The sequence below is a fragment of the Modestobacter sp. SYSU DS0875 genome, assembly GCF_054050915.1.
The window spans coordinates 115,344-171,833 of the sequence record NZ_JBJHAH010000003.1 but is presented as its reverse complement, the minus strand read 5'-3'; the positions used below and the strand labels follow the sequence as shown (position 1 = coordinate 171,833).

Annotated in this window: 53 protein-coding genes and 1 riboswitch (2 of these 54 running past the window's edge); of the genes, 25 read left to right on the top strand and 28 right to left on the bottom strand. The window is 75.2% G+C overall.

Translation table 11 applies throughout. The features are described from left to right. Together ACI79Y_RS02780 and ACI79Y_RS02775 are read left to right on the top strand one after the other, a co-directional pair. Positions 1–1,659 carry the 3' portion of an alpha/beta fold hydrolase gene (locus tag ACI79Y_RS02780; RefSeq protein WP_457157027.1) on the top strand. 1,200 nt of this gene lie to the left of the window's left edge, so 1,659 of the gene's 2,859 nt are visible here — the last part of the coding sequence; the start codon falls outside the window, past its left edge; it ends in the stop codon at positions 1,657–1,659. Further along, positions 1,656–2,525: an ABC transporter permease gene (locus ACI79Y_RS02775; RefSeq protein ID WP_457157026.1), complete on the top strand. Its 870-nt coding sequence runs from the start codon at positions 1,656–1,658 to the stop codon at positions 2,523–2,525. Before ACI79Y_RS02780 ends, ACI79Y_RS02775 begins: the two co-directional genes overlap by 4 nt. Here ACI79Y_RS02775 and ACI79Y_RS02770 read toward each other — a convergent pair. Then, complete coding sequence (locus ACI79Y_RS02770) at positions 2,522–3,355, bottom strand: HAD family hydrolase (RefSeq protein ID WP_457157025.1); 834 nt, start codon at positions 3,353–3,355, stop codon at positions 2,522–2,524. The two genes, ACI79Y_RS02775 and ACI79Y_RS02770, sit on opposite strands and share 4 nt — an antisense overlap. A gap of 58 nt (positions 3,356–3,413) precedes the next feature. Beyond that, a riboswitch (SAM riboswitch) is annotated at positions 3,414–3,541 on the top strand. 12 nt (positions 3,542–3,553) lie between these two features. Here ACI79Y_RS02770 and thrC point away from each other — a divergent pair. The 3 genes from thrC (at position 3,554) to groL (ending at position 7,163) form a co-directional block, all read left to right on the top strand. Then, the gene (gene thrC, locus ACI79Y_RS02765) at positions 3,554–4,855 is read left to right on the top strand and encodes a threonine synthase (protein ID WP_457157024.1); all 1,302 of its coding nucleotides are present in this window, start codon (positions 3,554–3,556) and stop codon (positions 4,853–4,855) included. Between the two features lie 202 nt (positions 4,856–5,057). Beyond that, positions 5,058–5,258 carry a cold-shock protein gene (locus ACI79Y_RS02760; RefSeq protein WP_457157023.1) on the top strand — a complete coding sequence of 67 codons (201 nt, stop codon included), beginning with the start codon at positions 5,058–5,060 and terminating at the stop codon, positions 5,256–5,258. A 273-nt stretch (positions 5,259–5,531) separates the two neighbouring features. Then, the gene (gene groL, locus ACI79Y_RS02755) at positions 5,532–7,163 is read left to right on the top strand and encodes a chaperonin GroEL (RefSeq protein WP_457157022.1); all 1,632 of its coding nucleotides are present in this window, start codon (positions 5,532–5,534) and stop codon (positions 7,161–7,163) included. A gap of 182 nt (positions 7,164–7,345) precedes the next feature. Here groL and ACI79Y_RS02750 read toward each other — a convergent pair whose 3' ends face one another. After that, complete coding sequence (locus ACI79Y_RS02750) at positions 7,346–7,573, bottom strand: VOC family protein (RefSeq protein ID WP_457157021.1); 228 nt, start codon at positions 7,571–7,573, stop codon at positions 7,346–7,348. Between the two features lie 24 nt (positions 7,574–7,597). Here ACI79Y_RS02750 and ACI79Y_RS02745 point away from each other — a divergent pair, with 24 nt between their 5' ends. Continuing rightward, on the top strand, positions 7,598–8,431 hold the full coding sequence (locus ACI79Y_RS02745; protein WP_457157020.1) for a DUF72 domain-containing protein: 834 nt from the start codon (positions 7,598–7,600) through the stop codon (positions 8,429–8,431). On the opposite strand, the gene ACI79Y_RS02740 is transcribed toward ACI79Y_RS02745, so the two are convergent. Then, complete coding sequence (locus ACI79Y_RS02740; RefSeq protein WP_457157019.1) at positions 8,389–9,384, bottom strand: Gfo/Idh/MocA family protein; 996 nt, start codon at positions 9,382–9,384, stop codon at positions 8,389–8,391. The genes ACI79Y_RS02745 and ACI79Y_RS02740 overlap by 43 nt on opposite strands. A gap of 31 nt (positions 9,385–9,415) precedes the next feature. On the opposite strand from ACI79Y_RS02740, the gene ACI79Y_RS02735 reads away from it, so the two are divergent. Then, complete coding sequence (locus ACI79Y_RS02735) at positions 9,416–9,691, top strand: DUF4031 domain-containing protein (RefSeq protein ID WP_457157018.1); 276 nt, start codon at positions 9,416–9,418, stop codon at positions 9,689–9,691. Here ACI79Y_RS02735 and ACI79Y_RS02730 read toward each other — a convergent pair. Then, positions 9,663–10,289, bottom strand: a complete 627-nt coding sequence (locus ACI79Y_RS02730; protein WP_457157017.1) for an HD domain-containing protein — start codon at positions 10,287–10,289, stop codon at positions 9,663–9,665. The two genes, ACI79Y_RS02735 and ACI79Y_RS02730, sit on opposite strands and share 29 nt — an antisense overlap. A gap of 39 nt (positions 10,290–10,328) precedes the next feature. Here ACI79Y_RS02730 and ACI79Y_RS02725 point away from each other — a divergent pair, with 39 nt between their 5' ends. Next, positions 10,329–11,072 carry a phospholipid scramblase-related protein gene (locus ACI79Y_RS02725; protein ID WP_457157016.1) on the top strand — a complete coding sequence of 248 codons (744 nt, stop codon included), beginning with the start codon at positions 10,329–10,331 and terminating at the stop codon, positions 11,070–11,072. 268 nt (positions 11,073–11,340) lie between these two features. Here the strand turns inward: ACI79Y_RS02725 and ACI79Y_RS02720 are convergent, their stop codons facing one another. Further along, the gene (locus ACI79Y_RS02720; protein ID WP_457157015.1) at positions 11,341–12,759 is read right to left on the bottom strand and encodes a glucose-6-phosphate dehydrogenase; all 1,419 of its coding nucleotides are present in this window, start codon (positions 12,757–12,759) and stop codon (positions 11,341–11,343) included. A 195-nt stretch (positions 12,760–12,954) separates the two neighbouring features. Between ACI79Y_RS02720 and ACI79Y_RS02715 the strand changes: the two genes are divergently transcribed. From ACI79Y_RS02715 to ACI79Y_RS02705, 3 genes are all read left to right on the top strand, one after another. After that, positions 12,955–13,476, top strand: coding sequence for a DUF7282 domain-containing protein (locus tag ACI79Y_RS02715; RefSeq protein ID WP_457157014.1), 522 nt, complete (start codon positions 12,955–12,957; stop codon positions 13,474–13,476). A 144-nt stretch (positions 13,477–13,620) separates the two neighbouring features. After that, a complete protein-coding gene (locus ACI79Y_RS02710) occupies positions 13,621–13,746 on the top strand; it encodes a hypothetical protein (RefSeq protein WP_457141318.1) in 126 nt (41 codons plus the stop codon). Positions 13,747–13,793: 47 nt separating this feature from the next. Then, positions 13,794–16,742: a helix-turn-helix transcriptional regulator gene (locus tag ACI79Y_RS02705; RefSeq protein WP_457157013.1), complete on the top strand. Its 2,949-nt coding sequence runs from the start codon at positions 13,794–13,796 to the stop codon at positions 16,740–16,742. 74 nt (positions 16,743–16,816) lie between these two features. Here the strand turns inward: ACI79Y_RS02705 and ACI79Y_RS02700 are convergent, their stop codons facing one another. From ACI79Y_RS02700 to ACI79Y_RS02680, 5 genes are all read right to left on the bottom strand, one after another. After that, complete coding sequence (locus ACI79Y_RS02700; RefSeq protein WP_457157012.1) at positions 16,817–17,179, bottom strand: PspC domain-containing protein; 363 nt, start codon at positions 17,177–17,179, stop codon at positions 16,817–16,819. Between the two features lie 194 nt (positions 17,180–17,373). After that, the gene (locus tag ACI79Y_RS02695; protein WP_457157011.1) at positions 17,374–19,152 is read right to left on the bottom strand and encodes a DEAD/DEAH box helicase; all 1,779 of its coding nucleotides are present in this window, start codon (positions 19,150–19,152) and stop codon (positions 17,374–17,376) included. 267 nt (positions 19,153–19,419) lie between these two features. Next, positions 19,420–21,510 (bottom strand): xanthine dehydrogenase family protein molybdopterin-binding subunit, encoded by a 2,091-nt coding sequence (locus ACI79Y_RS02690; RefSeq protein WP_457157010.1) that lies wholly within the window; start codon positions 21,508–21,510, stop codon positions 19,420–19,422. Further along, positions 21,507–22,520 (bottom strand): FAD binding domain-containing protein, encoded by a 1,014-nt coding sequence (locus ACI79Y_RS02685; protein ID WP_457157009.1) that lies wholly within the window; start codon positions 22,518–22,520, stop codon positions 21,507–21,509. Before ACI79Y_RS02685 ends, ACI79Y_RS02690 begins: the two co-directional genes overlap by 4 nt. Beyond that, on the bottom strand, positions 22,517–23,026 hold the full coding sequence (locus ACI79Y_RS02680; protein ID WP_457157008.1) for a 2Fe-2S iron-sulfur cluster-binding protein: 510 nt from the start codon (positions 23,024–23,026) through the stop codon (positions 22,517–22,519). The genes ACI79Y_RS02685 and ACI79Y_RS02680 overlap by 4 nt, the downstream gene beginning before the upstream one ends. Before the next feature lie 215 nt (positions 23,027–23,241). On the opposite strand from ACI79Y_RS02680, the gene ACI79Y_RS02675 reads away from it, so the two are divergent. Beyond that, a complete protein-coding gene (locus ACI79Y_RS02675; RefSeq protein WP_457157007.1) occupies positions 23,242–24,444 on the top strand; it encodes an aminotransferase-like domain-containing protein in 1,203 nt (400 codons plus the stop codon). A gap of 81 nt (positions 24,445–24,525) precedes the next feature. Beyond that, positions 24,526–25,377 carry an alpha/beta fold hydrolase gene (locus ACI79Y_RS02670; protein ID WP_457157006.1) on the top strand — a complete coding sequence of 284 codons (852 nt, stop codon included), beginning with the start codon at positions 24,526–24,528 and terminating at the stop codon, positions 25,375–25,377. A gap of 15 nt (positions 25,378–25,392) precedes the next feature. On the opposite strand, the gene ACI79Y_RS02665 is transcribed toward ACI79Y_RS02670, so the two are convergent. Both ACI79Y_RS02665 and ACI79Y_RS02660 read right to left on the bottom strand, forming a co-directional pair. Further along, positions 25,393–27,078 (bottom strand): DNA repair helicase XPB, encoded by a 1,686-nt coding sequence (locus ACI79Y_RS02665; protein WP_457157005.1) that lies wholly within the window; start codon positions 27,076–27,078, stop codon positions 25,393–25,395. Between the two features lie 191 nt (positions 27,079–27,269). After that, on the bottom strand, positions 27,270–28,763 hold the full coding sequence (locus ACI79Y_RS02660; protein WP_457157004.1) for a DUF222 domain-containing protein: 1,494 nt from the start codon (positions 28,761–28,763) through the stop codon (positions 27,270–27,272). Between the two features lie 242 nt (positions 28,764–29,005). On the opposite strand from ACI79Y_RS02660, the gene ACI79Y_RS02655 reads away from it, so the two are divergent. Next, entirely contained in the window at positions 29,006–29,251 is a 246-nt protein-coding gene (locus ACI79Y_RS02655; RefSeq protein WP_457157003.1) for a hypothetical protein, read from the top strand. A gap of 69 nt (positions 29,252–29,320) precedes the next feature. On the opposite strand, the gene ACI79Y_RS02650 is transcribed toward ACI79Y_RS02655, so the two are convergent. The 3 genes from ACI79Y_RS02650 to ACI79Y_RS02640 form a co-directional block, all read right to left on the bottom strand. Further along, positions 29,321–29,746 carry a PaaI family thioesterase gene (locus tag ACI79Y_RS02650; protein ID WP_457157002.1) on the bottom strand — a complete coding sequence of 142 codons (426 nt, stop codon included), beginning with the start codon at positions 29,744–29,746 and terminating at the stop codon, positions 29,321–29,323. Positions 29,747–29,786: 40 nt separating this feature from the next. Beyond that, entirely contained in the window at positions 29,787–31,070 is a 1,284-nt protein-coding gene (locus tag ACI79Y_RS02645; RefSeq protein ID WP_457157001.1) for a class I SAM-dependent methyltransferase, read from the bottom strand. 142 nt (positions 31,071–31,212) lie between these two features. Next, entirely contained in the window at positions 31,213–33,471 is a 2,259-nt protein-coding gene (locus ACI79Y_RS02640) for a helicase-associated domain-containing protein (protein ID WP_457157000.1), read from the bottom strand. 65 nt (positions 33,472–33,536) lie between these two features. Here ACI79Y_RS02640 and ACI79Y_RS02635 point away from each other — a divergent pair, with 65 nt between their 5' ends. The 3 genes from ACI79Y_RS02635 (at position 33,537) to ACI79Y_RS02625 (ending at position 34,957) form a co-directional block, all read left to right on the top strand. Further along, on the top strand, positions 33,537–34,052 hold the full coding sequence (locus ACI79Y_RS02635) for a hypothetical protein (protein WP_457156999.1): 516 nt from the start codon (positions 33,537–33,539) through the stop codon (positions 34,050–34,052). Between the two features lie 115 nt (positions 34,053–34,167). Further along, positions 34,168–34,389, top strand: a complete 222-nt coding sequence (locus ACI79Y_RS02630; protein WP_457156998.1) for a hypothetical protein — start codon at positions 34,168–34,170, stop codon at positions 34,387–34,389. A 184-nt stretch (positions 34,390–34,573) separates the two neighbouring features. Further along, positions 34,574–34,957 (top strand): cold-shock protein, encoded by a 384-nt coding sequence (locus ACI79Y_RS02625; RefSeq protein WP_457080529.1) that lies wholly within the window; start codon positions 34,574–34,576, stop codon positions 34,955–34,957. Positions 34,958–35,020: 63 nt separating this feature from the next. On the opposite strand, the gene ACI79Y_RS02620 is transcribed toward ACI79Y_RS02625, so the two are convergent. The 4 genes from ACI79Y_RS02620 to ACI79Y_RS02605 all read right to left on the bottom strand — a co-directional run bounded on the left by ACI79Y_RS02620 (position 35,021) and on the right by ACI79Y_RS02605 (position 39,775). Continuing rightward, positions 35,021–37,216, bottom strand: coding sequence for an MMPL family transporter (locus ACI79Y_RS02620; protein ID WP_457156997.1), 2,196 nt, complete (start codon positions 37,214–37,216; stop codon positions 35,021–35,023). Between the two features lie 5 nt (positions 37,217–37,221). After that, positions 37,222–37,851 carry a TetR/AcrR family transcriptional regulator gene (locus tag ACI79Y_RS02615; protein ID WP_457156996.1) on the bottom strand — a complete coding sequence of 210 codons (630 nt, stop codon included), beginning with the start codon at positions 37,849–37,851 and terminating at the stop codon, positions 37,222–37,224. A gap of 107 nt (positions 37,852–37,958) precedes the next feature. Next, complete coding sequence (locus ACI79Y_RS02610) at positions 37,959–38,465, bottom strand: DUF2771 family protein (RefSeq protein ID WP_457156995.1); 507 nt, start codon at positions 38,463–38,465, stop codon at positions 37,959–37,961. After that, positions 38,462–39,775 (bottom strand): MFS transporter, encoded by a 1,314-nt coding sequence (locus ACI79Y_RS02605; protein WP_457156994.1) that lies wholly within the window; start codon positions 39,773–39,775, stop codon positions 38,462–38,464. Before ACI79Y_RS02605 ends, ACI79Y_RS02610 begins: the two co-directional genes overlap by 4 nt. Positions 39,776–40,190: 415 nt before the next feature. On the opposite strand from ACI79Y_RS02605, the gene ACI79Y_RS02600 reads away from it, so the two are divergent. Beyond that, complete coding sequence (locus ACI79Y_RS02600) at positions 40,191–41,018, top strand: DUF3027 domain-containing protein (protein ID WP_457156993.1); 828 nt, start codon at positions 40,191–40,193, stop codon at positions 41,016–41,018. A gap of 167 nt (positions 41,019–41,185) precedes the next feature. On the opposite strand, the gene ACI79Y_RS02595 is transcribed toward ACI79Y_RS02600, so the two are convergent. Continuing rightward, complete coding sequence (locus tag ACI79Y_RS02595) at positions 41,186–41,401, bottom strand: DUF2530 domain-containing protein (protein ID WP_457156992.1); 216 nt, start codon at positions 41,399–41,401, stop codon at positions 41,186–41,188. 165 nt (positions 41,402–41,566) lie between these two features. Between ACI79Y_RS02595 and ACI79Y_RS02590 the strand changes: the two genes are divergently transcribed. The 6 genes from ACI79Y_RS02590 to ACI79Y_RS02565 all read left to right on the top strand — a co-directional run bounded on the left by ACI79Y_RS02590 (position 41,567) and on the right by ACI79Y_RS02565 (position 47,085). Beyond that, positions 41,567–43,111 (top strand): NCS2 family permease, encoded by a 1,545-nt coding sequence (locus ACI79Y_RS02590; RefSeq protein WP_457156991.1) that lies wholly within the window; start codon positions 41,567–41,569, stop codon positions 43,109–43,111. A 95-nt stretch (positions 43,112–43,206) separates the two neighbouring features. Further along, positions 43,207–43,641 (top strand): MarR family winged helix-turn-helix transcriptional regulator, encoded by a 435-nt coding sequence (locus tag ACI79Y_RS02585; RefSeq protein ID WP_457156990.1) that lies wholly within the window; start codon positions 43,207–43,209, stop codon positions 43,639–43,641. A 38-nt stretch (positions 43,642–43,679) separates the two neighbouring features. Continuing rightward, complete coding sequence (locus ACI79Y_RS02580) at positions 43,680–45,023, top strand: MFS transporter (protein ID WP_457156989.1); 1,344 nt, start codon at positions 43,680–43,682, stop codon at positions 45,021–45,023. A gap of 81 nt (positions 45,024–45,104) precedes the next feature. Next, on the top strand, positions 45,105–45,638 hold the full coding sequence (locus ACI79Y_RS02575; protein WP_457156988.1) for a hypothetical protein: 534 nt from the start codon (positions 45,105–45,107) through the stop codon (positions 45,636–45,638). Continuing rightward, positions 45,635–46,219, top strand: coding sequence for an RNA 2',3'-cyclic phosphodiesterase (thpR, locus tag ACI79Y_RS02570; RefSeq protein ID WP_457157048.1), 585 nt, complete (start codon positions 45,635–45,637; stop codon positions 46,217–46,219). The genes ACI79Y_RS02575 and thpR overlap by 4 nt, the downstream gene beginning before the upstream one ends. Positions 46,220–46,248: 29 nt before the next feature. Next, entirely contained in the window at positions 46,249–47,085 is an 837-nt protein-coding gene (locus tag ACI79Y_RS02565; protein ID WP_457156987.1) for an acyl-CoA thioesterase, read from the top strand. A 70-nt stretch (positions 47,086–47,155) separates the two neighbouring features. On the opposite strand, the gene ACI79Y_RS02560 is transcribed toward ACI79Y_RS02565, so the two are convergent. The 8 genes from ACI79Y_RS02560 to ACI79Y_RS02525 all read right to left on the bottom strand — a co-directional run bounded on the left by ACI79Y_RS02560 (position 47,156) and on the right by ACI79Y_RS02525 (position 55,727). Further along, a complete protein-coding gene (locus ACI79Y_RS02560; RefSeq protein ID WP_457156986.1) occupies positions 47,156–49,828 on the bottom strand; it encodes a hypothetical protein in 2,673 nt (890 codons plus the stop codon). After that, positions 49,825–50,526, bottom strand: coding sequence for an ABC transporter ATP-binding protein (locus tag ACI79Y_RS02555; RefSeq protein WP_457156985.1), 702 nt, complete (start codon positions 50,524–50,526; stop codon positions 49,825–49,827). The genes ACI79Y_RS02560 and ACI79Y_RS02555 overlap by 4 nt, the downstream gene beginning before the upstream one ends. Next, complete coding sequence (locus tag ACI79Y_RS02550) at positions 50,523–51,206, bottom strand: ABC transporter ATP-binding protein (RefSeq protein ID WP_457156984.1); 684 nt, start codon at positions 51,204–51,206, stop codon at positions 50,523–50,525. Before ACI79Y_RS02550 ends, ACI79Y_RS02555 begins: the two co-directional genes overlap by 4 nt. A 12-nt stretch (positions 51,207–51,218) precedes the next feature. Further along, a complete protein-coding gene (locus ACI79Y_RS02545; RefSeq protein WP_457156983.1) occupies positions 51,219–51,788 on the bottom strand; it encodes a TetR/AcrR family transcriptional regulator in 570 nt (189 codons plus the stop codon). A gap of 74 nt (positions 51,789–51,862) precedes the next feature. Next, entirely contained in the window at positions 51,863–52,630 is a 768-nt protein-coding gene (locus tag ACI79Y_RS02540; RefSeq protein ID WP_457156982.1) for an ABC transporter permease, read from the bottom strand. Beyond that, on the bottom strand, positions 52,627–53,349 hold the full coding sequence (locus tag ACI79Y_RS02535; RefSeq protein ID WP_457156981.1) for an ABC transporter ATP-binding protein: 723 nt from the start codon (positions 53,347–53,349) through the stop codon (positions 52,627–52,629). Before ACI79Y_RS02535 ends, ACI79Y_RS02540 begins: the two co-directional genes overlap by 4 nt. 61 nt (positions 53,350–53,410) lie before the next feature. Beyond that, a complete protein-coding gene (locus ACI79Y_RS02530) occupies positions 53,411–54,685 on the bottom strand; it encodes a diguanylate cyclase domain-containing protein (RefSeq protein ID WP_457156980.1) in 1,275 nt (424 codons plus the stop codon). Positions 54,686–54,767: 82 nt separating this feature from the next. Further along, positions 54,768–55,727, bottom strand: a complete 960-nt coding sequence (locus ACI79Y_RS02525) for an NAD(P)/FAD-dependent oxidoreductase (RefSeq protein ID WP_457156979.1) — start codon at positions 55,725–55,727, stop codon at positions 54,768–54,770. Between the two features lie 162 nt (positions 55,728–55,889). On the opposite strand from ACI79Y_RS02525, the gene ACI79Y_RS02520 reads away from it, so the two are divergent. Beyond that, a protein-coding gene (locus ACI79Y_RS02520; RefSeq protein WP_457156978.1) for a TrmH family RNA methyltransferase crosses the window boundary here: on the top strand, positions 55,890–56,490 show its 5' portion. It continues 209 nt past the right edge of the window; only the first 601 of its 810 coding nucleotides appear in the window; it begins with the start codon at positions 55,890–55,892; its stop codon lies off the right edge, out of view.

The window sequence follows — 56,490 nt, the reverse complement described above, 5'->3', positions numbered from 1 at the left end:
GGGCTGGGGAGCGGTGTCGGCCGGGTGCAGGGCGGCTCACGCACCGTCGAGGCCGACGACTACCCCGGCCTCACCGGCGACCCGGCCACCCGGCTCGACGTCGCGATCGAGGGCGGCACCCAGCCGGTGGTCACCCCGGCCGGTGGCAGCCCGGCGGCGCTCACCACCGTGCCCGGGCTGGGTGGCATCGGCGCCGCGCTCAGCGGCGGCACCCTGGAGGTCCCCGGGCAGTTCGCCGCCTTCGCGAGCGCGGAGCTGGACGAGGCGGTCGAGGTGGTCGGCGCCCCGCGGGTGCGGCTCGCCGTCTCCTCGCCCACCGGCGCGGCCACGCTGTTCGCGAAGCTCTACGACGTCGGCCCCGACGGCGCGACGGTCCTGCCCGCCGGGCTGGTCTCACCGCTCGCGCTGACCGACGTCTCCACCGACCCGGCCGCGCCCACCGAGGTGGCGGTCACCCTGCCGGCGATCGTGCACCGGTTCGAGGCCGGCCACACCATGCGCGTCGTCGTCTCCTCCACCGACCAGGGGTACGCCCTGCCGGCCGATGCGTCGGTGTACACCGTCGGCCTGGCCGGCGGCGCGGCGCTGGCGGTGCCCGAGGCCGCCGGGGAGGTGCAGGCCACGGCGGGCACGACCCGCTGGTGGGTGCTGCTCGCGGTGCTCGCCGCCCTCGGGCTGCTCGGCTGGCTCGCCGCGGTGCTGTGGGGCCGCCGTCGCCGCCGCGCGGACACCCCCGCCGCCGACGGCGAGGACGTGCCGCTGCGGTTCACCGGGGTCACCAAGGCCTACAAGGACGGCTTCGTCGCCGTCCGGGACCTCTCCTTCGAGGTACGCCGTGGCCAGGTGCTCGGGCTGCTGGGCCCGAACGGCGCGGGCAAGACGACGTCGCTGCGGATGCTGATGGGCCTCATCCGGCCCACCGAGGGGCGGATCGAGGTGTTCGGCCACGCCGCCGGGCCCGGCGCGCCGGTGCTGTCCCGGCTGGGCTCCTTCGTCGAGGGCACCGGACTGCAGCCGCACCTGTCCGGCCGGGACAACCTGACCCTCTACTGGGCCGCGACCGGCCGGCCGCCGGCCGACGCGCACATGGACGAGGCGATCGAGGTCGCCGGCCTGGGCGCGGCGCTGGACAAGCCGGTGCGCAGCTACAGCCAGGGCATGCGGCAGCGGGTGGCGATCGCCCAGGCGATGCTCGGCCTGCCCGACCTGCTGGTGCTCGACGAGCCGACCAACGGGCTGGACCCGCCGCAGATCCACGCCATGCGCGACGTCCTGCGCTCCTACGCCGAGACCGGCCGGACCGTGATCGTCTCCAGCCACCTGCTGAGCGAGATCGAGCAGACCTGCAGCCACGTCGTCGTCATGGCCAAGGGCCAGAAGATCGCCCAGGGCACGGTCGAGGAGATCGTCGGCACCGGTGGGTCGGTGCTGATCGGGCTCGCCGACGACGCCGATCCGGCGCACGCCGCCGAGGTGCTCGCCGGGCTCCCGGGGGTGGGGCCGGTCGAGCGCACCGACGAGGGCCTGGTGGTCGACCTCGGGCCGACCAGCCGGGCGGCCGCGCTGAGCGCCCTGGTGCAGGCCGGGGTCGCCGTCGACCAGCTCACCCCGCGCCGGCGGCTGGAGGACGCGTTCCTGTCACTGGTGGGGGAGTCATGAGCAGCGCCACGGTTCCGTCGACGGGGGCCGCGCCCGGGTACCGGCCCGGCCGCACCCTGCAGCTCGGCGTGGAGCTGCGCCGTCAGTTCAAGCGCCGGCGCACCCTCGGCGTCGTCGCGCTGATGGCGGCGCTGCCGCTGATCCTGATCGGCGCGCTGCAACTGGGCGGCACGGAGGAGGCGGAGGAGAACACCCGGGTCAACCTGGTCGACGTCGCCTCGGCCAGCGGGCTGAACCTCACTCTGTTCGTGCTCTTCGCGACCACCGGGTTCTTCCTGGTCGTCGTGTTCGCGCTCTTCTTCGGGGACACGATCGCCAGCGAGGCCTCGTGGGGGTCGCTGCGGTACGCACTGGCGACGCCGATCCCGCGGATGCGGCTGCTCCGGCAGAAGTGGCTGGCCGCGCTGGTGATGTCGGTCGGCTCGATGCTGCTGCTGGTCGCGGTTGCGGTGGTCGCCGGCGGGATCGCGTTCGGCTTCGGCGACGTGCAGACCCCGGTCGGCGTGGCGCTGGACCAGGGGACGGCGTACCTGCGGCTGGCCGGGATGCTCGGCTACCTGACCGTGCACCTGCTGGTCGTCGGCTCGCTGGCCTTCTGGCTGTCCACGGTGACCGACGCCCCGCTGGCCGCGGTCGGCGGGTCGGTGTTCACCACGATCGTCTTCGCCGTCCTGGAGCAGGTCGAGCAGCTCGGGGCGATCCGCGACTGGTTCCCCACCGCGTTCAACTACGCGTGGACCGATCTGCTGCAGACCCCGGTCGACTCCGGCGACCTGTTCCGCGGCGTCGTACAGGGGCTGGTCTGGTCGGCGCTGTTCACCGCGCTGGCGTTCCACCACTTCGCCCGCAAGGACGTCACGAGCTAGCCGGCCGGCGGGAGCGAGGCGCGGACCGCCTGGGCCCAGCCCTCGCCCATCGGGGCATCGGTGACCGAGACGTTGGGCAGGGCGGCCAGCAGCTCGGCCATGCCCGCGACCGCCGCGCCGTTGGCGGTCACCCACAGCCGGCCGACGGCGGGGGCCATCTCCAGGTCGCTGACGCTGTCGCCGATCGCGACCGCGTCGTCGGCGGTGAGCCCGCGGCGGGCCAGGTCCCAGGTGATGGCCGCGCCCTTGGAGATGCCGCGCGGCATCAGGTGGTAGACGTGCGGCGGCAGCGCCGCCTCGTCCAGCCGCATCCGCGCGGCGGCCGGGACGGCGCCGTTGTCGTTCATGGTCAGCCAGCCCCAGCCGCGCTCGGCCAGCCAGGCGTCGACCGCGGCCGTGTCCACCCGGCCGCGCAGCAGGGCGTCGGCGGAGTGGGTGGTGTGCCAGGGCTCGTGCCACTCCAGCCGGCCGGGGTGCTCGGCGAGCAGCGCCTCGACGACGCCGAGCTCGGCGAGCACGTCCATGGGTGTCCGGCCGGCGTACGCCCCGGGCAGCTCCCCGGCGAGCAGATGGCTCTCCGCGCCGCCCGCCCAGCTGACCAGCGAGCCCAGCTCGGCGATCGCGCCGTCGGCGGCGAAGATGCGCGCGGCCTCCAGCAGCTGGGCGGAGGTGCGGCCGGAGACGAGCACCAGGGCGACCCCGGCGCGGTGCAGCTCCAGCAGCGCGGCGGCGGGGGAGTCGGTCAGCTCCCGGCCGGCGGTGTGCCAGAACGACCCCCGCGGGCCGACCATCGTGCCGTCCAGGTCGGTGTAGACGATGCGTGCGGCCACCCGGTCATCCTGGCGGTCCCGCCGTCCCGGCCGCCGCCCGGGTAGGCTCACGGCGTTCCACTCATCCAGAGGGGCAGAGGGACACGGCCCGACGAAGCCCCGGCAACCGCTCGCCGCACCCGTGCGGCGAGGAGGTGCCAATTCCGTCCCGCGCGGCTCGACGGCCCGACGCGGGGAAGATGAGGAGGTAGTCGTCGCATGACACTGACCGCTCCCGGTTCTCTCCAGGCCGACTCGTCGGCGGGTGGGCAGATCGCCCCGAACCCGGCCAAGGGCCTGGTCTGCCGCAACTGCGGCGCGACCTTCGGGCTGATCGCCGAGCACGCCTGCGCCGAGTGCTTCGGCCCGCTCGAGGTCGACTACGACAAGGGCCTGCTCGCCGCGGTCACCCGCGAGCAGATCGAGGCCGGCCCGCAGAACATCTGGCGCTACGCGGCGCTGCTGCCGGTGGGGCAGGACCCGGCGTCCCGCGTCACCCTCGACCCGGGGATGACCCCGCTGGTCCGGGCCGACCGGCTGGCCGACGAGCTCGGCATCACCGGCGGGCTGTGGGTCAAGGACGACTCGGCCAACCCCACGCACTCGTTCAAGGACCGCGTGGTCAGCCTGGCCGCCACCGCGGCCAAGGGCTTCGGCTACCGGAAGATCGCCTGCGCCTCGACCGGCAACCTGGCCAACTCGGTCGCCGCGCACGCCGCCCGCAACGGGTGGCCCTCCTACGTGTTCGTCCCCAGCGACCTGGAGCCGGGCAAGATCGTCCAGTCGGCGGTCTACGGGCAGGCGCTGGTCGCCGTCGACGGCTCCTACGACGACGTCAACCGGCTGACCAGCGAGCTGGCCGAGACCGACGAGTTCGAGGACGCTGCCTTCGTCAACCAGAACGTCCGGCCCTACTACGCCGAGGGCTCGAAGACGATGGGCTACGAGATCGCCGAGCAGCTCGGCTGGCGGATCCCGGCCCAGGTGGTCATCCCGATGGCATCGGGCTCGCTGCTGACCAAGGTCGACAAGGCCTGGCGCGAGCTGGTGACCGCCGGCATCGTCGCGGACACGGAGTGGACCGTCTTCGGCGCCCAGTCCGCCGGCTGCGACCCGATCGCCACCGCCTTCGACAACGGTTGGGACGTCGTCAAGCCGGTCAAGCCCACCGGCATCGCGAAGTCGCTGAACATCGGCAACCCGGCCGACGGCCCGTACGCGCTGGACGCGATCCGGCGCACCGGCGGCTCGGTCGGCCGGGTCGGGGACGCGGAGATCGTGCAGGGCATCCGCGACCTGGCCCGCACCACCGGCGTCTTCGCCGAGACCGCCGGCGGGGTGACGACGGCGGTGCTGCGCCAGCTGGTGGAGAAGGGGCTGCTGGACCCGGCGAAGGAGACCGTCGTCCTCAACACCGGGGAGGGGCTGAAGACCCTCGACCCGCTGCTGCCGGTCGTCGGCCCCTCGCACCGCGTCCAGCCGTCGCTGAAGTCGCTGCGCGAGGCGGGCCTCATCGCCTGACGGCCGGCGCGTGCGGCAGGCCGTCATCGAAGCGTTACCACACGCTGCCGGAGCGCGCGCAACGGACCGGTGACCTGCACGCTTCTGTCCTGTACCGTTCCGCGCGGTTCGAGTTCCACGTTCGTGTTCGACGGGCGGAAGAGCGAGACCCGACCCCCCGGACGCAGGGGGGTTGACCGCACGCACGAACGTGGGAGCACACGTGGCAGAAGGCACCGTGAAGTGGTTCAACGCCGAGAAGGGCTTCGGCTTCATCGCCGTCGACGGCGGTCAGGACGTCTTCGTCCACTACTCGGCCATCCAGATGGACGGCTACAAGAGCCTCGACGAGGGCCAGCGGGTCTCCTTCGAGGTCGTCCAGGGGGAGAAGGGTCCGCAGGCCGACGCGGTCCGCGGCGCCTGATCCACCCGGCACACGAGGCCCGGTCTCCTTCGGGAGGCCGGGCCTCGCTGCGTTCCGGCCGGCCCGGAAAGAGTGTGCGGGGGACCCCCGTTCTTGCACTCGCACGGGTCGAGTGCCAGACTCTCAATTGGCACTCGGCCCCGTCGAGTGCCAATCAGGTCGGAACGGTGAGGCACCGGCAGTGGGCCGCAGGAGCGTCCACGTGGCTGGTGTCGTCCGTCGCGGGCGCCGGACCAGACCGTGCAGCGATCCACGCATGGAGGACATCACCACATGGCCAAGATGATCGCGTTCAACGAAGAGGCGCGCCGCGGCCTCGAGCGAGGGATGAACACCCTCGCCGACGCCGTCAAGGTGACCCTCGGCCCCCGTGGCCGGAACGTCGTGCTGGAGAAGAAGTGGGGTGCCCCCACCATCACCAACGACGGTGTGAGCATCGCCAAGGAGATCGAGCTCGAGGACCCCTGGGAGAAGATCGGGGCCGAGCTGGTCAAGGAGGTCGCGAAGAAGACCGACGACGTCGCGGGTGACGGCACCACCACCGCCACCGTGCTCGCCCAGGCCCTCGTCCGCGAGGGGCTGCGCAACGTCGCCGCCGGCGCCAACCCGATGGCCCTGAAGAAGGGCATCGAGAAGGCCGTCGCCTCGGTCTCCGAGTACCTCCTCTCGACGGCCAAGGACGTCGAGACCAAGGAGCAGATCGCGGCCACCGCCTCGATCTCCGCCGCCGACACCGCCATCGGTGAGCTCATCGCCGAGGCGATGGACAAGGTCGGCAAGGAAGGTGTCATCACCGTCGAGGAGAGCAACACCTTCGGCCTGGAGCTCGAGCTCACCGAGGGCATGCGCTTCGACAAGGGTCACCTGTCGGCGTACTTCGTGACCGACACCGACCGCATGGAGACCGTGCTCGACGACCCGTACATCCTGGTCGTCAACGGCAAGATCTCCTCGGTCAAGGACCTGCTCCCGCTGCTGGAGAAGGTCATGCAGTCCGGCAAGCCGCTGGCGATCATCGCCGAGGACGTCGAGGGCGAGGCCCTGGCGACCCTGGTGGTCAACAAGATCCGCGGCACCTTCAAGTCGGTCGCCGTCAAGGCTCCCGGCTTCGGTGACCGGCGCAAGGCCATGCTCGCCGACATCGCCATCCTCACCGGTGGTCAGGTCATCAGCGAGGAGGTCGGCCTCAAGCTCGACAACGCCGACATCTCCCTGCTGGGCCGCGCCCGTCGCGTCGTCACCACCAAGGACGAGACGACGATCATCGAGGGCTCCGGCGACGCCGAGCAGATCCAGGGTCGGGTCAACCAGATCCGCGCCGAGATCGAGAAGTCGGACTCCGACTACGACCGCGAGAAGCTGCAGGAGCGCCTGGCCAAGCTGGCCGGTGGCGTCGCCGTCATCAAGGCCGGCGCCGCGACCGAGGTCGAGCTCAAGGAGCGCAAGCACCGCATCGAGGACGCGGTGCGCAACGCCAAGGCCGCCGTCGAGGAGGGCATCGTGGCCGGTGGTGGCGTCGCCCTGGCGCAGGCCACCGCCGTCGCGTTCGACAAGCTCGACCTCGAGGGTGACGAGGCCACCGGTGCCAACATCGTGCGCGTCGCGCTCGAGGCCCCGCTGAAGCAGATCGCCGTCAACGCCGGCCTCGAGGGCGGCGTCGTGGCGGAGAAGGTGCGCAACTCGGAGACCGGGCACGGCCTCAACGCCGCCACCGGCGAGTACGTGGACCTGATCGCGGCCGGCATCATCGACCCGGCCAAGGTCACCCGCTCGGCGCTGCAGAACGCCGCCTCCATCGCGGCGCTCTTCCTCACCACCGAGGCCGTCATCGCCGACAAGCCGGAGAAGAACGCCCCGGCCATGGCCGGTGCCGGCGACGGCGGCATGGGCGGCATGGACTTCTGAGAAAGGACCCCCTCGCCCCCCGGGACACGCTCCGCGCGCCCCGGGACCCTGCGAGGGGGGCCGTTCCAGAACGGCGCCAGCACCACCAGCACTGCCCGGCAGGGGCGGTCCCGCACTCGCGGGGCCGCCCCTGTCGGCGTTCCCGGGCCACTGCGTCGGTGATCACCTCGCGCTGACGGGGGTCATCGCCGGGCATGAGACCCCGCTGAGGCCGTGATGATCACGGGCAAGATCCGCGGCCCGGCCCCCGACGGGTCGACGATCAGCACCGGCCCGGCGACGTCGGGGTCCCCTGGGTCGCGCCAGACGTAGCCCATCGCCGCACACCACCAGTCGGCCAGCGCCTGGTGGTCGTGGGCGTCGAGGCAGAGGTCCAGGAACCGGGCGGGGGCTCCGGGGGAGTCGCTCATGGGTGGGCAGGGTAGGGCCCGTCGGTGACGGTGATCATCGGGACGTCGGGGTGGCAGTACCGCGACTGGCGAGGGCGCTTCTACCCGCCGAAGCTCGCGCAGCGGCTCTGGCTGGAGCACCACGCCGAGCACTTCGCCACCGTCGAGAGCAACAACGCCTTCTACCGGCTGCCCGAGCGCCAGACCTTCGAGCGCTGGCGGGAGCGGACGCCGCCGGACTACCGCTGGGCGGTCAAGGCCAGCCGGTTCCTCACCCACCTCAAGCGGCTGCGCGAACCCGCCGAGCCGGTGGCGCGGCTGATGGACCGGGTCGCCGGCCTGGGGGACCGGCTGGACGCCGTCCTGCTGCAGCTGCCGCCCACCCTGCAGGCCGACGTCGATCTGCTCAACGAGTGCCTGGGCCAGTTCCCCGCCGGCACCCGGGTCGCCGTCGAGCCGCGGCACGAGAGCTGGTGGACCGATGAGGTCCGCGGGTTGCTGGAGCGGTACGGGGCGGCGTTGTGCTGGGCCGACCGGGCCGAGCAGCCGATCACCCCGCTGTGGCGCACCGCCGAGTGGGGCTACCTGCGCCTGCACACCGGAGCCCAGGGCTGGGACTACCGCCCGGAGACCCTGCAGCTGTGGGCGCAGCGGCTGAGCGAGACCTACGGGGCCGACGACGTCCTCGTCTACTTCAACAACGACCCCGGCGGCGCCGCCACCCGCGACGCGGTGATCTTCGCCGACGCCGTCCGGGCCGGTGGGGGCACGCACACCCGGGTGCCGACGACGGCCCAGGCGAGCGGCGCGGCCTGGCCGCCCGCGCCGCCGCCGCGTCAGAGGACGGCGCGGTCCTCGGCGAAGGCCACGCCGAGCTGACCGGCGGCCTGCTCCAGCACGCCCATCACGGCCAGGGTGTCGGCCAGCGGCATGACGGCGCTCTCACCGCGCCCGGCGCGCACGCACGCGGTCACCTCGGCCAGCTCGTGGCTGTAGCCGGCCCCGGTCTGCGGGCGGGTGATCTCCTCGGGCTCGGCGCCGGCGCGGTGCAGGACGATGGTCTGCGGGTGGTGGAAGCGGGGGAGCACGTCGATCCAGCCCGCCGTCCCGAACACCCGTGCCTGCCCGGGCAGCGCGTTGCGCAGCGAGGTGGTGAGCGTCGCCGAGCGGCCGTCGGCCCAGCCGAGCAGCAGCGACGCCTCGGCGTCCACCCCGGTGGCGAAGGTGGAGCCGGTGGCGGCCACGGTGTCCGGCGTACCGAGCACCTGCTGGGCGAAGGAGACGACGTAGACGCCGAGGTCCAGCAGCGCGCCGCCGCCGAGCTCGTGGGCGAACAGCCGGTCGGCCGGGTCGAACTCGCGGGCCACCCCGAGGTCGGCCTGCACCGAGCGGACCTCACCGATCGCGCCGTCGGCGATCAGCTCCCGCATCCGGACGACGGCCGGCTGGAACCGGGTCCACATCGCCTCCATCACGAAGACGTCCGCGGCCCGGGCGGCGTCGACGATCTCGCGGGCGCCGGCGAGGGTCGCGGTGAACGCCTTCTCCACCAGCAGCGCCTTGCCCGCGGAGATGGCGCCCAGGGCCACCGCGTGGTGCTGCGGGTGCGGGGTGGCGACGTACAGCACGTCGACCTCGGGGTCGGCGAGGATCTCGGCGTAGGAGCCGTGCGCGCGCTCCAGCCCGTGCCGGCGGGCGAAGCCCTGCGCCCGGTCCAGCGACCGGGAGGCGACGGCGACCACGCGGGCCCCGTCGACGACGGCGAAGTCCTCGACCACCTTCTCCGCGATGCGGCCCGGCCCGACGACGCCCCAGCGGATCTCCTCAGTCACGCCCTGACCGTAGCCGGGGCAGACTGTCCGGGTGGCACTGCTGATCGACACCCCCGTCTGGCCGTGGCGCGGGCAGCGGTGGTCGCACCTGGTCAGCGACACCGGCTACGACGAGCTGCACGTCTTCGTCGCGGCGCACCTGGACATCCCGCGCCGGGCGTTCCAGGGCGACCACTACGACGTCCCCGAGGAGCTGTACGACCGGGCGGTCGCCGCCGGCGCCGAGCCGGTGAGCTGCCGCGAGCTGCTGACCCGGCTGCTGGCCGCCGGGCTGCGGGTCAGGAAGAACGCGCGCGCAGCAGGGTGAGCTCGGCGGTCAGGTTGGCGCGTGCCCGGGGCTCCCACCCGGCGGCCAGCTCAGGCAGCCGGTAGAGCGCGGGCAGCGCCAGCAGGTGCTCCAGCACCGCGATCCGGCCGGTGGTGAACTCGGCGTCGGAGAGGTGCCCGTACTCCTCCCGCACCGCCGACGCGTAGGCGGCGTAGGACTCGGGTGGGCCGGCCAGCACGGCGAGGTCGGCGTCGCACAGCACGGCGCCGTTCGCGTCGTCGTCGGCCGGGTCGTGCCCGGCGGTGAGCAGCACCAGCCGCTCCACCTCCGCGACGGTCTCCTCCGGCACCAGCCCGAGCAGCCCGATCCGGGCCCGGGCGGCGCTGACCTCCTCGTTGTCGCTGCGAGCCGGGTCGTAGGCGACGTCGTGGTACCAGGCGGCCAGCCGGACGGCGGTCGGGTCGGGAGCGTGCGCGGCCAGCCGGTCGACGATGCCGAGGACGGCGGCCAGGTGGGCGACGTCGTGGTAGCGGCGGTGCGGTTCGCTCCACGCGCCGACGACCGCGGCCCACTCGGTGCGCGAGGTCGGGGAGTCCCCGGCCAGCGCCGCCCACTCCTCGAACCCGACGCCCGCCACGTCCCCGAGTCTGGCAGGCGCGGTGGTTAGCGTGCGGGCATGACCCAGCCGCCCCCACCGCCGGGCTGGTACCCCGACCCGGCCGGGGGTGGCGGCCTCCGCTGGTGGGACGGCGGCGCCTGGACCCAGCACATCCAGGGCCAGCACCCCCCACCGCCGCCCACCGCGCCGCCCGCACAGCCGAGGTCGGTACTGCTGGAGCAGCCGGTGCTCGTGGTCCAGCAGCGAGCCAAGCTGGTCGAGCTCACCAACGAGTACGCCGTGCTCGACGGCGGCGGGCAGCAGGTGGGCGCCGTGACCCAGGTGGGGCAGAGCAGCCTGCGCAAGGCGTTCCGGCTGCTGTCGCGGTGGGACCAGTTCCTCACCCACACCCTCGAGGTGCGCGACGCCGCCGGCCCCGTGCTGCTGCTGACCCGCCCGGCGAAGCTGATCCGCTCGCGGGTGCTGGTGGTCCGCCCCGACGGCACGCCGGTGGGGGAGATCGTCCAGGCGAACGTCTTCGGCCACATCCGGTTCGACCTGGTGGTGGCCGACCGGCTGGTGGGGGCGATCCAGGCGGAGAACTGGCGGGCCTGGGACTTCGCGGTCGTCGACGCCGCCGGGGCCGAGGTCGCCCGGATCACCAAGACCTGGGAGGGGCTGGCCCGCACCCTGTTCACCACCGCCGACGACTACGTCGTCCAGGTGCACCAGCGGCTGCCCGACCCGCTGGCGAGCCTGGTGCTGGCCAGTGCGCTGACGGTGGACACCGCGTTGAAGCAGGACGCCCGCGGCCTGAACTGAGGTCCCGATTGAGTCCATCGCCACGCGCATGGGGCAGGGGGTCGCGGGTACGGTGGAGGACGTCCGGGCCGGGCGACCTGTGTCCCCGGGCTCCACTTGATAACTGCCGCTGGGGAACACCGCTCCGACCTCGGTCGGGGGTCTGGAGCCCCAGATGTGCAAACCGCCGCGAGGCGACCAGCGTCCGGTCCGGACCCCACCGACGCAGCGAAGCCCCCGCTCTCCTCGAGAGCGGGGGCTTCGTGCGTCTGGACGGGTCTCCGACCTCTTACTCGGTCTGGCCCAGCAGCCAGCCGACCTCGCCGGCCAGCTCGTTGGCCGCCGCCGGGCCCCACGAGCCGGGCTCGTAGGGGTGCACCCCGGGCCGGGAGTCGAGCACCGGCTGCAGCGTCCGCCAGGTCTGCGCCAGGCCCTCGCTGGTGGTGAACAGCGACCGGTCGCCGACCAGCACGTCGTGGATGAGCGAGACGTAGGGCGGCAGCGGCTCACCGCCGGGCACCTGGGAGAGATCCAGGGTGGCGCGGGCGCGGGCGGTCTCCAGCTCCGGGCCAGGTCGCTTGGCCATCATGTCGATGTCCAGCGAGCCGGCCCCGGCCAGCGACAGGCTGACGACGTTGCCGTTGGCGGGGACGTCGTGCACGGGCCCGATCGGGCGGTGCAGCACCAGGCTGACCCGCTGCTGCTTGGCGGCCAGCCGCTTGCCGGTGCGCAGCAGGAACGGCACGCCCCGCCACCGCCCGGTGTCGATGAAGAGCTTGGCGGCGACGAAGGTGTCGGTGTCGCTGTCGTCGGGGACGGCGTCCAGCTCCCGGTAGCCGTCGAACTGGCCGAGGACGACGTCGGCCGGCGCCAGCGGGCGGAACGCGGCGAGGACCGCCTCGCGAGCGGCCAGGATGTCGCTGGCCCGGAAGCTGACCGGCGGCTCCATGGCGACCTCGGCGGCGACCTGGAACAGGTGGGTGACCAGCATGTCCAGGGTCGCGCCGGTGGCGTCGTAGAAGTCGGCGCGGTCGGCGACGTCGAGGTCCTCGGGGACGTCGATCTGCACCTGGGCGATGTGCTCGCGGCTCCAGATGTGCTCGAACAGGCCGTTGGCGAAGCGCAGCACGTGCAGGTCCTGGGTGCCCTCCTTGCCCAGGAAGTGGTCGATCCGGAAGACCTGCTCCTCGTCGAAGACCGAGTGCACGACGTCGTCGAGCTCGCTGAAGGCCTCCGGGGAGTCGCCGAAGGGCTTCTCGTAGACCACCCGGGCGCGCTCGGCCAGCCCGTGGGCGCCGATCGCCTTCGTGTACCCGGTGAACGCCTTCGGCGGCAGCGACAGGTAGTGGACCACCTGGGCGTCCTCGCCGATCTCGGCCCGGGCCTTGGCCACGACGTCGAGCAGCTGGCCGGGGTCGTCCTCGGTGAACCCGCCGCCGGCGAAGCGCAGCCGGGTGGCGAACTCGTCCCACGGGCCCTCGTCGGGGGAGGGGCCGAACTCGGTCAGCGAGCCGCGGACGTGGTCGACGAACTCCTCGTCGGTCCGCTCGCCGCGACCGCTGCCGATGAGCCGCCACTCGTCGGGCAGCAGGCCGTGCTGGGCGAGCTGGAAGAACGCCGGGAGCACCATCCGGCGGGCCAGGTCGCCGGTCGCGCCGTAGAGCACGAACACGGTCGGGGTCAGGTCGTTCGCGCCGTTCTCGGGCACTGTCGTCCTCTCACACGTCGTCCGGGCCGGGTCCGCCAGGGGACCGGCCCCAGGGGATGCCGCCCACGACGTCGGGGGTGCACCAAGCTGTTCCGGGCAACCGCCCGGTGCCCGGCAGTCTTCCCCATGGCGGTCCCCGCGCGCGCGTCGATCACGGTGTGTGGGCAGCGGCCGGGAGTGGGCAGTTACAGGAGCATGAGACGACCTGCGCTGCTCGCCCTCCCCGCTGTCGCCGTCCTCGCCCTGACCGCCTGCGGCGGAGACGCCGCCGAGGAGGAGCCCAACCCGGCCGTCGGCACCACGTTCGCCGAGGACGGCACCGACGACTCGGCCGCGGCGACCGAGACCGGCCGGGCGACCGGTGCCCCGATCACCGAGGTGGAGTTCGACGACCAGTCCGGGGACGGCAGCTCGGTCACCGTCGCCCGGGTCGCGATGACCGTCGACGGGTTCGTCGTGATCCTGCCCGACGACGGGTCCGACGACGACGCCACGGAGGCCGAGGTCCTCGGCTCGACCGCCGTGCCGGCCGGCGAGGCGACCGACGTCGAGGTGTCGCTGTCCCCGGCGCTGACCGAGGACACCGACCTGCAGGCGGTCCTCTACGGCGACACCGACGAGGACGGCGGGTTCGACCCCACCGTCGACCAGCGGATCCCGGACACCGACGACGAGGACGGCGACGTCTCCGACGACGCGTCCTACACCGTGCAGTGACCGCCACTGAGGCCCCTCGGCCGCGGATCTGAGGGGCCTCAGGGAGCCGGGCGCCGTGGAACTGCCCGATCGCCCGATGCCCGGGGCCCTCCCTCAGGGCGACCGTCCTCCTCGTCCACCCACGGACGACACGAGGAGACGGTCATGGCGCACTACCCCAACCCCGCCCTGGAGGCCGAGCTGGCCTGGCGCCGGGAGCTGGTCGAACGGTCGTTCGCCCGCGGCAGCCGGCGGGGGTCCTGGACGACCCGCCTGCGGCGGGCGCGCTGAACCGGACGGGCGCCGTCGCGTCGGTGGCCCGTGCCACGATCACCGGCGTGGCGCGCTGGGACGAGGGTCCGCTGGTCGGCCGGGTGAGCGAGCTCGGCCGGCTGCTGGCGCACGTCGACGCGGCGGCCGCGGGGCGCCCCTCCGGGGTGCTGGTGGCCGGCGATGCCGGCGTCGGCAAGACCCGGCTGCTCGACGAGCTGTCCCGCCGGGCCACCGGGCGCGGCGTGCGGGTGCTCACCGGGCACTGCGTCGACCTGGGCGACGTCGGCCTGCCCTACCTGCCCTTCGTCGACCTGCTCCGGCCGGTGGCCGCCGACCCGGAGCTGGCGCCGGTGCTGGCCCGGCACCCGGTGCTGGCCGGCCTGCTCGGCGGCGGTGCCGTGCCGGAGCGCTCCCGCGCGGAGCTCGGCCCGCCGTCGCCGCACCGCACCCTGAGCCCACCGGACGACGACGGCCGGCTCCAGCTGTTCGAGTCGGTGGCCGCGCTGCTGGGCGAGCTGGCCACCGGGCGGCCGGTGCTCGTCGTCCTCGAGGACCTGCACTGGGCCGACCGATCCAGCCGCGATCTGCTGCGCTACCTGCTGGCCCGGCTGGTCGACGAGCGGGTCGCCGTCGTCGCCTCCTACCGCGCCGACGACCTGCACCGCCGGCACCCGCTGCGGCCGCTGCTGGCCGAGCTGGTGCGGCTGCCCGGCGTCGAGCGGCTCCCCTTGGAGCCGCTGCCCGACGCCGAGGTGGAGACGCTGGTCCGTCGGCTGGCCGCCGTCTCCGCTGGGCCCGGTGCCGTTCCGGTCGAGGACGTCGTCGCCCGCGCCGAGGGCAACGCCTTCTACGCCGAGGAGCTGGTCGCGGCGGGGGAGGCGCTGCCCGGCGGGCTGTCCGAGGTGCTGCTCGCCCGGGTCGAGCAGCTCGGCCCGGACGCGCAGCAGGTGATCCGGGTGGCCGCCGTGGCCGGGCGCTCGGTGCGGCACGAGCTGGTGGCCGCGGTGGGCGGGCAGTCGCCGGCCGAGCTGGAGGCGGCGCTCGCCGAGGCGGTGCACCGGCACCTGCTGGTGGTCTCCGACGACGGGCGCTACCGGTTCCGGCACGCGCTGCTGCGCGAGGCCGTGCTGGCCGACCTGCTGCCCGGTGAGCGGGTGCGGCTGCACGCCGCCGTCGCGGCCCAGCTGGCCGACCGGCCGGAGGCGGGGACGGCGGCCGAGCGCGCCCACCACCTGCGCGAGAGCAACGACCTGCCCGGTGCGCTGAGCGCCTCGCTGGAGGCGGCGGCCGCCGCCCGCCGGGTGGGCGCTCCCGCCGAGCAGCTGCAGCACCTGGAGGCGGTGCTCGAGCTCTGGACGGCGGTGCCGGATGCCGCCGACCGCGCCGGCCGCCCGCAGGAGGCGGTGCTGCTGGACACGGCCGCGGCGGCCCGGGCGGTCGGTGACCTGCAGCGGGCGGTGGCACTGCTGCGCTCGGCCGGGGAGTTGCTGGGGCCCGACGGCGACCCGGAGGCGCGGGCGCGGGTGCACTACACGCTGGCGCAGGTGCTGGGCCGGATCGAGGAGGCCGCCGAGGCGCACCGGGAGAGCGCCGCGGCGATGGCGCTGGTCCCGGCGCAGCCGCCGTCGACGGTGCGCACCTGGGCGGCGGCCACGCACGCCCGCACCAGCTACTCCCTGGGCCTGGTGCAGGAGGCGGACGCCGCGGCCGAGGAGGCGCTGGCCGCCGCGGACGCCCTCGGCCTGGACAGCGCGTGGGCCGACACCGCCGTCTCCCTGGCGCGCGGGCCGGGTGCCGGCGACCGGGCGGCGGTGCGGGCCCGGTTCGCGGAGGCCCGGGCGCGGGCGGCGCGGTCCGGCGACGCCGACGTCGAGATGCGGGTGTGGTTCAGCCAGGCGATCACCGCCTACGACGCCGGCGAGCTGGCCGAGACGCTGACGCACGTCACCGCCGGGCTGGCCCGGGCGGCGACGCTGGGCGTGGAGTGGTCGTTCTACGGTGCCGAGCTGCGGCACCTGGAGGTGCTGGCCCGGTACGTGCTCGGCGACTGGGACGGCAGCCTGGCCGCCGCCGACGCGCTGGCGCGGGTACCCGACATGGCCGCGCACGTGCGGGCCGACGGGCTGCTGGTGCTGGTCGGCCGGGGTGACCCGCGCGCCGGCGAGCGGCTGGGCTGGGCGCAGGGGCCGGCAGCCCGCTGGGACAACCACGTGCTGCTGATGCTGGCCACGGTGGCGGCGGAGATCGAGCTGGCCGGTCAGGCCGGCGACGCGGCGAGGGCGGTCGAGCGGGCCCGGTTCGCCGACCGCCGGCTGCGCGAGCTGTGGGGTGAGGAGCGGCTCGCGTCGGTGCGGCTGGTGGCGACCGCGCTGGCGGCGGTGGGCGACGCGGCGGTCGCGGCCCGGCGGGCCGGGGACGAACCGGCGGTGGCCCGCTGGGGGGCGGACGCGGCGGAGCTGGCCGGGATCGGCCGGTCGGCGGCCGAGGTGCCGTACCCGGTGGGGATCGAGGCGCGGGCGTGGCGCACGCGGCTGGAGGCCGAGCTGGCGCGGGTGCGGGGCGAGGCCGCGGTGGCGCGGTGCCGGCGCGCGGTCGAGGAGTTCGGCGACCTGGGGCACGTGTACGAGCAGGCGCGGTCGCGGCTGCGGCTGGCCGAGGCGCTGCTGGCCGGCGACGACCGCACCGGCGCGGCCGCGGAGCTGGCGGCGGCACACGAGGTGGCGGTGCGGCTGGGGGCCGAGCCGCTGGGGACGGCGGTCGAGGCGCTGGCCCGCCGCAGCCGGCTCGAGCTGCCGGGGGTACGGGCAGTCGAGCCCGGCGCCGTCTTCACCCCACGCGAGGTCGAGGTGCTGGCGCTGGTCGCGCAGGGGCGCACCAACCGGCAGATCGGGGCGGAGCTGTTCATCAGCGAGAAGACCGCCAGCGTGCACGTGAGCAACATCCTGGCCAAGCTCGGCGCCTCCGGCCGCGCCGAGGCGGTGGCCCTCGCCGCCGCCCGCGGCCTGCTCGGCTGAGGGGGTCGCGCTCTCCAGTTGATCATCGGCGAACGGTCGGCCCGACGGCGTGTCGAGCAGCCGTTCGCCGATGATCAACCGGTCGGTGTGCGCACGACGACCCGGCGGATCCGCCCGACCCACTCGTCCAGCACGTTCGTGCGGTCGTCGGGCCCGGCGGGGGCGGTGGGCATGAGCAGCCACAGGGCCAGGTAGAGCCAGAGCCCGGCGCCGCCGGCGAAGACCAGCGCGACGAACCCGAGCCGCCACAGCAGCGCGTCGATGCCGGTGTGCTCGGCCAGGCCGGCGGCCACGCCACCCACCATCAGGCGGCTGCGGTCCCTCCGCAACGGCGGGCGATCGGCGGGGCCCTGCGGCGTCTCGGTGCGCGGCGCCTGCGGTGCCTGGGCCTGCGGGATCTCGGTGTGCGAGGTCGGGGTGGGGACTGTCTCGGTCATGACACCAGCCTGCGCGCGCCGGCGTCCGCCCGGCATCGGGGAACCCCCGGATCCGCCCCTGGTCCCGCGGCTCAGGGTCCCGCAGTGTTGCTCGCCCCGGCGGTCTCTCGCAGATGAGCACCGAGTGACAGGAGAGCGGGCTTCCCGGCCCCGGGATCCCCGTTTAGCTGTCACTCGGTGTGCAGCAGGACCGCTCAGAGCATCGTGCGGAGGCGCTCGCGGCGGGCGCGGAGGACGTCGACCGAGGCCGACGCCGACGGCGGGCCGGGCACCGACTGGCGCAGCTGGGTGTGCACCACGGCCTGCGGCTGGCCGGTCTTCGCCGCGATCCGGTTGACCAGCCGGTTGACCTCCCGGCGCAGCTCGGCGGCGTCGCGCCAGGAGCGGCCGGCCTCGTCCTCCTCCGGGTGGTCCTCGACGACCATGAAGCTGTCGGTGTCGTCGGACAGCCGCCGGGCGGCCTCCACGCGCAGCCGCAGCTCGTCGTCCCGCTTGGCCAGCAGGGACGCGGTCTGCTCGGGGGTGAGCAGCCCGGGGATGCCGAGGAACTCCTCGTCCTCCGGCTCCACCACGGTGGTCACGCCGCCGGAGCCGGTGTGCGCCGTCCCGCTGGACAGCACGTGGGCGAAGCGGGCGTCGGCCTCCAGGGCCTCCCACTCCTTGGCCGCGCCCTCGCGCGGCTCCCGCTCGGGCAGGTCGAGGTCCTCCAGCTCCTGGTCGGGCTGGGCCTTCGGCGGCGGGATGACGTGGTTGCGCTGCTCCTCCATGCCGGCGGCCAGGGTCAGCAGCGGCCGGACGGCGGGCAGGAACACCGTGGCCGACTCGTGCGGCGCGCGGGCGCGGACCACGCGGCCGACGGCCTGGGCGAAGAACAGCGGCGTCCGGTAGGAGGTCATCCAGGCCAGGACGGCGGCGCGGGGCACGTCGACGCCCTCGGAGACCATCCGCACGCAGACCGCGATCCGGGCGCCGCCCTTGTTGAACTTCTCGATCTTCTTCGACGCCTTCGGGTCGTCGGAGAGGATCAGCTCCGGCGCCTTCCCGGTGACCCGGCGGACGATCTTGGCGTACTCGCGGGCGTCGTCCTGGTCGCTGGCGAGCACCAGGCCGGCGGCGTCGGGCATGCCGCCCTCCTCGCGGAGGTGGGTGATCCGGTCGTCCATCGCGGCGATGACGTGCGGCACCCACTGGCCCTTGGGGTCCAGCGCCGTCCGCCAGGCCTGCATCTCGACCGACCTGGTGCCGGCCTCGGTGAGCGAGGCGGCGACCACCTCGCCGGCGGAGTTCCGCCAGCGCGAGGTGCCGGTGTAGGCGGCGAACACGACGGGCCGGACGACGTTGTCGGCCAGCGCCTCCTTGTAGCCGTACGTGTAGTCGGCCACCGACATCAGGCCGCCCTGGCCCTCGAAGCCGTCCTCGACGTACTTCACGAACGGGATGCGCTCGTCGGCCTTGGTGCGGAACGGCGTCCCGGTCAGGCACAGCCGGCGCGCGGCCATGCCGTAGGCCTCCTCCACCGCCTCACCCCAGGACAGGCCGTCGCCGGCGTGGTGCACCTCGTCCAGGATCACCAGCGACTTGACCGCGGTGGCGCGGGCGGCGTGCAGCATCGGCTTGCCGGCGACCTGGGCGTACGTGGTCACGTAGCCCTGGGTGCCGGCGCGCACCGGGCCGACGGCGTTGGTCAGGTTGGGGTCGAGCGCGATGCCCATCGCATCGGCGGCGTCGGCCCACTGCAGGCGCAGGTGGTCGGTCGGGCAGACCACGACCACCCGGGCGACCTCGCGGCGGGACAGCAGCCTCGCGGCCAGGCTCAGCGCGAAGGTCGTCTTCCCGGCTCCCGGGGTCGCGGTGACCAGGAAGTCCTTGGGGGAGCTCTCCTCGTACTGCGTCAGGGCCTGCTGCTGCCACGCCCGGAGCGGTCGGCTGGTCGTCTGCGGGGCCCGGGCCGCCGCCTGTGTTGCAGTCGCCATGTCGGGAGTCATTCTGGACGGCGGCGGGGCAACACGCCCAACCGGGTGCCTCCGGCGCGCCCCCGCCGTCCCGACGTATACGGGCCGGCCGTCGAGCCGCTGACCTGCGCGTTCGTGTCACCCGGCGGTGGAGTGTGGCGATCCTCATGTCCCGGGGCGGACCGTCTCGTCACGTCACGCCGGCCCCGCCCGTCCCGGCTGCCGCGCGCGGGGCACAGATGGCCATGACCGCCCTCCTGTCGGGGGCGGACATGGCCATTTCTGCCCTCAGGGGAGGGCGGGGAGCAGCTTGTCCAGGGTGATCGGCAGCTTGCGCACCCGGACGCCGGTGGCGGCGTGCACGGCGTTGACCACCGCGGCCGCCGTCCCGACGATGCCGATCTCGCCGACGCCCTTGGACCCCATGGCGTTGACGTAGGGGTCGTGCTCGTCCAGCCACACCGCCTCGATCTCGCCGACGTCGGCGTTGACCGAGACGTGGTACTCGGCGAGGTCGTGGTTGGCGACCTGGCCGATCCGGGTGTCGAAGACGCTCGTCTCGTGCAGCGCCATGGACATGCCCATGGTCATCCCACCGATCAGCTGCGAGCGCGCCGTCCGCGGGTTGATCACCCGCCCGACGCCGAAGACGCCGAGCAGCCGCGGCAGCCGGATCTCCCCGGTGTCGGCGTTGATCCGCGCCTCCACGAACTGGGCGCCGAACGCGTAGGGGGCGTGGGTGTCGTCCTGGCCGGCCTGGTCGACGTCGCCGCTGGCCTCGTCGCCCTCGGCGGGGGTGCCGCCGAACTTCGTCCGGAACTCGCGGGCGGCCACGACCAGCGCCGACCCCCAGGTGTTGGTGCCCGACGAGCCGCCGGCCACCGAGGCGATCGGGTAGCGGGTGTCACCGATCCGGACGTCGACGTCGGCCACGTCCACGCCGAGGGCGTCGGCGGTGATCTGCGGCAGGATCGTCCAGGCGCCGGTGCCGAGGTCGGCGGCGCCGATCTCGGCGACGTACCGGCCGTCCGCGTAGCGGATGTTCGCCGTCGACGTGGCCTGCCGCATCGTCGGGTAGACCGAGGACGCCACGCCGTACCCGACGAGCCAGTCGCCCTCGCGGCGCCCGCGCGGGCGGTCGGCCCAGCCGAACCGCTCGGCGCCCTCGCGCAGGCACTGCACCAGGCTGCGGCTGGACCACGGCTTGCCGGTCTCCGGGTCGGCCTCGGGCTCGTTCCGGATCCGCAGCTCGACCGGGTCGATGCCCAGCTCCTCGGCCAGCTCGTCCATCGCGACCTCGGGGCCGAACATGCCCGGGCACTCGCCCGGCGCCCGCATCCACGAGGGCACGGGGACGTCGAGCGCGGCCAGCCGGTGGGTGGTGCGCCGGTTGGGGGAGGCGTACATCATCCGGGCCGGGACGCCGGTCTGCTCCGCGAACTCCTTGATCCGCGAGGTCTGCTCGACCACGTCGATCGCGATCGCCTGCAGCCGGCCGGAGCGGTCGGCGGCCAGCTGCATCTGCTGGATCGTCGGTGTGCGGTAGCCGGCGAGGAAAAACATCTGCTGCCGGGTCAGCGCCAGCTTCACGGGACGGCCGGGCAGCGCGCGGGCGGCCAGCGCGGCGAGCATGACGTTGGCGTGCGGCAGCCCCTTCGAGCCGAACCCGCCGCCCACGTAGGGGCAGACGACCCGGACCTGCTCCTGCTCCAGCCCGAAGACCTTGCTCACCGCGGCCCGGTCGGGGTGCACGCCCTGGGTGGAGTCCCACAGGGTCAGCGGGACGTCGGCCGTGGGGTCCCACAGCGCCGTCGTCGCGTGCGGCTCGATCGGGTTGTTGTGGTACATCGCGGTCTCGTACGTCCGCTCCAGCCGCACCTCGGCGGTGGCCATCGCGGCGGCGACGTCGCCCTCGGCGGTGTCGGTCTCGTGCCCGGCGTTGACCTTCTCCGGCTTGTACAGGTCGTCCCGGTCGACGGAGAGGACGGCGTCGTGCGGCTGCTCGGCGTAGCTGACGGTGATCCCGTCGGCGACCTCCCGGGCGAGCTCGGAGGTCTCCGCGATCACCACCCCGATCAGCTGGCCGCGGAACCCGACCTCGTCGCCCTGCAGGACGGCGTACTCGGCGTCCTCGGTGTCGGCGAGCCGCTCGGCGGTGAAGGGGGTCAGCACGGCGAGCACCCCGTCGAGCGCCTCGGCCGCGGCGGTGTCCATCGCCGTCACCCGCCCGCGGGCGATGGTGGCGGTGATCGGGTGGCAGTAGGCGGGGCGCTCGACCGGCGTCTCGAAGGCGTAGACCGCGGTGCCGCGGACCTTGTCGACGCCGTCCCGGCGGACCAGTGCCTGCCCGATGGCGCGGGGCTCCAGCAGGTCGGTCATGACTGCTCCTCCGTGAGCGTGCGCAGGGTGGCGGCCACCGTGCGGGCGAGCAGCGGGATCTTGAAGCCGTTGCCGCCGTCGACCCCGGGCTGCGGCTGGGCGGTGGCGAGCTCGGCGTCCATCGCGGCCCGGACGGCGTCCTCGGTGAGCGCCTGCCCGCGGAGCAGCTCCTCGGCGCGGGTGGCCCGCCAGGGCTTGTGCGCGACGCCGCCGAGGGCGAGGCGCACGTCGTCGCCGGCGACCACGGCCGCCACGCTGACCAGGGCGAACGCGTACGACGCCCGGTCGCGGACCTTGCGGTAGGCGGAGCGGGCGCCGTCCGGCAGCGGTGGGAGGTCGATCGCGGTGATCAGCTCGCCGTGCTCGAGGACGGTGTCGTGGGACGGGTCGTCGCCGGGCAGCCGGTGCAGCTCCGGAAACGGGATGGTGCGGACGCCGGTGGGGCCGAGCACCTGCACCTGCGCGTCGAGGGCGGCCAGCGCGACGGCCATGTCCGAGGGGTGGCTGGCGATGCAGGTGGCCGGGTCACCGGCGTCGGGCAGCGCGGCCGGGACGCCCAGCACGGAGTGGTAGCGGGTGTAGCCGCCCACCGCGGAGCAGCCGCTGCCGGGCTCACGCTTGTTGCAGGGCGTGGTCACGTCCTGGAAGTAGACGCAGCGGGTGCGCTGCAGCGGGTTGCCGCCGGTGGTGGCCATGTTGCGCAGCTGCCCGGTGGCGCCGGCCAGCAGCGCCTGCGCGAGCACCGGGTACCGCTCGCGGACCCGGCGGTCGGCGGCGACCTCGCTGTTGGTCGACGCCGCGCCCAGCCGCAGGCCGCCGTCGGGGAGGTCGGTGATCTCCCGGGAGGTGAGCCGGCGGACGTCGACCACCAGGTCGGGGCGGGCGACGCCCAGCCGCAGGTGGTCGACGAGGTTGGTGCCGCCGGCGAGGAAGACGGCGTTCGGCTCGGCGGCGACGTCCCGGACCGCCTCGGCGACGTCGCCGGGGGAGGCGTAGGCGAACGGCTTCATCGCCCGGCCGCCGCGTCCTGCACCGCAGGGGTGATGTTCACGTAGGCGGCGCAGCGGCAGAGGTTGCCGCTCATCCGCTCGGCGACCTCGTCGTGGGTCATCTCCGGCTCGCTGGTGAGGTCCTCGGTGACGTGGCTGGGCCAGCCGCGTTCGAACTCCTCGATCACCCCGACCGCCGAGCAGATCTGCCCCGGGGTGCAGTAGCCGCACTGGAAGGCGTCGCGCTCCAGGAACGCCCGCTGCACGGGGTGGAGCTCGCCCTCGGGGGCCAGCCCGTCGGCGGTGGTCAGCTCGGCGCCGTCGTGGGCGACCGCCAGGGCCAGGCAGGACAGCGACCGCTGCCCGTCGACCAGGATCGTGCAGGCGCCGCACTGGCCGTGGTCGCAGCCCTTCTTCGGGCTGGTGTTGCCGAGCCGCTCGCGCAGCGCGTCGAGCAGCGAGGTCCGGGTGTCGACGGTCAGCCGGCGGGTCTCGCCGTCGACCCGCAGGGTGATCTCCGCGTCCATGCCGCGCCAGTGCCCGGACGGCTCGGCGCGGCAAACCCGGTGCGTGCCGCAACCACGCTGACAGGTCCGTGCCCCCGTCGTAGGCTGATTGCGGCCCCTCGACCAGGAGGCCCGTTCGGCCCGGCCCCAGCGGGACACCCCCCGCTGCCCGGCGCCGCCACCCCACCCCGCCTGCTGTGGCGCCGGTGCCCGTGTCTCGGCCTCCTGGAGTTCCCGTGTCCCCTGCTGTCCTCTCCCGCCCCCTCCCGCCGCTCGCCCAGCGGCTCACCGGGGTCGCCAGCTCGCCGGTCCGCGAGCTGTTGGCGCTGCTCGACCGGCCGCAGGTCATCTCCTTCGCCGGCGGCCTGCCCGCGCCCGAGCTGTTCGACCTGGACGGCGTCCGGGCCGCCTACGACAGCGTGCTGTGGGGTCCGCACGCGCGCCGCGCGCTGCAGTACGCCCCGACCGAGGGCGACCGTCAGCTGCGGGCGCGGGTGGCCGCCCGGCTGACCGCCCGCGGCATGCTCAGCTCGATCGACGACCTGCTGGTCACCTCGGGCTCGCAGCAGGGCCTGACCCTGGTCGCCACCGCACTGCTCGACCCGGGCGCCGTCGTCCTGGTCGAGGACCCGACGTACCTGGCCGCCCTGCAGTGCTTCCAGCTGGCCGGCGCCCGGGTCGTGCCGGTGCCCACCGACGAGCACGGCATGGACCCGGCGGCGCTGGCGGAGACGATCCGGCGGGAGCGGCCGACGCTGGTCTACCTGGTGCCCACCTTCGCCAACCCGACCGGGCGCACCATGCCCGAGCACCGGCGCGCCCAGGTGGTCGAGCTGACCGCCCGGCACGGTGTCTGGTTGGTCGAGGACGACCCCTACGGGGAGCTGCGCTACCGGGGTGCCGACGTCGCGCCGCTGGCCGCCCAGCCGGGGGCCGACGAGCACGTCGTCCACCTGGGCAGCTTCTCCAAGATCGCCGCGCCGGGGCTGCGGCTGGGCTGGCTGCGGGCGCCGTCCCGGCTGCTCCCGGCGCTGACCGTCGCCAAGCAGGCGGCCGACCTGCACACCTCGACGATCGACCAGGCCGCCGCGGCGGCCTGGTTCGCCGCGGCCGACGTGGAGACCCACCTGCGGAACCTGCGCCGGGCCTACCGGCAGCGCCGGGACGCGATGGTGGCCGCGCTGCCGACGACGCTGCCGGCGGGCAGCACGTGGACCGAGCCCGACGGTGGGATGTTCGTCTGGGCGCGGCTGCCCGGCGGTGTCGACACGGCGGAGCTGCTGCCGCAGGCGCTGGCGGCCGATGTCGCGTTCGTCCCCGGCGCCGCCTTCTACGCCGGGACGCCGGACCGGTCGACGCTGCGGCTGTCGTTCACCACGCACACCCCCGAGCGGATCGCCGAGGGCATGGCCCGGCTGGCCAGCGTGCTGCGCGGCTGACCGGTGGAGCCGGCCGGTGTGGGCGCCCCGGTCGCGCGGCCCCCGCTACGCGAACCGATCGGCAGCTGCGAGGCTGCGGACGTGCAGCTCGACCAGGTCTTCGACTGGCGGGGGCGGCGCGTGCGCTGGACCCGGTTCGGCACCGGCCCCGCGGTGGTCTTCTGCCACGGCACCCCGTGGTCGTCGTGGTTGTGGGCCCCGTACGCGCGGGCGCTGGCCGGGGACTTCACGGTGCACCTGTGGGACATGCCCGGTTACGGCGCCTCGTCCATGGACCCCGAGCACGCCGTCTCCCTCGACGTCCAGGGTGAGTTGCTGGCTGACCTGCTGCGCCACTGGGACCTCTCGCCCGAGACCGACGGGCCAAGCGCCGGGGGCAGGGGGCCGCACGTCGTCGCCCACGACTTCGGCGGGGCGGTCGCCTTGCGGGCGCACCTGCTGCACGGTGCCCGCTACGCCTCCCTGGCCCTGGTCGACGTGGTGGCGCTGGCCCCGTGGGGGTCGCCGTTCTTCCGCCTCGTGCACGACCACGCCGACGTCTTCGCCGCGCTGCCGGCTGCCGTGCACGAGGGAGCGGTGCGTGCCTACATCGCCGGTGCCAGTCACCGCGGGCTCACCGAGGCACAGCTCGATGCCCTCGTGGCGCCGTGGACGACCCCCGCGGGGCACGCGGCGTTCTACCGCCAGATCGCGCAGGCCGACGAGGCGTTCACCGACGTCCTGGAGCCGCTCTACGGTTCGCTGGACCTGCCGGTGAGCGTGGTGTGGGGAACCGAGGACACCTGGATCCCGGCCGACCGGGCACACCGCCTGGCAGGCGCGATCCCCGGCGCCGAACTCGTCCTGATCCCGGACGCCGGGCACCTGGTCCACCTCGACCAGCCGGCGCACCTGGCCACCACGCTCGGCGCCTGGCTGGCCGGCCGCCGCTGACCGGGAGCCCGGTCGTCAGTCGGCGGGCTGGTCGACCCAGTCGGGGCCGTTGACCTCACCGGGGCCGGCGAGGTCGGCGGCGTCGACGATCGTGTAGGCGTAGCCCTGCTCGGCGAGGAACCGCTGGCGGTGCGCGGCGTACTCGCTGTCGAGGGTGTCGCGGCTGACCACGGTGTAGAAGTGCGCCTGCCGGCCGTCGGCCTTGGGGCGCAGCACCCGGCCGAGTCGCTGGGCCTCCTCCTGCCGCGACCCGAACGTGCCCGACACCTGGACGGCGACCGCGGCCTCGGGCAGGTCGATGGAGAAGTTCGCGACCTTGGAGACGACGAGTGTCTTGATCTGCCCGGTGCGGAACTCCTGGAACAGCCGCTCGCGCTCCTTGTTGCTCGTCGACCCCTGGATGACGGGGGCGTCGAGGGCCGCACCGAGCTCGTCGAGCTGGTCGAGGTAGGCGCCGATGACGAGCTTCTGCTCCTCGGGGTGGCGCTCCAGCACCCGGCGGATCACCGGCAGCTTCGACTGGGCGGTCGCCGCGATCCGGTACCGCTCCTCGGGCTCGGCGACCGCGTAGGTCATCCGCTCCTCGTCGTCGAGGGAGACCCGCACCTCGATGCACTCGGCCGGGGCGATGTAGCCCTGCGCCTCGATGTCCCGCCACGGGGCGTCGTAGCGCTTGGGGCCGATGAGGGAGAAGACGTCGTCCTCGCGGCCGTCCTCGCGCACCAGCGTCGCGGTCAGCCCCAGCCGACGGCGGGACTGCAGGTCGGCGGTGAGCCGGAAGATCGGCGCGGGCAGCAGGTGGACCTCGTCGTAGACGATCAGGCCCCAGTCCTGGGCGTCGAACAGGTCAAGGTGCCGGTACTCGCCCTTCCGGCGGGTGGTGATCACCTGGTAGGTGGCGATGGTGACCGGACGGATCTCCTTGCGCTCACCGGAGTACTCGCCGATCTCGTCCTCGGTCAGGCTGGTGCGGGCGATCAGCTCGCGCTTCCACTGCCGCCCGGAGACGGTGTTAGTGACCAGGATCAGCGTGGTCGCCTTCGCCTCGGCCATCGCGGCTGCACCGACCAGCGTCTTGCCGGCGCCACAGGGGAGGACCACGACGCCGGAGCCGCCGGCCCAGAAGCCCTCGACCGCCTCCTGCTGGTAGTCGCGCAGGTTCCAACCGTCCTGGTCCAGGAAGATCGGGTGCGCCTGGCCGTCGACGTAGCCGGCGAGGTCCTCGGCCGGCCAGCCCACCTTCAGCAGGGCCTGCTTGAGCCGGCCGCGCTCGGAGGGGTGGACGACGATGCTGTCGGCGTCGATGCGCTGGCCGAGCATCGGGGCCACCCGCTTGCTGCGGACGACCTCCTCCAGCACGGCCTTGTCGGTGCTGGTGAGCACCAGCCCGTGCACCGGGTTGTTGGCCAGGGTGAGCCGGCCGTAGCGGTCCATCGTGTCGGCGATGTCGACCAGCAGCGCGTGCGGCACCGGGTAGCGGGAGTAGCGGACCAGCGCGTCGACGACCTGCTCGGCGTCGTGCCCGGCGGCGCGCGCGTTCCACAGGGCCAGCGGGGTGACCCGGTAGGTGTGCACGTGCTCGGGGGAGCGCTCCAGCTCGGCGAAGGGCGCGATCGCCGCCCGGCACTCCTTGGCCAGCGGGTGGTCGACCTCGAGCAGCAGGGTCTTGTCCGACTGGACGATGAGGGGGCCGTCGCTCACGCGGGGGTTCCTTTGCTCGGAGACTGCGGCGCAGCACGCGCGCCGGACTGACCACGGTAACGCCGGACGGCGACAGGTCCTTCCGGGTCGGGCCTGCGGTACCCGGTCTCACACCTCCCGCTTCGCGACCGAGTCGACGAGGACACATGTCGACTCGGTCGCATGCGGACACGGCGACACAAGGGGTGAGGCTAGAAGGGCGGTGGGTCGTCGGTCGGTCCGGAAGGTGGTGGCTCGGGTCCGCCGGGTCGTTGGGTGGGTTGGGGCTCCCGTGGCCGGAGGCCGGGCGGTCGGGTGGTGCGGGTGACGCCGGACGGTGTGGTCACCCGCAACGTGCCGTCGGGGGTCATGGCGAACCGCCAGCCGGGGGCGAAGGTCTTGAGCCGGTGGTGGCTGCGGCACAGGCAGCAGAGGTTGGTGCAGTCGGTGGCGCCGCCTTGGGCGTGGGGGACGACGTGGTCGAGGTCGTGCCAGCCGACGCGTTGGCCGCAGTTGGGGAACCGGCAGCGCCGGTCGCGGGTGGTGACGAAGGCCCGTTGCCGCGCGGTGGGCTCGTAGCGCTCGGTGGGTGGTGGCGGGCCCAGCACCGGGCAGTCGCACGGTTCGTCGGGGTGCTGCGGGCAGCCGCGCTTGGCCAGCCGCGCCAGCTCCGCGGGAGTGATGGTGGCCAGCAGTTCGCCGTCCGGGCCGGTGATCGCGAAGGTGAGCGTGCCGCCGTCGGGGGCGGTGAGGCCCAGCGCACCGACGCGGGCCAGCAGGTCGCGCAGGTGCGCGGCGGTGATCGGCAGCCCGTTCACCTCACCCGGCGTGTTGCCGCCTTCCAGTGCCTCCAAGGCCGCGGTGATGGTGAGGTTCGCGGCCACGAGCGGCAGCCCGTGGTCCGCGGGGCGGAGGATCAGCGCCACGGCCACGAGGGTGCGCAGCTGACCGATCGGCCGGGGGTCCCCGTCGGCCTTGAGCATCCGGGCCAGCTGGTCGAACAGGTCGTGCGCCTGGGCGGCCTGATCGGCGGGCAGGTCCACGGCCAGTACCGCCCGCCCATCAGTGGTCGAGGGGTAGAGGTGCACATCGGCGGTCTTCTCCGCCTCCGCCCGCGCCTCTTCGGCGGCGTCGGCGTCCAGCTGCAGCACCAGTTCGGTGGCGCGCTTCTTCACCGCCGACACCGACAGGTCACTCGCCTCAGCCAGCAGCCGCTCTTCGACGCGGGCGGCGACCTCGGCGGGAGTGGACTTCAGCGCATCCGCCAGCTGCTGCGCCCGCCGCTCGTCCAGCTCCCCGGCCCGCAGGGCGGCGAAGGTGGCCGGGAGCTTGTCCCGCCACACCAGCGCCCGGGTCAGCCGGATCGCCGCCGTCCCCCGCCCTACGTTGAGCGCCGTGGCCAGCTCGGCGGTGAAGAACTCACTCACCTCACCGTCGGCCGGCTGCGCCGTCCACCCCGCCCGTCGCGCACCCGGATGGTCCGGCGGCGGATCAGCCGACCCGGGACGGTCGGCGGCCAGGGCGAGGATGAGCTCGGCTTCGTAGGCGGTGTCCTGGGCGCGGCGCCGCTGCACCCGCTGCAGCTCCTCGGCCAGCTCCTCGTCGGTCAGCCAGGGTGCCGGCAACCGGGAGGGCTCGACGGGGTGCTCGAGAGTCCAGTCGAGGACCAACCCCTCGACCACGCTCGACCCCGACCTCCGCGACATGGCCCGAACATACGTTCGAGGTACGACGTTCTCGCGGCAGCGGCCGTGACCGTGCGGAACTGGACGCCAGTGGCCCCAGGGCAGGAGATCTCTGGGCCACTGGCGTTCGACGGGTGCCCGAGCGGCCAGCGGCGGCGCTACGGTCCCGGCATGCTCGACCACCTGGGGATCCAGGTCGCTGACGTCGAGGCGGCCGTGGCGTTCTACCTGCGGCGTTCGCGCCCATCGGCCTGCGGGAAGCGGTGCGCTTCCCCACCGGCGAGCAGTCGGTCGTCGGCCTGTGCGGCCCCGACGGCGCGCCCGACTTCTGGCTGAGCCCCGCCGACGGCGGGGAGACCCGGGAGCTGCACGTGGGCTTCCGCGCGCCCGACCGGGCCGCCGTCGACGCGGTGCACGACGCCGCCCGCGCGGCGGGCGCTGAGGTGCTGCACGGCGCCGCGTGCGTGGCCCGAGTACCACCCCGGCTACCACGCCGTCTTCCTGCGTGACCCCGACGGGCACAACATCGAGGCCGTCCACCACGGCTGAGGGGTCAGAGCCGTCCACCACGGCTGAGGTCAGGTGCGCGGATGCCAGCGCTTCCAGTGCGCGACCCCGGTCGCCCGCGGCTTGCCGTCCCACAGCAGCGCGACGTCGACGGTCATCGCCGCCTCGTCGGCCGCGGTGACCACCGCGGTCAGCGCCACCGGCTCGGTCAGCGGGGCGGGGCGCAGGAAGCGGACGTCCAGCCCCGCCGTCACGTAGGGCAGCGCGGCGCCGGGCAGCGCACCCCACCCGCGGAGGTCGGCCTCGTGCAGCACCGCCGCCGCGCTGGAGCAGTCCAGCAGCGTGGAGATGATGCCGCCGTTGAGGAACCCCAGCCCGTTGTCGTGCTCCGCCCATGGCAGGAACTCGGCGACCACGCCGTCCTCGGTGGGGAAGCTGGCTAGCTGCAGCCCGCGCTCGTTGGCCGGGCCGCAGCCGAAGCACGTCAGCTCGGGCACGAGCCGCTGCTGGATGCTCACGCGGGACACGCGCCCGGCCTCACAGCCAGTCGGTGCGGCGCAGCGGGGGCTGGTCCCCGCCGGTCTTCTGCAGCAGGACCTGGTTGACGCCCATGTCGCCCTTCTCGAACGCGAGCGCGCTGGCGGCCATGTAGAGCCGCCACACCCGGGCCCGGCCCTCGCTGGTGGCGGCGACGGCGGCGTCCCAGTGCTGCTCGAGGTTGGCCACCCAGGCGCGCAGGGTGAGCGCGTAGTGCTGCCGCAGCGGCTCCACGTCGATCACCTCCAGGTCCCGGGACTCCAGCAGGCCGACCATCTCGCCGAGCCCCAGCAGCTCGCCGTCCGGGAACACGTACCGGGCGATGAAGCTGTCCGGGTTCCACGTCGCCGTCCCGGCGTTCCAGGAGATCGCGTGGTTGAGCAGCCGCCCGCCGGGCCGCAGCAGGCCGCGCAGCTGCGCGACGTACTCCGGCAGCTGGTCCCGGCCGACGTGCTCGGCCATGCCGATGGAGCTGACCGCGTCGAACGGGCCGTCGGTCACCGTGCGGTAGTCCTGCACCCGGATGTCGATGCGGTCGGTGAGCCCGGCGTCCGCGGCCCGCTTGCGGGCCAGCCGCGCCTGCTCCTCCGACAGCGTGATGCCGACGACGTCCACGCCGTAGCGGCCGGCGGCGTGGATCGCCATCGAGCCCCAGCCGCAGCCGACGTCGAGCAGGCGCATGCCCGGTCGCAGCCCCAGCTTGCGGCAGACGAGGTCGAGCTTCGCCTCCTGCGCGGCCTCCAGGCCCGCGTCGGGGGACTCCCAGACCGCGCAGGAGTAGACCATCGACGGGCCGAGCACCAGCTCGTAGAAGTCGTTGCCGACGTCGTAGTGGTGGCTGATCGCCGCGGCGTCCCGGGCTCGGGAGTGGCGCCGACCGGCCCGGCCGAGGTCGGCCTCCTCGGCCGGGGGCGCAGGCTCCGGGCCGATCGCACCGAGCCGCAGCGCGGTGCCGAGCAGAGCCAGCCGTTCGCGCACGGTCGGGGCGGCCATCGGGCCGGTCTCGGCCAGCCGGCCGACGGAACTCAGTGCGGCGAAGGTCGCGAAGACGTCGCCCTCGACGTCGATCTCCCCGGCGACGTAGGCCCGGCCCAGCCCGAGCTGGCCCGGAGACCACGCCAGCCGTCGCAGCGCCCGCCGGGACCGGACGGCGATCACCGGGGCGTCCGGCGGGCCGGCCAGCGATCCGTCCCAGCCGCGCAGCCGCAGCGGCAGCTCTGCCGTCCCCAACACCGCGCCCATCGCTGCTGCCAGCCGATCGGCGACCGTCCTGCGTCCCGTCATCCCCACGCTCCTCGCTCTGGGCGCAGCCGGGCGACCCGTACGGGGAGGCCGGTTGCGCTGACCAACTGTCCCGCGCAACACCGGGCGGGACGTTGATCATCCCTCCGGAGGTCAGGAAGGGGAATCAGGGTCGGCGCCGTGGTCAGCCGGCGGTGTCCTCCGGTGCGGCCAGCGCGACCGAGGTGATCCGGTGGACGGCGAACGTGCGGGTCTCCCCGCGACCCTCGTCGAAGCCCTGCAGGAAGCCCCCCGCCAGCGACACCGGCTGGACCATCCGCTGGCTGCCCGATCCCTGCGCGTCGACGTAGCCCAGCCACACCGGCACCTTCTCGCGCACCGCCTGGGACAGCAGCTCCAGCGTGCTGGCAGTCGTCACCCCCGGCACCTGGCGCACCGGCTCGGTGCGGCGGGCGGCGAGCGCCGCGTCCCCGGCCCGGATCTCGCGCACCGTCCCTGCGACGTCGTCCGCGGACAGCGGGCGCGGCGCGACCGGCGCGGACCCACCGGGGCGCCGGCCGGCCGCGCGCGGCGGCTGGGGAGGCCGGGTCAGCACCGCGCCCCCCGCGTTCTCCCCGGCCGGGGCGTATCCCGCCGCGCGCAGCACGGTGAGCACCTCCTCCGGCGGCAGCCCGCTGACCAGCACCCCGGGCGCGAGGCGGCGCAGCTCGGCGTTCGCCGTCCGCCGGTCGCTGAGCACCTGGGACACCAGGCCGTGGTCGTCGGAGCGGACGTAGCACTCGATGGCGCCGACCCGCAGCCGGCCGTGCTGCCGGGCGACGTCGTCGACGAGGAAGTCCAGCGCCTGCGGCACCGGGGTGCGCGAGACGCGGGTGAAGAGGTCGTGCAGGTCGGTGGCCGACCAGCCGGCGTCCAGCGCGCGGCGGATGCTGCCGTCGCTGACCCGGTAGACCGTCGCCCCGCCGGAGGACTCCACGTCGGCGACGACGGCGAGGGTCGCGGCCAGCTCGGCGACCAGCGGGCCGGGGGCGATGAGCGAGAGGTCCGGCTGGGCGAGCACGTGGTCCAGCGGCTCGGGCAGCAGCCCGCGCATCCCGTCGGCGGCGGCGTCCGCCCCGCGGGTGAGCAGGCCGCGCCCACCCGTGCTGAGCACCCCGCGGACGGCGATGCCCAGCCGCTCGGCCTCGGCCAGCAGCGCCGGCACCGGGGCCAGCCGGTCGGCCCGCCGCGGGGTGCGCCAGCGCAGCAGCGCGACCAGCTCGTCGGCGACCAGACCGCGCCCGGGCGGGAACTCGGCCAGCACGGCCAGCGCCGAGCGGCGCAGCACCGGCGCGGTCTGCCGCACGGCGTCGGGGGAGAGCACGTTGACCGCCTTGCCGGCCACGTCGCGCTGACCGACCAGGGAGAACAGCCGGGTGCTGGCCAGCCAGCCCTCGGCCAGCGCGGCCCAGCGGTCGGGGAGGTCCTGCTCGCGCCAGGCGTCGTAGAGCCGGGTGGGCAGCCACTCGTCGCGCTGCGCCCCGCCGACGTCGAGCAGGCCGGCGACGTGTGCGAGCTCGGTCAGGAAGGCGACGTCGGCCTCGCCGATCCGTAGCTCCTTGGCGAGCCGCTTCTGGTCCCGGACGCCCAGCCCGCCGCTGCGCAGCAGCCCGGCCGGCTCCTCCTCCAGGGCGGTGAGCAGGTCGGCGACCCGGCCCAGCACCTCGAGCGCCGCACCGGCCGCCTGCTGGTCCACCCGCGCCGGGTCCAGCGAGCTGACCTGCGGTTCCGGGCGCAGCCGGGGCGGGCCGAGCGGGCGGTCGCCGCGCAGCAGCAGGCCGATCTCCCGGGGGAGCTCCACGTTCACCGCATCGATGCGCGCGAGCAGGCCCTGCTGCAGCAGTCGGCGTGCGGGGGAGGGCGGCCCACCGGCCGGGGTGTCGGGCAGGTGGCCGACCGGCCGGTCGCCGGCCAGCCGCTCGAGGACCGCGCGCTCGTCGTCGTCCAGCTCGGCGAGGACCGCCGGCAGGTCACGGGGCAGCGGCACCCGCAGGTCGCTCGCCCGCCGGCCCAGCCCCGCCGGGTAGCGCACCGCGCGGCGCACCGGCTCGGGGGCGTGCAGCTCCTCGTCGCCCCACAGCAACGCCCGGGTGGTCAGCGTCCCGACCGCGGCGTCGACCACCTCGGCCGGGACGTCGGGCAGCAGCCCGGGCAGCTCGGTGCGCGGGACGCCGTCGGTGGGGGACAGCAGCACCGCGTCGAGCACCTGCAGCGTCGCGGCGTCCAGCTCGTCGAGCGCCCGGTCGACCGAGACCGGCACCGCGAGCCGGGTGGCCAGGCCGACGACGTCGGACGGCGCGGGGCGCGCCACGTCGGGCCGGGCGGCCAGCAGGGCGCCCAGCTGCTCGTCGGTGCGGGTGCGCAGCCAGGCGGCGAGCGTGGCGGGCGGCTGGTCCGGAGACATCCGGTCCACGCTACGTCCCGGGGCCGTGCGCCTGCGCTGTGACGCTGCCCTGCCACCATGCCCGGGTGGCCGCCCTGGACGATCCGCAGACCCGCGCGGCGCTGGCCGCCCACCGCGCCGGGGCGCTGCGCTGGCTCGGTGGCGGCGCGCTCGCCGTCGTCCTGGGCTGCGTGGCCGGGGCGGCCGTCGTCCGGATCGCCCGGGACGGCGGGGAGCGGCCGCCGCTCGCCGGGCTGGTCGTCGTCACCCTGGTGGCCGGGGGGATCGTCGGCGTCGTCGTCGGGGTGGGCGCACTCGTGCGCACCCGGCGATGGAGCCGGGCACTGGCCGGCACCGGCTGGCAGACCGGGGTGCTGCGGGTCGCCGGCCCGGCGACCCTGCACGTCGAGCCGGTCGGCTACGACGACCTGACCGACGAGCCGTTGCGCCTGCGGCTGCTGTCCACCGCGGTCTGGCGCACCCGCGCCGTGCAGCGGCTGGACGGCGCAGAGGTGACCACGGCCCGGGTGTCCCCGCGCGAGTGGGTGCTCACCGCCGACGGCGCGGGCACGGTCTACGGCGCCCGCGTCACCGAGCGCTGACCCACCCGCTGGTGCGACACCACGGAGTGCGGTGCGTGTCACAGGCGGTCGGCACGGGAAGATGAGCGGGAAGCGCGCCGGCGTCCGGACCGGCTGCACCGCACACGGAGGCGACATGGCCAAGCGCAACGACAAGCAGGCCCACCTGGTCGAGCCCACCTGGGGTCAGCGCACCGAGGGGGAGGCGCCGGTGACCGAGCTGGTGAGCGAGATGGCCGGCGGCCTGTCCCCGTTCGGTGAGGACCACTCCTTCCCGCTGCCCCCGGAGCGGCTGCGCTACGCCCACCCGCAGGACCGGCCGAACCGGGCCGGCGTGCAGCTCCCCGAGAACCGCTGATCGGGTCCGTCCTGCAGCAGCGGCACCGCCACGGTGCCGCTGCTCGGCGTCGGCTGGAGCCCGCCGCCGGCCGGTTCGGCCGAGGGAGTTCCCGGCCGGGCCCGGGAAAGGCGGCGGCCCACCCGCCGCGCCGCGACTAATCTGGGCGTCGTACGACCGGACGACGACTGACCGAGGGATCGACGTGCCCAGCGGCAAGGTGAAGTGGTTCAACGCGGAGAAGGGCTTCGGCTTCCTCGCCCACGACGGCGGGCCGGACGTGTTCGTGCACAAGGACGCGCTGCCCGCCGGCACCACCGAGCTGAAGCCCGGCCAGCGCGTGGAGTTCGGCATCGTCCAGGGACGCCGCGGCGACCAGGCCCTGCAGGTGCAGGTGCTCGACCCGCTGCCCTCCGCCGTCGCCGGGCACCGCAAGGACCCGGAGACCCTCGTGCCGATCATCGAGGACCTGATCAAGTTGCTCGACGGCACCTCCTCCGCCCTGCGGCGCGGCCGGTACCCGGACAAGCAGGTGGCCCGCAAGGTCGCCACCGTGCTGCGCGCCGTCGCCGACGACCTCGACGCCTGACGCTCGCCGCGGGAGCGCCGCGGCGAGCGCCAGGAGCGGATCGGGGCACGAGCCGGGCCAGGGTCAGGGCGTGCCCGCCCCGACCCGGTCGGCCGGAGCCGGGCTCGCCGGCCTGGTGAGAGCCCGACCCTCGACGTCCAGCTCGGGTAGCCACCGAAGCTGGCGTGGGAGCCACCACGCGCGCTCGTCCAGCAGTGCCAGCACAGCCGGGACCAGCACCAGGCGGACCACGAAGGCGTCGAACAGGATGCCGCTGGCCAGGGCGAACGCCACGTTCTGCAAGGTCGGGTCGTCACTGGGCAGGAACCCGGCGAACACCGAGAACATGATCGTCGCGGCGGCCACCACCACCGGTGCGGCCTGCCGGAAGCCGGTGCGGACCGCCGTGACGGCCGGCTGGCCCTGGGCGTGCGCCTCGTGCATCCGGGCCACGAGGAACACCTGGTAGTCCATCGCCAGCCCGAACAGGATGCCGACCATCAGGATCGGGGTCAGGCTGATCAGTGGTCCGGTCACCTGCACCCCGAGCGGGTCTGCCAGCCAGCCCCACTGGAAGACCGCGACCGTGCTGCCCAGTGCGGCGCCGACGGAGAGCAGGAAGCCGAGCACGCCGACGAGCGGCACCACGAGAGACCGGAAGACCAGCACCAGCAGCACGAAGGCCAGGCCGACGACGAGGACCAGGTAGACCGGCAGCGCGCTGTTCACGGTGGAGGCGACGTCCACGCCGACGGCGGTCTGCCCCGTGACCGAGACCTGCACGGCGCCGCCGTCGGCCAGTTGATCGCGCAGGGTGTCCACCAGCGCCTCGGTCGCAGGCGAACGCGGACCGGACGACGGGACGACGGTGACCAGCGCGGCGGTGCCGTCGGCGTCAGGCACCGGCGGGGTGACCGCGGCGACGTCGGCCAGGCCGGAGATCCCGTCGACGGCGGCCGCCGCGGCCGCCGGGGCTCCGACGCCCTCGAAGAGCACGGTGAGCGGCCCGGTGGAGCCCGCACCGAAGGCGTCGGTGAGCAGCTGCTCGGCCCTGGCCTGGGTGGAGCCCTCGGCCGGCCCGGGCACCAGCGTCGTCCGGAGGGAGACCAGCGGGAGGCTCAACGCGCCGAGGACGAGCACGCTCAGCAGGACTGCGGGCAGCGGGCGTCGGGTCACCCCGGTGATCCAGCCGCGGAAGAAGCCGCGCTCCCGGCGCAGCGGCCTCGGCTCGCCGTCGGCGTCGAGGTCGGCCTGGACGCGCCGCTCCTTGCGGGGCAGCGCACGGCGGCCCAGGAACCCGAGCATCGCAGGCACCAGCGTGATGGCGACCAGCACGGCGACGACGACGGTGCCGGCCGCCGCGAGGCCCATCTGGGTGATGAAGGGGATGCCGGACACGGACAGGCCGACGAGCGCGATCACGACGCTGACCCCGGCGGTGACCACCGCCGAGCCGGCGGTGCCCACGGCGGTGGCGACGGCCGGGCCGACGGGGAGGCCGCGGCGCAGCTCGTGCCGGAAGCGGCTGACGATGAACAGCGCGTAGTCGATGCCGACGGCCAGGCCCAGCATCGTGGCCAGGGCCGGGGTGGTGGAGGTGAGGGTCAGGAAGCCGGTGGCGATCTGGATGCCCAGGACGCCGACGCCCACCCCGACCAGAGCGGTGAGCAGGTTCATCCCGGCGACCGCCAGCGCGCCGTAGGTGACGACCAGCACGAGCAGTGCGACCAGCACACCGATCGCCTCCCCGGGGTTCTCCCCCTCGGCCGGCTGGGTGGCCTCACCAGTGGCCTCCACGGTCAACCCCGAGCCGCGGGCGTCACGCAACGCCTCCATCAGCGCGTCGTGCTGGGGGCCGGTGAGCTCGTCCGGGCCGACCCGGTAGGTGACCGTGCTGGAGGCGGTGCGCTGGTCGGCGGAGAGCGCGCCGGGCGGCGTGGCCAGCGGGTGGGTCACCGACGCCACGCCGTCCAGCCGGCCGAGGGAGTCGAGCAGCTCGGCCAGGGCTGCGGCGTTCTCCGGAGCGGTCAGCGTCTGGCCCTCGGGCGCCTGGACGACGACCTGGGCGGTCGCGGCCTCCCGATCCTGGCCGAACGTGCGCTCGATCCGCTCGAGGGCCTCCGTCGACTCCTGGCCGGGGATGGAGAACGTGCTGGTCGTGCTCCCTTGCAGAGTGGCCGCGGCGCCCCCGGCCCCGAAGAGGAGCAGCAGCCAGACGAGGACGACGGCGATCCGGTGCCGGTGGGCACCCACACCGAGCCGGGACAGCAGACGTGCCACGGGGATCAGCTCGCTTCTGGATCGGGCGCGGCCGGGGTGCCGGCGTCGCGGCGAGGGTGACCGAGCGCGTCGAACGACGCGGCGACGACGTGCTTCTTCCAGCCGGCCACCGGGCCTCCGGTGGAGTGGGCGATCAGCGGGACGACGAGGACGGCGCTCAGGGCGCTGACCACGCGGATCACCCGGTCCGGGTCGTCCTGACCGCTGGACGGGGTGACCCCGAAGACCAGCAGGATCGGCACGCCATCCGCACCGTCGGCGGGCCGGTTGAAGGGGCCCCCGCCGGTGAGGTCGGTGACGACGAAGCTCAGCCCGAGCGCGGCCTGGCCGGGGTTGGCCAGGGCCCAGTCGACGAGCTCCTCCAGCCCCAGGCGGTCCCGCTCGGGGCCCACTGGCAGGTGGCTGACCCGCTCGAGGATCGTCCCGAGCCGGGCCTGGGTGAGCGACTCGGCGGCGGCGTACAGCGCCTCCTTGCTGGGGAAGTGGTGCAGCAGGCCGGCCTTGGAGAAGCCGACGGCGTCGGCGATCGCCTGGACCGATGTGTTGGCGAAGCCGCGCTGGGCGAACAGCGCCGCGGCGCGGTCGACGATGTGCTCGTCGACCTGCTGCCGCGTCTGCCGGGGTGGGAGCGTCATGCAGCCAGTATCGACCAATGTGGTCGGTCGCCAACCGATGTGGTCGGAAACCAACCGTATTGGTCGGAGCGATGGTCGCGTGACATCGCTCGGGTGACGCCTGATCGTCAGCCGGCGGGAGGTGCGTCGGTCGTGGTCGGCGCGGTGCCCTCGCCGGCGCGGATGAAGCCGACCGGCCAGGCGCCCGACCACAGCCCCTCGCACGCGTCGGGATCGGCGCGCTGCACCACCACCAGGTAGTACGTCGGCGGGACGACGTCGGAGGTGTTGATGCCGTCGAACACGGCTCGGCCGGCGTCGACGTCCACCTCGCCGAGCTGCTCCTCCAGCCGCTCGTCGAAGACCTGGACGCTCCAGCCCGCGTCGGCGACGACCTCGGGCACCTCCAGCGAGACGGTGGTGTCCGGGGAGACCTCCAGGATCGGCGCGGTGACCTCGTACCGCTCGCCCCCGCCGTCCCGGCAGTACTGGGTGGGGTCCAGCGTCACCTGCTGCGGACCCACCTCGACGGTCACCGTCGGCACCGGTTCGCCGGTGGCCCGGTCGCCGCAGCCGGCGAGCACCGCCAGCCCACCCAGCAGTGCCACCGCGGTCGCGCCGCGCGCCGTGCTCACGTCCGTGCCTCCTCGTCGGCGGCCCGGCCGCCGGTTGCGTCGCTGCGGGTTCGCAGGCTCCACAGGGTCAACCCGACGGCCAGCACCAGCAGCGCCGAGGCCACGGTGAAGCCCAGCCACCCGGTGGTGGGCAGCAGGATGCCCAGCGCGCCGCCGAGCACCCAGGCCAGCTGCAGCCAGGTCTCCGAGCGGGCGAACGCCGAGGCGCGCAGCGCGTCGGGCACCTCCCGCTGGATGATCGCGTCCAGCGCCACCTTGCCCAGCGCGTTGGTCACCGCGGCCACCCCGGCGACCAGCACGGCCATCGGCAGGCTGAACAGCGCGGCGGCCAGCGCGGTGATCGCCGCTGCGATGCCGGCGGCCACCAGGACCACGCGGTCCGGGCTGGCGGTGCGCAGCCGGGACCCCACCGCGGTGCCGAGGAAGCTGCCGGCGCCCGCGGCGGCGGCGATCGCGCCGAGCGCGGCGGTCGCCTGCCAGCCGCCGTCGACGGTGGCCTGCACCAGGAAGGCCGAGAAGATCGTCAGGAACCCCGCCAGCCCGCGCAGCGCGGCGGTGGCGCGCAGCGCGGTGACCACGTGCGGGACCACCGGCCGCCGGCCGCGACCGGGCAGCCGGATCGGCGTCGTCCGCAGCACGTCGGCCGGCTGCTCGCCGACGGCGACGTCCACGTGCGGCGGCAGCCGCACCGCCAGCACCGCGGCGACGACGAAGACGGCGGCGGTCGCGCCCAGCTCCCAGGCGAAGCCGAGCAGGGACGCGATGCCCGCGCCGAGGGCACCCAGCACACCACCCGCGGCCAGGCCGAACACCGACAGCCGGGCGTTGGCGGAGGTGAGCGACAGCGCCTCCGGCAGCACCCGCGGGACGACGGCCGCGCGCAGCACGTTGAACGACTTGCTCAGCACCAGCACGCCCAGCGCCGCCGGGTAGAGCGCCAGGTCGTCGTGGTGTGCGGCCATCAGCACCGCCAGCGCCGCCCGGCCGCCCAGGCTCGCGGCCAGCGCCCAGCGGCGGCCGTGCTGCAGCCGGTCCAGTGCGGGGCCGATCACCGGCGCGACCAGCGCGAACGGCGCCATCGTCACCAGCAGGTACAGGGCCACGTTCCACCGCTGGGCGTCGGTCGTGGTCGCGGAGAAGAACAGGGTGCCGGCGAGCGAGACCATGATCATCGCGTCTCCGGCCACGTGCAGGGCGTTGACCCACACCAGGTGCGACAGGCCGGTCTGCCCGGCGCCGTCGGCGCGGCTCGCGGCCCGCACCCGGCGGACCGCGGCGCCGGTCAGCTCCCGGCTGCGCGCGGCGGCCACCCGGGTGACGGTCGCCTTCGGCGCCGCCGGCCCGGGTCCCGGCGGCGCCGCGGTCGCCCCGGACGGAAGGCGCGGGGCGGCGGGCGGCGGGGGTGGTGTGACCGGCGGGGGCGGGACGGGGCTGGTCGGTCGCGGGACCGGTGCGCGGCGGACCGTGACCGTCGGGGCCTCGTCGGCAGGCGGCTGGGCGGTGGCCACCGGCATCGGCTTGGTCTGCTGCCGGCGGATCCCCATCGGGGAGGTCTCCACCCCGTGCTCGGGCTCGCCGCGCGAGCGACGCCGGCTCCGCCACGAGCGGGGTCCGGAGGCGGCGGGCACGGCTCCATCGTGCCGCAGCCACCTGTGCGACCGGCGTGGACGGCGCCGGGGAGGTGCGGTGGGGTGCGCCGGGGCGGTCATCCGGGACAATGGCTGCGTGTCCGACTCCGCGTACGCCGCTGCCCATGGTCCCCGGCCGGACGAGGTGCTGGCCGCTGCGGTCGAGCTGGCCCGGGCCGCCGCCGTCGAGGTCGCGGGTGACCCCACCGTGGTCGGCGACCACCTCGGGGTCCTCGCCGAACCGCTCGTCGCCGAGCCCACCGGGGAGGAGCCGCCGGCGGAGGTGCTCGGCGCCGTGCTGACCCACAGCTTCGCCGCGACGCTGCCCGGCTACGTCGGCTGGCACTGGGCGGTCACCGTCGCCCGCGTCCCCGGTGACGACGAGGTGACCGTCGACGAGGTCGTCCTGCTGCCCGGGGACTCGGCGCTGCTCGCCCCGGCCTGGGTGCCCTGGCACGAGCGCCTGCGGCCCGGCGACATGTCGGTGGGCGACGTGCTGCCCGCCACGGAGGACGACGACCGGCTGGTGCCGTCCTACCTGGCCGACGACGACGCCGCCGACGACCCGGCCGGCCGCGTGGTCGCCGAGGAGCTGGGGATCGGGCGCGAGCGCGTGCTCTCCCCGCACGGGCGGGGCAAGGCCGCCGAGCGCTGGCGGGAGGGCGACTTCGGCCCCCGCTCGGCGATGGCCCGGCACGCACCGGGGCCGTGCGGCACCTGTGGCTTCTGGATCCCGCTGGCCGGGTCGATGCGGCTGTCGTTCGGCGCGTGCAGCAACGCCTACGCCCCGGCCGACGGGCGGGTCGTGACCGTCGACTACGGCTGCGGCGCGCACAGCCAGGCGACCCTGGACCGCACGAGCGGTGACCCGGTGGAGGTCAGCACCACCGCCCGCTACGACACCGCCGACTTCGACGTCATCTGACATCGGTCGGCCTTCCGGCCTCCACCGCGAGTACGGACGACGCACGCGTGAGCGTGCTCAGCGACCCGGCCGCGGGGGCGGGGGCTCCCCGGCCGGTGCGCTGGCAACGGCTCGACGGCGGCCGGGAACAGCACCTGGCCGCGGTGTCGCCCGGTAGGGCGACCATGTCATCGCCAGCGCTGTCCCTGCCAGCGCATGAGCGCGAGGCCGAGGCCGGCGAGGACGATGGCGGCGACGCAGGTCCAGGTCCACACCCGGTCGACCCGGTCGCCGAGCAGGAGCAGCACGACCAGCGCCACCGCCCACAGCGCGGTCCCGATCAGCACGACGCGGGCGGTGTCGACCTTCAGCGGCGGCGGGGACGGGCGGATGGGTGCGGGCACGCCCCGAGCGTAGGGGCCGAGGTCCTGGTCATGGCGCCGCCTCTGCCCACGGGCGGCCGGTCGTGTGGCACGCTGTCGCCGCTCGTTGCCAGCTGCACCGGGCGGTCCGCCAGGTGCGCCGTCGCCCTGCCGCGCCGCGCCGGCCCGCGTCCCCGGGGGTCTCCCATGCCCGATCGGTCCCGTCCCGCCCGCCCGTCCGCCTCCGGTCCGCAAGCGGCCGACGCGGCCGACGGCAAGGCGGTCCTCGGCACGTCGGAGGGCACCCCGCCCCGGCGCAGCCCGGGCCCGCGGGTCAAGCCGCGCAACGGCCTGGACCGCTACTTCGAGATCAGCGCCCGGCGGTCCACGGTGGGCAGGGAGGTCCGCGGCGGGCTGACCACCTTCTTCACGATGGCCTACATCGTGGTGCTGAACCCGATCATCCTGTCCGGCGTCGACGTGAACGGGAACTCGCTGCCGTTCGCCGCGGTGGCCGCGACCACCGCCGTCGTCGCCGGGGTGTTGACCATCGCGATGGGCGTGTTCGGCAAGTACCCGCTGGGGCTGGCCACCGGGCTGGGGATCAACGCGATCGTCGCGGTCTACGCCGCCACCCAGCTGACCTGGCCGGAGGTCATGGGCCTGGTCGTGCTGGAGGGCCTGCTGATCGCGGTGCTGGTGCTCACCGGGTTCCGGCGGGCGGTGTTCAACGCGATCCCCACCCAGCTGAAGGTCTCCATCGCCGTCGGCATCGGCTTCTTCCTCACCATCGTCGGCCTCTCCGACGCCGGGGTGATCCGGCCGGGCACGGGCGCGCTGATCAGCTTCGGCGTGGGTGGTCAGCTGGCCGGCTGGCCGATGCTGACCTTCGTCGTCGGCCTGCTGGTCACCAGCGTGCTGGTGGTGCGCCGGACCCGCGGCGCCCTGCTGATCGGCATCGTCGTCACCACCCTGTTCGCGGTGGTCGTGGAGGCGATCGCCGAGGTCGGGCCGCGCACCGGCGCCGACGGCGCGAGCAACCCGCGGGGCTGGGCGCTGCAGGTGCCGAGCTGGCCGGACTCGTGGTTCGACCTGCCCGACCTGTCACTCGTCGGCCAGTTCTCGCTCTTCGGCGGCTTCGACCGGATCGGCGTCGTCGCCGCCCTGCTCATCGTCTTCTCGATCATGATCGCCGACTTCTTCGACACCGTCGGCACGGTCACCGCCGTCGGCGCCGAGGGCGACCTGCTCGACGAGGACCGCAACCTGCCGCGCTCGCAGCCGGTGCTGCTGGTCGACTCGCTCGCCGCGGCCGCCGGTGGCGCCTCCAGCGTGTCCAGCAACACCACCTACATCGAGAGCGCCGCGGGCGTCGGCGACGGCGCGCGCACCGGGCTGGCCAGCGTGGTCACCGGCCTGGTGTTCCTGGTCGCGGCCTTCTTCACCCCGCTGGTGCAGGTCGTGCCGTCGGAGGCCGCCGCCCCGGTGCTGGTCATCGTCGGCGCGATGCTGATCAGCCAGATCCGCGACCTGACCTGGGACGACATGTCGCTGGTCATCCCGGCGTTCCTGACGATCGCACTGATGCCGTTCACCTACTCGATCACCATCGGCATCGGCGCCGGCGTGGTCAGCTACGTGCTGCTGCGGGTGGTCACCGGCCGGCGGCGTGAGGTGCACCCGCTGATGTGGATCGTGGCGGCCGTCTTCGTCGTCTACTTCGCGCTCGAGCCGATCCAGCAGCTGCTGTGAAGAAGGCCCCCGTCCCGGGGCCCGCCCCGGGACGGGGGCGTTCCAGCACGTCCCCGATCGTTAGGCACGCTTCTCACCTCGGTTAGGCTGGCGACGTGGCTCGGACGACGCTGGACACCGCAGCGCTCGCCCACGACCTGCGGCTGGCCGTGATGCGGTTCTCCCGCCGGCTGCGCAACCAGCGGGTCGACACCTCGGTGACCCTCACCCACCTGGCCGCGCTGTCGACGCTGAAGCGGCACGGCGCGATGAGCCCGGGCGAGCTGGCGGCGCACGAGCGGGTGCAGCCGCCGTCGATGACCCGGGTGGTCGTCGCCCTGGAGGGCAAGGGCCTGGTCACCCGCACCCCGCACCCCACCGACGGGCGGCAGGTGGTCATCGACCTCACGCCGGCCGCCGAGGAGCTGCTCGCCGACGAGGTGCGGGCCCGCGAGGCGTGGCTGACCGGGCAGCTCCAGGAGCTGACGGCCGAGGAGCGCGCCACGCTGCGCGAGGCGGCGGCGATCATGGACAAGCTCGCCAGTGGGTGACCTCCACGCCTGAGGCAGCCGCTCCGGGACGGGCGGGGATGTTCGCGGCCCTGCGGGTCCGCAACTTCCGGCTGTACGCCTCGGCGAACCTGGTCAGCCTCACCGGCACCTGGATGCAGCGGATCGGTCAGGACTGGCTGGTCCTGCAGCTGTCCGGGGGCAGCGGCATCGCGCTCGGCATCACCACCGCTCTGCAGTTCGCCCCCACCCTGCTGTTCAGCTTCTACGGCGGGGTGCTGGCCGACCGTTACGACAAGCGCCGGGTCCTGACGATCACGCAGGCGGTCATGGGCGCGCTGGCCCTCGGGCTCGGACTCCTGGTGGTCAGCGACGCGATCGTGCTCTGGCACGTCTACCTCCTCGCCGCCGCCCTCGGCGTCGCGTCCTCGCTGGACATGCCGGTGCGCCAGTCGTTCGTCTCGGAGATGGTCGGACCCGACCGGTTGGCCAACGCGGTCAGCCTCAACTCCACCGTCTTCAACGGGGCGCGGCTGGTCGGACCGGCGGTGGCCGGCTCGCTGATCGGCGTCTCCGGCGGGGACACCGGACCGGCGTTCCTGGTCAACGCCGCGAGCTTCGGGGTGACCATCACCGCGCTGCTGGCCATGCGGGGCAGTGAGCTCCACCGCAGCCGGCCGGCGCCCCGGTCCCGCGGGCAGCTGCGCGAGGCGCTGGGTTACACCCGACGCCATCCCGACCTGGTGCTGGCCATGGCGCTCGCCTTCGTGGCCGGCACCTTCGGCTTCAACACCCAGATCACCATCGCGCTGATGGCCCGCGAGGAGTACGGGCTCGGGGCGGCCGCCTTCGGGTTCCTCTCCACCTGCTACGCCGTCGGCTCGCTGTCCGGGGCGCTGCTGTCCACCCGGCGGAGCACCCGGCCGCTGCAGCGGTTCCTGGTCGTCTCCTCCGGCGCCTTCGGCGTGCTCCTCGTCGTGGCCGGGCTGATGCCGAACGAGACCTCCTTCGCCGTGCTGCTGGTGCCGACGGGCGCCTCCGCGCTGGTGTTCAGCGTGGCGTGCAACAGCTTCGTGCAGCTCGGCGTCGCTCCGGAGATGCGGGGCCGGGTGCTGGCGCTGTACTTCACCTGCTTCATGGGCGGCACCCCGATGGGCGCACCGGTGATCGGCTGGGTGTCCGAGCACCTGGGCGCCCGCTGGGGGTTCATCGCCGGCGGGCTGGCCTGCGGAACGGCCGCCGTCGTCGCCGGTGCGCTGCTCGCGCGCGGACGGCGGGTGCGGCTGGAGCTGCACGTCCGCCCGCCGCGCGCGCAGCTGCACGTCGCCGCCCGGCGACCGTTGCCCGCCCCGGCCGCCGCGCTGGCCGAGGCGGCGGACGGGGAGGTGCCCGGTGAGCAGGTGGCGCGGGATCCGGGCCGCTGAGGACCGCATGGTCGATCAGCTCACCGGCTGCGCTGACGTCGTCACGTTGTGGTCTTGGCGACACCGTCGTACCGTTTCGTCGTGCCGTCGGGAGGGTCGGGCTCTGCAGACGTCGGGACGTCGTTGATGCGCCTCGGCGTGCTCACCGTGCTCCTCGCCGTCGCCGTGCTGGTGATCCTGTTCCTCGTCCGCTGGGCGACCGGGGAGCTGCAGCACCGCCGCGCGGCCCGCCGCCGGGCGCAGGCCCGCGAGCTCGCCCGCCGGAACGCCCCGCCCCGCCCGCCCGCGCGGCGCCCCGCCACCCACCCGGCCGGCTCCTCGGCCCGTCGGCGGGCCGGTCCCGCCACCGATCCGGGCATGCCCGCCCGCCGGCCGCTGGAGGCCGTCGCGGCCGACGTCCGGCGGCTGACCCGCGAGCTGGCGATGGTGCCCGGGGGGATGCCGATGGCCCGCCGCCGCGGGCTGCTGGCCGCCTACGACGACGTGCTCGTCGAGGCCGCGTGGTTGCTGCAGGTCGACCACCGGCTGGCCGAGGTGCCCCCCGAGTACCGGGAGCTGGAGCGGATCCGGCTCATCGGGGCACTGGAGGCCGCCGGGCTGGTGGTGGACCGCTGACCAGCCCGGCCACTGCGGGCCGGCTGTTCCTCGCCGTCGACCCACCACCGGAGGCCGTCGCCGAGCTGGACGACGCCCTGCGGCCGGTGCGCGAGGCGCCGGGTGCGCCGCGCTGGACGCCGCCGGAGCGGTGGCACCTCACCCTGCTGTTCCTCGGGCAGGTGCCCGCCGGACGGCTCCCGCTCCTGCTCGACGGGGTCGGGCCCGCCGTCGCCGCGGCCCCGCCGATGTCGCTCGCACTCGCGGAGGGCGGCCGGTTCGGGTCCCGGCGCCGTCCCACCGTCTGCTGGGTCGGGGTCACCGGCGGCGTCACCCCGCTGACCGCGCTGGCCGACCGGCTGGCCGACGCCGCCCGCGGCGCCGGCCTGGCCGTGGAGGACCGGCCGTTCCGGCCGCACCTGACCGTGGGCCGCTGGCGTCCCGGGCAGCCCGCCGACGGCGACCTGCCCGAGCGGCTGCGCGGACACCGGGGTCCGGTCTGGCCGGTCACCGAGGTGGTGCTGTGGCGCAGCCACCTCGGCCCGTCGCCACGCTACGAGCGCGTGACCGCCTGGCCGGTGGCCCGGGACCACGTGACCTGACCGGGCGCGCTCCTGGCACGCTGTCCCGCGTGCCGCTGACCGACCAGCCCAGCCCCCAGCCCACCACCGTCTTCGACGCCGCCACGGCCGTCACCGGCACCGAGGGGGGCGGCCTGACCGCCGATCTCGACCCCGGCTGGGACGTCGGCGGCGGGATCCTCAACGGCGGCTACCTGCTCTCGGTCGCCGCCCGCGCCGCGGTGCTCGAGTCGCCGCACCCGCACCCGGTGGCGCTCTCGGCCAGCTACCTGCGCGCCCCCGCGGCCGGCCGGGCGTCGCTGACCGTCGTCCCCGGCCCGGCCGGCCGCACCGTGGCGCACAGCCAGGTGGTGCTCGCCGACGACGCCGGCCCGGCGATCACCGTGCAGGCGACGACGGCGACCCTGGGCGACGAGCCGCCGCAGGTGGTGACGCCCCGCCCGGTGGTAGCCCCGGTCGAGCAGTGCCTGTCGATCGCCGAGCACGCGCACCTGGCACCGCCGGAGATCCAGGTGCCGGGGCTGGTGCGGCGGATCGACGTCCGGCTGGACCCGGCGTGCGCCGGCTGGGCGCTGGGGCAGCCGGGGGAGGAGCCGGTGCTGCGGGCGTGGCTGCGCTTCACCGACGACCGGGAACCCGACCCGCTGGCGCTGGTCGCCTTCGCCGACGCGCTGCCGCCGACCAGCTGGGCGCTGGGCCGGTTCGGCTGGGCGCCGACGGTCCAGCTGCAGGTGCTCCTGCGTGCGCTGCCGGCGCCGGGCTGGTGCCTGGTGGAGGCCCGCGCCGGGGAGATCGCCGGTGGCTGGCTGGACGAGGACTACCGGATCTGGGACTCCACCGGCCGGCTGGTCGCGCAGAGCCGCCAGCTCGCCCGCGCCCCCCGGTAGCGGAGGGAACGGCCTCCTCGCAGGAGCCCACGCCGAGCGCGCGAGGCCCGGGGGGCGGGAGGGTCCTTCCTCAGGCCTCCTGGCGGAGCACGGTCGCCGGGTCGGCGCGGTCGGCGGCGCGCTGGGCGTACAGCGCAGCCAGCCCGGCCACCACGACGACGACCCCCGCGCTGAGCCCCAGCGCCGGCCACCGCACGTCCAGCAGCGGCGTCGGGGGGCGGAGGAGGTCGACGTCCAGCCGGCGGTGGACCAGGGCGACGGCACCGGCGGCCAGCAGACCGCCGAGCAGCACGCCGGCGGCCGCCACCCCGATCAGCTCCGCCAGCAGCGAGCGCAGGTGCGCCCTCCGGGTCAGCCCCAGCCGGCGGGCCATCACGTACCCGGCGACCCGGGTGCGTGACCGGGCCTCCAGGTACAGCAGCAGCCCGCCGACGGCGATGACCCCCACGAAGACGGCCAGCGCGGACAGGTAGCCGAAGGTCCAGGTGATGCCGAGGAAGTTGGCGGTGTTCAGCACGGCCGCCGGGGTGATCTCCCGCCCCGGCAGGCCGCCTGCGTCGACCAGGGCGTCGACGGCGGGAGCGAGCCGCCCGTTGGTCCAGATCTCCGACTGCCGCGCGGAGCCGGCGCTGCGCTCGATGGTCGGCACCCGGTCGGCGGCGACCAGGACCACCGGGTCGACGGTGCGCCGGCCGGGGAGCACCCGGGCCTGTGCGACCACCTCGGCGGCCAGCGGCGCGGTGCCCAGCCGCAGCTGCGGGTCGCCCAGCGGCACCCCCTGGGCCACGACCGGCACCCGGCCGTCGACCGCCGGGCCCTGCAGCGCGGCCATCAGTTCGGGGAGTGGGTCGTCGGCGAAGGAGTCGTCCCAGAACGCCGTCCCGGCGAAGGTGCCGGGGTCGACGGCGAGCACCTGGACGTCGGTGCGGACACCCTCGGCACCGACGACGTCGCCGTCGTACCGGACGACGAACGTGCCGATCTGCTCCACCCCGGGGACGGCATCGAGCCGGGACACCGACGTGAGCGCGCGCTCGGCACCGACCTGCACCCCGACCTTCGCGTCCAGGGTGGCCTGCGAGCTGGCGGTCAGCGTCGCGGTGTAGCCCAGCACGGCGACCGGCAGGGTCACCGCGGCCAGCAGCGTGGCGGTGGCCAGCCGGGCGGCGGTGAGCCGGTTGACCGCGAGGAACACCGCGGGGGAGCGGCGGCCGGCCCAGCGGCGCAGCCGGGGCAGCAGTGCGGTGACCAGCCGGGCCAGGAGTGCCGCGGCACCGGCGACCGCCAGCAGCGGGAAGGCGACCAGCAGCCCGTTCACCTGGGCGACGCCGGCGTCGGTGACCACGGCGTCCCGGCTCTCCAGCAGCAGCCAGCACCATGCGGCGGCGACCAGCAGCGCCAGCTCCCACGGCACCGTCGCCGGCCAGCGGGGTGCGGCGCCCAGCGGGCGCTCGGCGGCGCCCCGCGCCCGGAGCCCGGCGACGGCGGCCGCCGCGCCCAGGCCGACGACGAAGGCCGCCGCCCCGGCCGCGAGGGCGGCGGTGGTGGCGGAGGAGTCCAGGTCGTCGGCGGGGCCGACTCCGCCGATCAGCAGCCGGGACGCCGCCCACCCCAGCGCCGCCCCGGCCAGCGCCGGCAGGCCGAGCTCCAGCGCTGCCTTGCCGGCCAGCGGCACCGGCCCGACGCCGCGGGCGGCGAGCAGGCGCACCTCGGTGACCCGGCGGTCGGCCCAGAAGCTGCCCGCCGCGGCCACCAGGACCAGTGCCAGCAGGGCGCCCGCCACCGCGACCGGCACCACCGGGCCGCGGAGTCCGGACTCGATGAGCTCGGCCCGCTGGACCGCCTCGACCAACCGCGGGTTGACCCAGCTGACGTCCAGCTCGGCGGCGGGGACGCCGAGCAGCTCCCAGGTGTCGTCCTGCGCACGGTCCTGCGCCGCCAGCAGCGCGCGGGCGTCGGAGATCGACAGCTCGCCGGCCTCGACCGGCACCTGGGCCAGCTGCTGGACGCCGGTGAACCCGGCCGCCACCTCGTGGAAGGTCGCCGGGTCGGTGGCCAGCGCGAAGGCCGGTGGGGGGACGTCGGAGCTGGTGTCGTTGGCGTAGAGCAGCCGGTAGTCGCACCAGTAGGGGCCTGGGTCGACCGCGAACAGGTCGGTGTAGAGCCCGGTCACCGTCACGGGGGTGCCGGCGACGGCGATCCGGTCGCCCAGCGTGATGCCCGCGCCGTCGGCGTACCCCACCGGCAGCCACAGCCCGGCGCCCGGCTGCTCGCCGACCACCTCGACGTGCTGCAGGGCGTCCGGCCGGTGGAAGAGGCTGACCGGGATCGCGACGTCCCGGCCCGCGGCGTCGGTGACAGAGGCGGCACCGGGACCGCGGTTCTGCCCGACCATCTCCGACGTCGCCAGCACCGGGCGGCTGGTTCGGCCCTGCGCGGCCCAGGCGGCCGCGAGGGCGTCGTCGACCGCGGCGGACGCCGTTCCACCGCGGGGGACGCCGTTCTGGTCGAACTGCCTGGTCGTGACCCCGGCCTGGACCCAGCCGGCCTCGGCGCACTGCGGCGCCAGCTGCTGCTGCAGGGCGGCGGAGCGGGCGGAGGAGAGGAACAGCGGGGCGGAGGCGACCGCGCAGGCCAGGATCGCGGTGGTCACCAGCACGGCGACCACGGCGGCGGGGGAGCGCAGGCCCAGCAGCGGCGCCCGGGTCCAGGGCGCCAGCCGCCACAGCGGCGGCCGGGTCACGAGTGGCCCCCCTCGGTGACCGGCCCCTCGGTGACCCTGCCGTCGCGCATGGACAGCACCCGGTCCGCGCGGGACCAGGCGATCTCGTCGTGGGTGGCGACCAGCACCGCGGCGCCGGCGTCGGCGGCGGCCCGGACGGCGTCGAGCAGCCGGTCGGCGTGGCCGCGGTCCTGGTGCGCGGTGGGTTCGTCGGCCAGCAGCACCGCCGGGCGCAGCAGCAGCGCGCGGGCGACGGCGGCCCGCTGCTGCTCACCCAGGGACGCCTGGTGGGGGTAGCGGTCGGCCAGGTGGTCCAGCCCGAAGCCGGCCAGCAGCCCGGCGGCCCGTGGCTGCTCGTCGGCGAGCGTGCCGTGCAGCCGGGCGGGCAGCAGCACGTTGTCGGCCAGGCTGAGGTCGGCGACGAGGCCGAGGGCCTGTGGCACCAGCGCGAGCTCCGGCCAGCCCAGCGTCTCCGGACGGCGGCCGGCCAGCTCCCCGGTGCAGGCCAGCTGCCCGGCGTCCGCGGTCTCCCAGCCGCACAGCAGCGCCAGCAGCGTCGACTTGCCCGACCCCGAGGGCCCGACCAGCGCGACGAACTCACCCGCGGCCACCGTCAGGTCGACCCCGGCGAGCGCCGCGACCGTCTCCGTGCCCCGCCGGTAGCGCTTGACCAGCCCGGTGCCGGTGAACCCGCCGGTGCTCACCTCGTCACCGGTCACCGTGCGACCAGCCGGCCGTGGTCGAGCCGGATGAACCCGTCGGCGATCGCCATCACCCGGGGGTCGTGCGAGGAGACGACGAACCCCACCCCGCCGGCGGCGAGCTCGGTCATCGCGGCGAGCACCCGCTCGGCCGCGGCGGTGTCCAGCTCGGCGGTGGGCTCGTCGGCGACCACCAGCGCCGGACCCCCGACCACTCCGCAGGCGACCGCCAGCCGCTGCTGCTCACCACCGGAGAGCTGCCCCGGACGGTGGTCGGCCCGCCCGGCCAGCCCGAGCCGGTCCAGCAGCGCCCGCGCCTCGTCGTCGGCCACCCGCGCGCCGCGCAGCTGGGCGGCCAGGCGCACCTGGGCGAGCGCGTCGAGGTAGGGCAGCAGGTTGTCCCCGGGGCGCTGGAAGAGGTAGGCGACCTGGCGTTGCCGCAGGCGCCGCCGGGCGCGTGGGCGCAGCCGGTCGACCCGCTGCCCGGCGACGAGCACCTCGCCGTCGTCGGGGGAGTCGATGCAGGCCAGCAGCCGCAGCAGCGAGGACTTGCCCGACCCGGAGGGCCCGACCACCACCGTCACCCGGGCAGGGGGGATCGCCAGGGTGACGCCGTCCAGCGCGGTGACCGACTCGGTCGCCGTCCGGTAGGTCTTGACCACTCCCCGGCAGACCGCCGCCGCGTCCGAGTCGCTCATCAGGGCGGGAGCCTAGGGGGTGCCCGGCCCGTTCCCCGGCAGCTCGACCGGCCCGGTGAGGTAACGCTGGACGGTGGGCCCGATCGCGGCGACCAGCTCCTCGGCCGGCGCGGAGGCCAGCGGTTCGAGCCGCAGCACGTAGCGGGTCATCACCACACCGACCAGCTGCGAGGCGGCCAGCGCGCCCCGGGTCTCCGCCTCGGCCGGCGGCAGGTCGAGCGTGCCGAGCACCCGGCGGAGCACCTGCGCGGTGAGGAACTCGCGCAGCAGCCGGGCGGTCCACTCGTTGCTCACCGCGGAGCGGACCAGGGCCAGCCCACCGGCGCGGGCCGGGCCGTCCCACACCCGCAGCAGCATCCGGACGACGTTGGCCCCGAGTTCCGCCGTCCCGCCCGCCAGCACCTCGGGCAGCAGCTCGGCGGGGTCGGCCGGTGCCTCGACGGCGGCGAGGAACAACTTGTCCTTGCTGCCGAAGTAGTGGTGCACCAGCGCCGGGTCGACCCCGGCGGCGGTGGCGATGAGCCGGATCGAGGCGCCGTCGAACCCCCGCTCGGCGAAGGCGTCGCGGGCAGCGGCGAGCACCGCCTCCCGGGTGCCGGGGTTGCCGGGCCGGCGCCCGGAGGGGCGCCGGCGTGCCGGCCGGGGCGCGGGGTCGCTCAGCTGGTCCTCCTCCGCAGGGTGGTCGCCGCCAGCCCCAGGGCCAGCAGCGCGGCGCCGGCCACGACGGCGACGTCGGTCCACATCGTGCCCGTCGGGGTGGGGGAGCCACCGACCTCCCGCAGCGCGTCGACGGCGTAGGTGAGCGGCAGCGCGTCGCTGACCGCCTGCAGCCAGCCGGCCAGCTCCTCGCGCGGCACGAGCAGGCCACACAGGAAGAACTGCGGCAGCACCACCACCGGCATGAACTGCACCGCCTGGAACTCGCTGCGGGCGAAGGCGCTGGCCAGCAGCCCGAGGGCGACGCCGAGCACCGCGTCGACGACGGCGATGAGCACGACCAGGGCGGCCGGGCCGGCGACGTCCAGGTCGTACAGGGTGGTCGCGACGGTCACCGTGACCACCGCCTGTGCGGCCGCGGCCAGCCCGAAAGCGGCCCCGTAGCCCAGCAGCAGGTCACCGCGGGACAGCGGGGTGGTGAGCAGCCGCTCGAGCGTGCCGGTGGTCCGCTCCCGCAGCATGGCGATGCTGGTGACCAGGAACATCACCACGAACGGCAGCACGCCGAGCATGGTCAGCCCCACCCGGTCGAACGTGTCCGGCTGCCCGGGGACGGCGGGCACGTCGGCGTAGACCAGGTACAGCAGGCCCAGCAGCGCGCTGGGCAGCACCAGCAGCATCCCCACGGTGCGGTGGTCGTGGCGCAGCTGCCGCAGCACCCGGACGGCGGTGGCCCCGGCCAGCGGCGGGTGCAGCGGGGCGGTCACGCCGGCACCTGCTCGGTCTGCCGGATCAGGGTCAGGAACGCCTGCTCCAGGTCGTCGGTGCCGGCGTCGGCGCGCAGCTGCGCGGGCGTGGAGTCGCTGAGCAGCCGGCCGTCGCGCAGCAGCAGCAACCGGTCGCAGCGGCCCGCCTCGTCCATCACGTGGCTGGACACCAGCAGCGTCGTCCCGCCGTCGGCGAGGGAGGCGAACAGCTCCCACAGATCGACCCGGAGCACCGGGTCCAGGCCGACGGTGGGCTCGTCGAGCACCAGCAGGGCCGGCCGGGCCACCAGGGCGCAGGCCAGCGAGACGCGGCCGCGCTGCCCGCCGGAGAGGTCGCCGGCCAGCTGCCCGGCGGCACCCCGCAGGCCGACGTCGGCCAGCGCGGCGTCCGTGTCGGCTGCGCTCCGGCCGGCGAGGGCCGCGAAGTGGCGGACGTTCTCCCGCACGGTCAGGTCCGGGTAGACGCTCGGGGCCTGGGTGACGTAACCGATCCGGCTGCGCAGCGCCCGGGAACCGGCGGGCTCGCCGAGCACGGTGACTCGCCCGGAGGTGATCCGCTGCACGCCGACGACGGCGCGCATCAGCGTCGTCTTCCCGCTGCCGCTGGGCCCCAGCAGGCCGGTGACCTGTCCCGGGGGCGCGGCGAAGGCCAGCTCGTGCAGCACCCGGCGGCCCCCGCGGTGGACGACGAGATCGGTGACGGTGACGGCGGCCTCCATGCCGGCCCCCCAGAACTCAACGGCTGATGAACTCAACGCTAGGTGAGTTCGCTGGGAGCGGTCAAGGGGTGAAGAGCGCGACCCCCGTGCGGCCGGTCTTGGCGCGGTACATCGCGATGTCGGCCTGGCGGAACAGCGTCTCCGTGTCGGCGGCGCCCGGCCCGGAGACGGCGATGCCGAGGCTCGCGCCGACGTCGAGCGCACGCCCCTCCACCGGGAACGGCAGCCGCAGCGCCGCCCGCAGCCGGGTGGCGGCCGCGACCGCCTCCGCGGCGCTGACGCCCGGCATCAGGACGGCGAACTCGTCGCCGCCGAGCCGGCCCACCAGGTCGCCGTCGCGCACGAGCGGCCGCAGCCGGGGCCCCACCTGGGCCAGCAGCTGGTCGCCGTGCCCGTGGCCGAGGGTGTCGTTGACCTCCTTGAACCCGTCGAGGTCCAGGAAGACCACCGCCAGCCGGCCGCGGCCGCGGGGGTCGGCGAGGAGCGCATCGGCCCGGTCGAGCACCGCGGCCCGGTTCGGCAGGCCGGTGAGGTCGTCGTGGGTGGCCTGGAACGACAGCCGGCGCTGCAGCTCGAGGCGCTCGGTGACGTCGCGGGCGGTCAGCAGCACCCCGCCGATCACCGGGTCGTCGCGGCGGTCGGCGGAGCTGACCTCCAGGTGCCGCCAGCCGCCGTTCCGGTGCCGGGCCTGCACGACGAAGACCTGCGACCGGTCCTGGTCGCGGGTGACCGGGTGGCCGTCGGGGGTGAACAGGTCGGCGTCCTCGTCGTGCAGCAGGTGGTCCACCCGGCGGCCGAGGACGTCCGCCCGCGACCAGCCGAGGACGTCGGTGACCGAGTCGGAGACGAAGGCGATCTCGCCGGCCGGGTCGAGCAGGGCCAGCACGTCGCTGGTGGCGTGCACCACCGACCGGAAGCGGCGTTCCCGGTCCAGGGCGGTGAGGAGGGCGTTGAAGGCGGTGGCCGTGGCCCCCAGGTCATCGGCCGACTCGACCGGCAGCCTCAGCGCGGTGGTGCTCACGTGGTCCCCGGCCATCGGGTCGCCGACGGTCCGGGCCACGGCGGTGAGCCGGTCGGCGAACACCCGCAGCCGACGGCCGATGACCACCCGCGCCAGCCACCAGTTGGCGCCGCCGAGCACCAGCCCGGCGGCCAGGCAGGCGGTGCGGAAGGAGGGGGCGGTGGCGTACCGGGCCGGTACGCCCAGGAGCTCGGCGAACAGCGGGAACACCGCGCCGACAGCCAGGCCCAGCAGTGCCATGCCCACGGCGAGCCGCGGGAAGACGCCCCACCGGGCGGGATGTCCCCCGGCCTCGGGTGGGGTGCGGCTCGACACCGGGGGAGCATCGGCCCGATCGGCGCGCTGCCGCAGGCCCGTCGCCGGCGATCTCCCCCGGGCGGGTGGGCCTCGCGCGCGGTCAGCGGGGCGCGGTCAGTGCGCGGCCGAGCTCGGTGCCGGAGCGGAAGGCGCTCTCCACCTTCGGCGGTGCGGACCAGCCGTCGCCGCACACCCCGAGGCCCTCGGCGAGCAGGAACGGCTCCCCCCGCGGTGACTCCGGCCGCGCCATCGCCCAGCGGTGGGTGTGCGCCCAGTCCGGGGCGCCGGCCACGGCGAGCACGTGCCGGACCGCGGCGACCACCGCGGGGACCACGCCCGCCGGGTCGTCCAGGTGCCGGGCGGTGAGCTCGGCGGTCGTGTGCGCGACCAGCACCGGGGCCCCGTCGCCCCGCCGGGCGCCGTCGTCGGCGATCCACTCCAGGTCCGGGTGGTCGTGCACGAAGACGCCGTGCAGGTCGGCCGGCCAGCGCCGGTCGGGCCAGCCGAGGGCGACGGCGACCGCCGGGCGCCAGCCGTCGGTGTCCAGCCGGGCACGCACCGGGTCATCGGCGGGCAGCAGCCGGGCCGCCTGCGGGTCGGGCACCGCCAGCACCGCCGCGGCCACCGGGTCGCCGTCCACCGTGGGTGTGCTGCCACCGGTCACCGCCGTCACCGTGCGCTCGGTGACCACGTCCAGCCCCTCGGCCAGGTCGACGACGAGGCTGCGCAGCCCGCCCGCGGTGCCGTAGCGCACCGGCCCGGTGGTGGTCCGCTCGATCCCGTCCGGGCCGGCGACGGCGAAGGTGTCGGTCCACGGGTGGGCCAGCCCGCGGCGCACCCAGTCGTCGACGACGGGGCGGAGCGGGGAGTCGTCGCCCGCGGTGAGGTACGAGGCGCCCAGGTCGACGGGGCGCCCGTGCAGGGTGCGGCCACCCATCCGCCCGCCCGGCCGGCGCCCCCGGTCGAGCACCCGCACCGGCCGGCCGGCTGCCGCGAGGGCCCGGGCGCAGGCGATGCCGGAGATGCCCGCGCCGACGACCACGGTGCTCAGGGAGTCCACGAGGCGATCCTGCGGGGCGGGGCGCCGTCCCGCCCGCTGTGGCCGCTCCGGGATCAGCTCAGCTCACCGTGCCTGCTCCTGACTCACCTCCCAGCGTGAGCCAGGAGCACGCACGATCAGGTCACCTGATCCCGGGCGGACGGCGGCGGGGATGATCGGCGCGTGCCCGTCGAACCCGTGCTGATCACCGACCCGGCCGACGAGCGGGTCGCCGACTTCCGGGACCTCGTCGCCGGGGACCGCCGCCCCGGCACGGAGCGGGGCACCGGGCCGGTGATCGTGGAGGGCGTCCCGGCCGTGGAGCGGCTGCTCGCCTCGCCGTACCGGGTGCGCGCGGTGTTCGGGGTGCCCGGTCGGGTGGCCGCGCTGGGCCTCCCGGACGACGTCGCGGCGTACGAGGCGGACAAGTGGGTGCTCTCCGACGTCATCGGGTTCCGGCTCACCCGCGGCGTGCTGGCCTCCGCGGACCGCCGCCCACCGACGCCGCTGCCGGAGCTGCTCGCCGGCCCGGATCCCGCGGCGCCCCGGCGGCTGGCGGTGCTCGAGGCGCTCAACGACCACGAGAACCTCGGCTCGATCGCCCGCTCGGCGGTGGCGCTGGGCGTCGACGGACTGCTGCTCGACCCGCGCTGCGCCGATCCCCTGTACCGGCGGGCGGTGCGGGTCTCGATGGGGCACGTGCTGTCGCTGCCGTTCGCGGTGCTGCCGGACTGGCCGGCCGGTCTCGAGCAGCTGCACGCGGCGGGCTACCGCACCGTCGCGC

What these genes read in the sequence shown, in the direction of transcription:
- ACI79Y_RS02685 (WP_457157009.1), bottom strand. Translation starts at nt 22,520, where the DNA reads ATGAAGCCGTTCGCCTACGCCTCCCCCGGCGACGTCGCCGAGGCGGTC.
- ACI79Y_RS02700 (WP_457157012.1), bottom strand. Translation starts at nt 17,179, where the DNA reads ATGACCGAGACAGTCCCCACCCCGACCTCGCACACCGAGATCCCGCAG.
- ACI79Y_RS02710 (WP_457141318.1), top strand. Translation starts at nt 13,621, where the DNA reads ATGGCGCACTACCCCAACCCCGCCCTGGAGGCCGAGCTGGCCTGGCGC.
- ACI79Y_RS02535 (WP_457156981.1), bottom strand. Translation starts at nt 53,349, where the DNA reads ATGGAGGCCGCCGTCACCGTCACCGATCTCGTCGTCCACCGCGGGGGC.
- ACI79Y_RS02775 (WP_457157026.1), top strand. Translation starts at nt 1,656, where the DNA reads ATGAGCAGCGCCACGGTTCCGTCGACGGGGGCCGCGCCCGGGTACCGG.
- ACI79Y_RS02660 (WP_457157004.1), bottom strand. Translation starts at nt 28,763, where the DNA reads ATGTCGCGGAGGTCGGGGTCGAGCGTGGTCGAGGGGTTGGTCCTCGAC.
- ACI79Y_RS02580 (WP_457156989.1), top strand. Translation starts at nt 43,680, where the DNA reads ATGTTCGCGGCCCTGCGGGTCCGCAACTTCCGGCTGTACGCCTCGGCG.
- thrC (WP_457157024.1), top strand. Translation starts at nt 3,554, where the DNA reads ATGACACTGACCGCTCCCGGTTCTCTCCAGGCCGACTCGTCGGCGGGT.
- ACI79Y_RS02695 (WP_457157011.1), bottom strand. Translation starts at nt 19,152, where the DNA reads ATGGCGACTGCAACACAGGCGGCGGCCCGGGCCCCGCAGACGACCAGC.
- groL (WP_457157022.1), top strand. Translation starts at nt 5,532, where the DNA reads ATGGCCAAGATGATCGCGTTCAACGAAGAGGCGCGCCGCGGCCTCGAG.
- ACI79Y_RS02725 (WP_457157016.1), top strand. Translation starts at nt 10,329, where the DNA reads ATGACCCAGCCGCCCCCACCGCCGGGCTGGTACCCCGACCCGGCCGGG.
- ACI79Y_RS02680 (WP_457157008.1), bottom strand. Translation starts at nt 23,026, where the DNA reads ATGGACGCGGAGATCACCCTGCGGGTCGACGGCGAGACCCGCCGGCTG.
- ACI79Y_RS02750 (WP_457157021.1), bottom strand. Translation starts at nt 7,573, where the DNA reads ATGAGCGACTCCCCCGGAGCCCCCGCCCGGTTCCTGGACCTCTGCCTC.
- ACI79Y_RS02640 (WP_457157000.1), bottom strand. Translation starts at nt 33,471, where the DNA reads ATGTCTCCGGACCAGCCGCCCGCCACGCTCGCCGCCTGGCTGCGCACC.
- ACI79Y_RS02715 (WP_457157014.1), top strand. Translation starts at nt 12,955, where the DNA reads ATGAGACGACCTGCGCTGCTCGCCCTCCCCGCTGTCGCCGTCCTCGCC.
- ACI79Y_RS02590 (WP_457156991.1), top strand. Translation starts at nt 41,567, where the DNA reads ATGCCCGATCGGTCCCGTCCCGCCCGCCCGTCCGCCTCCGGTCCGCAA.
- ACI79Y_RS02645 (WP_457157001.1), bottom strand. Translation starts at nt 31,070, where the DNA reads ATGACGGGACGCAGGACGGTCGCCGATCGGCTGGCAGCAGCGATGGGC.
- ACI79Y_RS02550 (WP_457156984.1), bottom strand. Translation starts at nt 51,206, where the DNA reads ATGAGCGACTCGGACGCGGCGGCGGTCTGCCGGGGAGTGGTCAAGACC.
- ACI79Y_RS02690 (WP_457157010.1), bottom strand. Translation starts at nt 21,510, where the DNA reads ATGACCGACCTGCTGGAGCCCCGCGCCATCGGGCAGGCACTGGTCCGC.
- ACI79Y_RS02615 (WP_457156996.1), bottom strand. Translation starts at nt 37,851, where the DNA reads ATGACGCTCCCACCCCGGCAGACGCGGCAGCAGGTCGACGAGCACATC.
- ACI79Y_RS02630 (WP_457156998.1), top strand. Translation starts at nt 34,168, where the DNA reads ATGGCCAAGCGCAACGACAAGCAGGCCCACCTGGTCGAGCCCACCTGG.